The following is a 56,683-nucleotide window of genomic DNA, read 5'->3' on the forward strand; positions in this document are numbered from 1 at the left end:
ACTTTCTGTTCGACCGCTTCTCATAGATCGAAATGTATCCATCCTATCACTTCTTTTGGACTATGGGCTTACACTACAAGAACTTGTGTCGTTACAGATGCAACAGGTGCACTTTGGAAAGAATATGATTACTGTTTTACATAACAAAGGGACAGAGAGAAGGATCATGTTAAGGGAAGAGGATAAAATACGTTTATTTACGTACTATAAAGCGATACCTGAACCAGTTCGTCCTAGATATCATAGTACGGATCCTTTATTGGTCGCATTTGATTTTAAACGAGGTACATTTCGCTGGGTGTATGACAATGATGCTCCGAAAGCACTAACAGCCATTGCTGTACAAAAAATGATTCGATTAGAAGTAGCCAGAGCGCAACTGAGAAAAGGAATTTCCGCACAGCACTTACGGAATACCTTTATTCTACGTTGTCTAGAAAGAAATATGTCTACAGAGGAAATCATAAAAAGAACAGGATTCCTTTCTCATTTATCAGTAAAGCGTTATGTAGAATATGCAAATCAGCATTCACATGGAAAATAGTTTGAAAAGAATCAATTTCTATGGCATACTAAAATAGTATAAATTTATCTTTAGAAATGTAACGATGGAACCTTTTGCACTGTAGAAAGAATGGGGTATGGCAACCAAAAGCGAAATATGGGGCCATATGCAAATATATTCCAATTTATAAAGGGCATGTGAAGAAGTTTTTATTCGCCACATACCCTTTTTGTTAATTAGCTACTTGGTAAATTGGCATATCAAACTGTAAATCCGGTGGCTGTCTATTTGGATCAATTCCATATTTGCCAAACCGATTCACATGAGCTGTGATATATGGACTTAGTTCGCTTAATACTTCTTCGTCCAATTCATTTCCGTCTTGCCGATAAGCATGTAACACTTGTGTTAATGCAAATACATTGTAGAAGATTAAACAATTGGCTATTAAATGATTAAACTTAATCACTTTTCTTTGGTTTTCTCTATTATTTTCAGTAATGACTCCTTCTCCGCCAAAAAATAGCCATTTGGTAAACCCATTAAATGATTCACTCTTATTTGTAGCCGTTTGAATGGTACGTCTCAATTGTTCATCAGCTATGTACTTTAATAAAAACATGGTACGAATCACACGTCCTAATTCACGAAACGCTTGATATAATTTGTTTTTCTTACTATAGGTTCCTAACTTATTTAAGATAGTTGAAGGGGTAATTTTTCCTACTTCAATTGACATGGCTACTCGTAGCATATCTTTATAATGGATTTCAATTAAATCCCAATCAATTTCATCGGTAAAAATATCGTCAATATGCTTAAATCGACTTTCTTTATCTGGACGGAACATTTTTAAATCTTTCCAATTTCGAATTCGTGGCATTAACTCGATTCCCATTAAGGTAGATAATCCAAAAATGGTAGCACTTTGTCCTTGTGTATCAGAATGAATGACTTCTGGTTGAATCTCAGAATTGTTATTCATTAAGACATCTAGTATATAAAGTCCTTCCCATACACCACACGGTATAAAATGACTAAATAATGCAATGTAATTATCAGAAACATGATAATAGCCAATTCCCCCATATCCTCCATAACGGATATGCCTCTCAGATAACAAGTTTTGTTCATATAAGGCCCATATTGTTCCATCAGCAGATGCGCTTTTCCCGTCTCCCCAATACTTAGGTAGGCCGAATTTGTTATAGGAATTAATAATGAATTGGATTGCTTGATCTAGATTTTCTGTCGTAATGTGTCTTTGATTTACCCATGAAATTTGCCTTCGGTCCATATTTCCTAATGATCTTGCAGTTTGAACAGGCCCTAGATTACAACCATAGCAAAACACAGTAGTTAAATAGCGTTCAATCGGATCTTCTAATCGAGCCTCATGTTTTGAAATGGGTTTAAAAAATCGAGTCCAGTTTAACCAATGTTCTGTATCACCTAGCATATCTAAAACATTGATGGGAACTAGATTTTGAGCAATATATTTTTCTAAACTTTTTAATTTAGGAGAAGGTTTTCTTTTCTTTGACTTTCCAATAACAATTTCACCATTCTCAATACGCACTTGTTTATTGTATGGAAAAGAAGCATCTGTTTTCTTTGCTATTTTCATAAACCTTTTCCGTAATTGTTTTACATATTCTTTACCTGTAGAGGGGAGATTGTTTTTATGACAAAAATCCAATAATTTTTGTTCATATTCATTCCAAGTGATAAGTTGTTGTCGATAATCAGCGTATTTTTCACTTCCCTCAATGTAAATATCTCCAGATTTTAAACCCCACATAATTTGGGTAAATACACAAGCTTCAAAGTGACGGCGATTCACTTCTTCTGGATAACACCCAGATTTTCGATTTGGAGCTATCCATCTCCACCATGCATCAGGAATCCACGATAAATCGAGTAGAGGTTTTATTTCCTTTTTCCAGTATCCCTTTTTTTCAATACTTACGATAGAAAGAGACTCTTTTCGGGAATTTTGATGAGTTTTTAAAAACGCAATCGCATCTTCTAATCCTTGATCTTGGTTTGTAGAGCGTAGGGAAACCGTGTTTAAAATTTTAAACAACGTAGAACGACTACTTTTATAATAATCCCAGACAAAGACAAAGTAGTTATCACCACTATAAGCAAGATGTGATTCGCAATCATGTAATATCTCCTCATGTCGGTTTCCTACTACTTGTTCAATCGCTTCCATTTTATCTTGAGATTCATTTCCTGAACGATAAGCAAGAATGACATCATGAAGAGTTGTAATTAACAAATCGGTCCGTTTTTGGTTCTTCATTTGATAGTGTTGTAACTGATCACGACTTTTATTACGGGCGGACATCATTCTCTTAACCATCATTTCTCCAATATTATCTAAAACATGGGCGAGTTGAGATTGGATAAAAGAGAGAGCAAGTGCATATCGTTTTTTAGGTTCCATTTTTTTCATTCGTGCTGCATCGAGCGTTTTGGCTTCCGAGGCCATTTGTCGTACTTTAACAGAAGGAATACTCTTCAGTATAGTAGTATTTACTTTTTGATCCATTAACCATTCCATTTGTGCTACTAATTCCCTGAAATGCTTTATAGTAGGACTTTTGGCATCTTGCTTGAGATGATGCCAGGGAGTATACACCGTACCATCATTCGTTTGAAAGAGAGAATCAATCTTATTTTTATCGTTTTCATGTATCGATTGATATATTTGTTCATACACCACATGGTACGATTGAGATCGCAACCTCTTAGCTGTCTCATTTAAAGTAGAAAAAGTAGGTAATTCAAAACGCTGACGAATTAATTCATCTATTGCAGCATTAATGAAATCGGCTGAGTCGTCTTTTGTTGATGATACTTGATTCATTGTATCAGTCATAATTTTTCTAGCTTGGTCATTGAAGAAATGAATGTTTTTATATTCTCTAATCAAGGCATGGTGACGTTTTTGAGTACCTGAGTTATGATATTTCTGTAAATCATTTCGTGATACAAGAGTAAGATTCATTTTTTGAGCAATATGTATGACAATGTCTTCAGGTATTTCTGTTACAGGAAGAAAATATCCTAATCGTTGAAATGTTTTTAGTAAAACGAATAATCCTAATTTAGCTACATCTCCTTTTACATGTGGCTTCATCCAATGAATTTCTTCAATTGTAGGAGAATATAGCTCTTGTAATTCTTTTTGGGATGGATTACTTTTCAGTCGAGGATAAGCTGTATCTTCAATACTAGGCATAAAAAAACTCCTTATATGAATTTAACTACTAATACAATCTTTTATTAGTCCATGTTTCGATAAAGGGTCATTCTAGATACACCGGCTTTTTCGGCAGCCTCTGTGATACTTGTTCCTTGTTCTATTAAATAAAATGCATAACTTAATTTTTCTTTGTCTACAGATGGTCTACCAGGATATTTGCCTCTTTTTTTTGCTGCCAGAATCCCTTCTTTTGTTCGCTCTGAAGTTAAATCTCGTTCAAATTGAGAAATACCAGCAAAAACAGTAAACAGCATTTTTCCATGTGCAGTTGTTGTATCAAGCCAGGACTCTTTTAAGCTTTTTAAATTCGCTTCTTTTCGAGAAATGATCTCGGCAATCTCAATTAAATCCTTTGTAGAACGTGAAAGTCGAGTCAGGTCTGTTACTACTACTGTATCTCCATTACGCAGAAACTCTAACATTCTATTTAGCTCCAGACGATCTCGTTTGGTTCCTGTTACTTTTTCAAAAAACATACGCTCGCACCCAGCGTCTATTAGTTGCTGTTCCTGGCGGTCTAAATTTTGATCAATGGTAGATACCCGCATATATCCAAACTTCATATAATTCCTCCTTTTCTGTTATATTGTATCAAAAACGATATGAAATAGGTATTGTTACAAAATAATTTTGTTACATATTTTTGTGACAGCGAGATTGCTAGTTCACTTGACTTCAGTTCTTGATCCCCACCCCTGTCACAAAAATGGTCGTTTTTGTGACAACGGGAATTTTCATTATCGGGTTTTCTTTAGAAAAAATAAAAAAGAATCCACTATATTTGTAGATTCTTTTGAACTACCAATCAAGAGTTTAATTGGAATATATTTGCATATGGCCCCATATTTCGCTTTTGGTTGTCATACCCCAAGAATAGTCGTAGAACATGAAACATACGAAAAGCTCCCTAACTTGTTATACAAATCAGGGAGCAAAAGGTAGTACAGTATCGGTTGCGCTAAGTGTAGCATAAAAAAGTTCATTCGGTCTATATATTTCTGAATATTCAATTTACTTTTAAATATTAGTTCTTTAGGTTTAGAAGCTTCAGTGGAACAACTAACCTTTTGAAAAAGTGTACCGTACACTTTAATTGTCTAAAATATGGCGTATTTCTGACATATCCAGATTCGTAAACTTCGCAATATCTTCGATATCCATGCCGTTTTTATGCATGCCCTGGATCAATTGAATTTTCCCTTCTTGAATGCCTACTTCTTTTCCTTTTTCCATACCCTCTTGAAGCCCTTCTTCTCGTCCCTTTTCCATGCCTTTCTTTTCGGCATACTTATACTTAGAAGCTTCATCAATAAGAGCCTTTTGTCTCGCCTCATATGACATACGGAATGCAGGGTCTTGGCTCATCTTTTCCCACTTTTGCATCGCATCTTTTAAAATCGGATCTCGGTTCATGGCGATTTCCTCCAGTGTATGCGTTAATTGTGTATCTTCGTTTGCGGATAGTAACAGTAACCATCTCACAAAAGAGTCTTCCCACGGATTCACTTGTTCTTCTTTCCATTGTGCCATTAATTTTGGAATTTCAATTACGTGTAACTCTAAATCGTCTACGAGTAACTTTTGTAAATTGATATCCCACAGTTTTCCTGTTGTATGAAATGTTTCGTATTCTGAGAAAACAAGAAAGTTTAAAATGTTAATGGTGATGGTTTTTCTGAGTGCATCGTAAGAACCACCTTTTTGCATTTGAGAAGCATATAAGCGACTCCAATAATACAAACTACGTTTTAAAAAATCATGTTGGTCATTGAGCTGTATTTCAATAGAAATTTGAGTATTATCGTCTAAAGTTGCTAATACATCTAGAATGGACAATTTGTCCTTTTCATATTCTCGATGCAAGTGCGGGTCTTCTATTTGTAAGGTTTGAATCGGTGAAGAGAGCGAAGACGCTAAAATCACGTTCAAAAATTGCATTAAAATTTGTTCATTTCCTCTTGAGCCAAATAATTGCTTGAAAGCAAAATCAACTCGCAAATTGACTAAAGGTTGATCCATGGTTAGAGTCACCTTTCTGTTTCGTATACTATACGTTTTTTTATTCCCCTTTTTCGGGGGATGAGCAAAGAATCTATATGCCTATTGTATCGGAGAAGAGAGAGAAGAAGCAACCCTTGTGAAGATGTTTTTGGGGAATTTATTTTCAAATACATTGCGGTACGTGAAATTTTTTTTTTAGGATTAAACATGCACCTATCTTTTTATGTCTTTTTCTATCGCGGATTTTACCTGAAATCTTTTTAACCTCCTTATCAGTTCCTGTGCAGGGATTTCGTCTTTTTACATGTAAATATATTCACTTTGTCTTTTTCTTTCATTAGAAAGGCATCTGAGCGTCCGTTTTTCTCCCTTTCCGCAAAAAAATGAACGATTTTCTCGGGTTCTAAAACTAATAAAACAAAATATACGGATTAAAGATGAACCGTCAAATGAGAAGAACAATAGTACACCGCTCGGTGTTTCAACTCTTCATACGTGTATAATTTTTGTTTATCAAATAATTTGGGCTGCTTCTGTCTATAGTATCCGAACAATTCTTCTCCGTTTTCCCGTATACGATACCGACGAGTTTGTCTGATGGTACCTGGTATTTCAGAAGCAAACTGTTTGAGTATTTGTAATGCTTGTGAAGATGGGATTTCTTCCCCTGTTACATAGGCATGGATAAAGATAAGTTCTTTTATTGTTATATAATTGTAATGTGAATTCCCACTCATAGAAGAATCCCCTCCTCGGTCATTATTTTCATCCTTACATGACTAGGCATATAAATGAATTTATCTGTTTAGCCTATAAGTATCTTCAGCGTTTGTTTCACTTTTTCATCGTCCACTCGATAAAATACTTCTAATCCTTTTCGCTCGTATGCTACGACTTTATGTGATTTTAACTTGCCAAGATGTTGCGAAACAGTGGATTGTGGCATGGCAAGATACCGTTGTAATTCAGAAACATTTAATGACGTTTTCTTTATTAATTGATGTACCATTTGGAGACGGACAGGGTGTGCTAATACCCTTAATACTTCTGCAACACGTTCTAATTCATTTGGCCCCGTGTAAAAGACATTTTTCATCTTCTTTTTCCTCCTTTATGTGATTTTTTATACGTCTCCTCCATCAAATTCATTTCTTTATCTTTTCATATCTATTTTATCACATCCTATCTTATATGGGCATATAATTAGGAACAGCAAAAAAGACATCTTCCTCAGGAAGATGCCTTTTTTATGTAACTTTCTCTAGATGATAATACTATTATATGCAATTTATTCATAAATATACTAAATAATTGTATGCTAGTAAATTAGACGTGTTATTCTTCACAAACACAGCTATTCCAAATGCTACGAAAGTTGCTGGCTCTACCACCCGATCCTTCACAACAATCTTGCTTGTGCCAGCGAAGAATCACGAACACACTTTCGAATTATAAAATCTACCTCTCATTTTGTCAATAGCAGACAAATAACAAAAATATAAACAATAAAATAGTATACATATTTTAATTATTGGATTCATACCCAACTATTTTTATAAATTCGTTGCATATTTCGCAAGACGATCAGCTAAATCATTGTATTCATTACCGCTATGAGCCTTAACTTTTACAAATTGTATTTTAATATTCCGCATGTATTTTTGCATAAAATCTTGATACTCTTTTGTTTGAGGGTTTTTAGCTCTCCAAGCTTTTGTTGCGAAATTTTCAATACCTGTATAGTCATAGTACAAAATCATGTGTTTCCAGCCATTCGCTAAAGCCAATTCTACCGCACGTCTTGCACCCATAAGCTCAGCACCTACATTATGAGTAGCTGTTACATCTGAGTAGGGATAGGCACTGAAATCCTTTAAGTACACTTGGTTTTGAACAATCATCACTAAGCCATATCCTGCAATTTTTCGCTTCATGTTATAACTTCCATCAATATAAACTTCTACGATGGATTCTTGTGAAACACCTGAAGAATGTAACTTTGTTGGCTGTTCTTTTATGTTTTGAGAAGGAGGGGATACCTGGTGCTTTTTATTTTGAATGAGAGTGGATGACAAATATTGTTGTGCTTCTTTTTTAGAAGGAAAAGAGCGGTACTGAGCACCTGAATACCCTTTTACATGCGTCTCACATTCTTTCCAAGAATAAAAAATACCGGTTTCCCTTCCTTTTCGCACAGCATATACTTTCTTTTTCATTCATCTTCCCCCTCATTTCTAACCAGCCCTCTTCTTATGTATTATGTAACTACACCTTTCCTGTAAATCCGGATTCTTTGTGATATCATTCTCTTATAATAAAGGAAAGGAAGGAAAAAATATATGGAGAATCAACCAAATTGGCAACCTATCCAAAACCTGCCTATCATTGCAAACCTAATAGATGGGCAATCTTCAGATGCTAAAGAACAATATGTAAATCTTTTAGAAGCCCTTAGCAAACCTCATGTGTTGAATGATGCAATAATTCAGCGCACCATCCATGTTTACACAGAACAACTTGAATTTGTATGGATATTTGAAGAACAGCTTTCCAAATGGAAAAAAGAAGAGCGTTTAACACCTATCGAGCAAAGTGAAATTGAACGTCTTCAAGGACAAGTGCAACAGTTACACAGTATTTTAACCGATATTTTAGCTATAACAGAAAAATTAAAAGACGGAACCTATGAAAAAGTAATGGCAAAAAGTGATTTGCAACTTGGAATAGAATCTTTGCAAAAGATTAAACGATCCGATTATTGAGAAGAAATGCTTACACAAAAACGGATTCTGCAAGAAAAACGAGAATTTGTACATTTCTAGTAAAAACGTTATAATAGCAACCTAAAATGAATCATTACCTGGAGGTACACACATGAATAAAACAGAACTTATCAAACAAGTTGCCCAGGAAGCAAACTTAACACAAAAAGATGCAACTGCATCTGTGCAAGCTGTTCTAGATCAAATTACACAAGCTCTAGCAAAAGGCGACTCTGTACAATTAATTGGATTCGGTACATTTGAGGTACGTGAACGCTCTGCACGTACAGGACGTAATCCTCAAACAGGAGAAGAAATGTTCATTCCTGGAGGAAAAACCCCTGCATTTAAAGCGGGGAAAAGCCTAAAAGAGGCTGTAAAATAGAGTACCATACATAAAAAGAAGAGGGATTCTTCATCTCTCTTCTTTTTCATATGAACCATTCCTTATTTCACTAAGTGCTGTTGCAATTCTTTCATCAGATAATCTGCCCCTTCTGAGCTGACAATAATTTTACCGTTTGCTAATACAAAATTACGTTCTGAAACTTCTCCTGTCACCATGCAAATTCCATCAGGTTGATACTTCTGTAAAACAATTTTCTCTCCGTCTACAAAAATTTCAATTGGTGTTTTAGCCTCTATATCTAAGGTATTCCTTAATTCCCTAGGAAGCACAATACGCCCCAATTCATCGACTTTGCGAACTACTCCTGTTGATTTCATCAAATCTCTCCCTTTTTATCCAATCTATTTTAATAAGGTTTCTCCAAAAATCAAAAACATGAACATCCAGAAACACACACTAACAACTTGTTAGAAAGGTAAATCGTCGTCCGAAATATCAATTGGTTGACCTGAATTAGAGAATGGATCATCATTCTTTTTAAATCCAGAGTTACCAGAATTACTAGATTGATTAAATGAGTTCGAACCTTGATTACCAAAACCAGCTCCTACTGGCTGTTGATTGAATGAATTACGTTCTCCTCCACCACTATTACGTGGCTCTAAAAATTGTACGCTCTCTGCAACCACTTCCGTCACATATACACGCTTCCCGTCTTGCCCCTCATAATTACGTGTCTGAAGACGCCCATCTACACCAGCTAAACTCCCTTTTTTTAGAAAGTTTGCTACATTCTCTGCAATTCTTTTCCACACTACAATATTTATGAAGTCTGCTTCTTGCTGTCCATCCTTCTTAAATTGACGGTTAACAGCTAGCGTAAATGTTGCGACCGCAACCCCATTTGGCGTGTAACGCAAATCAGGATCCTTTGTAAGACGACCAACTAAAATTGTACGATTTAAAGACATATGTTTATTTCCTCCCTTAGTTCCCTTTATTTTTTAGGTTCACCAAACCATTCATACATGGCTTGACGGCTAATAATCCATTCCTTCCGCTTTCCTTTCGGATGTAAAAAGAATTTGATTAAGCCTTCATCTAACATCCGTTGTAACTCTACTACTTTCTTTTCAGTCATACCTGAAGGGCTGATTTTGTGTTTCAGCGTTTCACGGGGAATTCCCCAATAGAATGATGCTTCACTTGGCGTCATGTACTTTTCAATCTCTTTCATGAATATCTCCTTTATTGTGTTCCTTTTATGCTATACTAGTTCATGAAGGGAATGTGCTAGATTCCCTTCATAGTTTCACACTCATTCAAATTCCCTTCTGTTTGCTTTTTTGCAACGGAGGGGTTTTATTTTTGATACTTAAATCTTGATTCTAAAATAGCCAAACGAATGAGTTTAACCTTAATTTCCTTACTCAAAGATAACCACTCCGGCGTATTGATTTTCATCATTAATCTCCCCTTTTCTTTACATCATTTTAATTACTATCATTTTTCTATCTAATTCATTGACCTGCAAACAATACGGCGTACCAGTTGCTTCTAATGCATAGCAAAACATTTGATAATACTTAAAATTACTAAAATGGAAATCAATTTGACCTCTTATAAGGAAATGTCTTAAGTCTCGGATTACTTCAACTAACCTCTTTTCCATTGCAATCCCCCTTATCAATTTCGCTCTTATAAGGTCATCATAACTCCTTTCACATGACCTTACAAGGTGTTGATTTGAAATTTCTGAATTTTTTTAACACAACAGAATAAGTGCAAATTAATATAAATTAACAAGAAACCCTTTAAAACATCCTTTGAGGCTCATATTCCACTTTAAATAAGTTTTTAATTCACCAGATACTTTATTACATTACGGTCAATAATAAAATCCGATACAAGGTAATCTGGGAATCTGTTTTTTATATGAACCTCATTTTTTGGAATAAAATAATAGATGAACTGAATATAGTCCTCTCAGCTCATCTATTAATTGCTTCAGTATGTGTACAAGAAGGAAATTGAGAGCAACCAAAAAACTTATTATCATTTTTCTTGGAATATCGAATGACTAATTGATTTTTACAAACCGGACATTTCCGTTCTGCCGGATCTACTTGCGTATAAACAGTTTCCGCTTTTTGTTCTGGATTCACTTTGTTAATCAAATTCTGAAGCTCCAAACGATCAATGAGTTTCACCTGGCATGCTTTTGCTAGTTCTTCAGCTTGCTTTGTAAATACACTATTTGTTACAATCCATGCCTCATCAGCCTTGTAGTATGCTTTCCCTGCATACACTTCTTGTACAGCTCGAATCCCAACTCGATTCTTTATCCCATATCGTTTCGCCTGGATTACAATGCGATTTTTTCCTTTTAATATGACATCCACACCGTAGTCACAAGAGTGTTTTGTGACCTCTGGGCGGTATCCAAGCTCTCGAAAAAGGGCTTTTAGATATACCTCAAATTGAAATCCATCCATTTTGTCGATGTAACGAATCCCCGACTTCGCCATCCTCTTCAGAATTCGAATTTCACGTATTTTTCCAGCACTCCATTTGAAGATATGAAAGAACATATAAAGACCCATTCCATACAAAAAAAGCTGTAGTATACCTGGCATTGGTAATGTATTAGACACTTCGCTCCATCTCCTTTTTCAGTATTGGTTGCCTTTGTTCTAATTGCACTTGTTTATGAGGCTGTTGCTGTTTTTCTGTTGATTGTATGACTACCTTCAGTACATCATTCCAATCTTTTTCCTGTGGTGGAAGATGCATTTGGACACGTGGTGTAATCGTTAAAGCTCCCATCTTTTCCGTAAATTCTTTCCCCGCTTTATCATTATCTACTGCCAGGACAATTCGATTCACGGAAAGTCCTTCATCTTTTGCCTCTTTAAATGTACGTAGAACCGTCTTCATCTTCAGACCATTCATACTGACTAGCCTTGCATTTTGAAGACGATTTTGTTGTAACGTCCAATAGGAAAGAAGATCAATGGGACTCTCAAAATAATAAATGGATGTTGGTTTCCCAACATCCACTGTAAATCCTGTATGCGGTTTTCCATTCGGTAAGATTTGTTTGAAAGAGCCTCGCTTATTCTCCATCTTAACCGTTCCTTGTCGTTCTGCACCTACTATATCTCCTGTTCCACCTTGTTCTCGCCATTTAAACACAACATTCTTCTTTTTATCTTGTGCGATAAGATCCTGCCCAATCAACCAATTCACTAAGCGAGAATCAATTTTTCGCTCCTGGACTAAATATTTTTTAATCGCTTGTTTATCCTGGACTTCTAAATGTCCTGGATAACGGAATGGCCCGTTTTGTTTCGGCTCTTCTTCCTTAGAAGATGTAAAAGTCGGATAATCGCCAAAATTCACATCACGGACAGCTTCTTGAAAAGACATACCATAGTACATTCTCGCAAAACTAATGGCTCCATATCCTTTCTCTCCTCGGCTATTCCATGCATACATATTGTCACGAATTAACAAGCTATCGTGCTCCGTATGTCGGTAATAGTTTCCCTCTTTTTGAAATTTCTCCCCTTTGGCTTCTAAATACGACAACAAATCCACATCTTTTGCTTTCATGACTTCCTCCTCCGCCAGTCGATATGTCATGTTGGCACCTCCCTTTGTTGTGAATGGTTTCAAGAATAAAAAAAGAGAACCGTTTTTATCAGTTCTCTGCATCATTTATTTTCCAAATAGGAATTTTAATCGTTTTTCTTGTGTACTGTATGACAAACGAGCATCAAATTTCTTCCCTGTATTTTTGGACTCAAATCCTTTAATTTGATCGGTCATATTCTTCTCTAATAATTTGATCACATGATTATTACTAATTTTCTTTCCAGACACCATTCCTGGGATAATAAATTCACAAGTCTTTTTATACTGCTCACATAAGTAATTTGATTTCCCTACAATCACTCGGCTCTTACAAAGCGGGCACTTTCCTAGTGTACGATCTTCAAGTGTTGGAAAACGGAACTTTAAACCCTCCTTATCCAAATAAAGTGCTGCTGTAAATTCACCCTTTTCTCCTTTAAATCCTTGAATGAAGTCTGAACATTGCCCCTTCAGAATCTTTTTCAGTTGTGAAGGAGGAATCGCTTTTTCTTTAATTTTTGCTGGCAACATGAACTTACAACCGTTTTTATATTCTGTGCATCCGAAAAATGTCTTTCGGTGAAGGATGTCTCCTTTTTTACATTCTGGACACTTACCAAGAGACAGCTCATCTGTCGTCGGGAACTGGAATTGTACTTTCCCTTCTCTTAACACCAAATATGCTGAAAACTCTTTCTCACCCGATTTAAAGCCTTTTAACAGATCCGTTTTCTTACTTTCAAACAGCTTTTTTACTTGTGCTTCAGGAATTGCTTTCTCTTTAATTTTCTTTGGCATGCGGATCTCACACTCTGGATAATTACTGCAACCATAGAAGTTTCCTTTATGAAGAATCTTGCCCTTTTTACATGGGCAACGGCATACCTCAATTTGTTGATTCCAATTCAAAATCATTTCATCTGCCACTTTTTCTTCTGTTTCTCCAAGCTTTGCAACCGTTTCTTTTACAAATGTATTCGTATTCTCCACAAATTCACCGTATGGCATTCCTTTCTTTTCGATCATATGAATCATCCCTTCCATTTCAGCCGTATAAGCTGGATTTTTGATTTCATCTATCGGAAATTTTTCTACAAATGCACGACCAATTTTCGTAGTTCGAATTTGGCCATTGGTAACTGTGATGTAATTTCTCGTTGCAAGCTTAGGAATAAATGTCTCTTCTGTTGTGACTGTTCCAATCCGTTTTCCTTTCATTAACTCTTTTAAATGGTCATCATCTAATTTACGACCGGCGGTCTCCATAAACGTTAAAATCGAACTTTCTGTATGAAATGCTGGTTTCTTTGTTTTGGACTGAATGAGGTCATGTTTTACGATTTGGAATGAGTCTCCTTCATATAAAAAAGGGATTTGAAAGCTTTCCACAGACCCTTCTTCCATTTCCTCGTGAAATACGCTTAAAAATCCCTTCTCTTGAAGCACCTTCTCTTTTGTACTGTATATATTTTCATCTTGATCCATAAACTGTGCTTCACGCACCAAATAAACAGCCGGTGACATAAAGTTCCCAATAAATCGCTTTACAATCAAATCATATAATTGAATTTCTAATGGTTTTCGATTGGTCCCGTCATATGGTTTTGTTGTCGGGATGATGGCAAAGTGACTATCGACAAGTTCATCGTTAAAAGTGGCATGTTTTTCTGTAATGATATGCGTATCTACAAGGTGCACCAAATCGGCATAATTAGTAGACTGCAAGGCTTGGAATACTTCTTGTACCCTGCCTACCTTTTCCGTTGGCAAGTGCCTGGACGATGAACGAGGATACGAAATCCAACCTTCTTCATATAAACTCTGAATATGTTTTTTTGCGGTCTCTGCACTCACTTTCAATTTTGAATGCGCCTCTTTATACAAATCCGTCAGGTTATATAACAATTTTGGTTTCTTTTTTCTGGTACTCTCCTTAAACTCCGTTACGGTTAATGCTGTACCGACTAGTTTTGTCCCAAGCTTTTGCAAAGGAGCCGGATCTAATAACTGGTCTTCTGTCTTCATAACTGCCTCTAAGCCATTGTCTGTGATGAGTTTTAGATTATAGTAGGTTTGCTCTCTATAATTCTCTATAGCTACCTCACGTTGCCAAATCTCATGTAACAGACACATTTGCACACGCCCTGTTGCTAATAAAAATTGATTTTTAGCAAGTTTGGTTGTGCATCCCCTCGTTACATTGATTCCAAGAAGATAGTCCAGGTATTGCCTTGCTTTTGCGGAGTTTGCAAGTCCGTCATAGCGTTCCCCTGGTTCTAATCTATTCAAACCTGCCTCTAATTCGACTGGTTCATAAGAAGAAAGCCAAAGACGAGATTGCCTTTTATTTACGCCCGCATACTCATATATTTCACGATAAATCAGTTCACCTTCGCGATCCCCATCACAGGCGTTAGCCACATGATCTACGTCCTGACGATGCAACAGGTCTACTAAAATATTGATTTGTTCAACATAGTCAGGTTTCACCTTATACTCTGGTTCGACTAAAATTGGTAAATGCTCAAACTTAAATTCTTTGTATTTTTCATCTATTTCTTCTGGATGTTTTAGCTCTAATAAATGACCCGAACACCAACTAATAATATAATCCTGATTTTCAAAGTAGCCATAATACGGTTTACTACCCATATGTTTTTTTGCATTTCGAAAACGTGGTGATTTCAATAATTCGTATGCAACTTTCGGCTTTTCCGCAATAAATAATGTTTTCCCCATCGTCCATTCCTCCTCATGTATGTAAAAAGATTAGTTTTGACGCTTCATTTTTCGTAGTTTGAATCGTCTTATTGCACATTGTCCCATCCATATGCAAACATTCATTGTCACAACCACAAGCAACATACAGCCAGCAAATAACCACGGATTCATGACATCTTTCTCCACTCCCAATCCTTCTGGAGAAAGACATACATTTGTCTTTTTTCTGACAGTACCTCATGTGCAATTTGAATTTTTTCTTTCGGTAAAGAAATGAAAATCAATTCTTCTGCATCCTTCGTTTCTGCCCATACGCCCGTATAATCGATGTCTACAATCTCAACGATATTTACCATTCTTTTCTCCCCCTTCGTTGTTAAAAAGAAGAAGAGCACTGTTTTACAGTACTCTTCTTGCAATGTGTCTATTAGGAACGTTCCATTTCCGTTTCCTTTGGCTGCTCTTTCTTTTTCACACCTTTAAATTGATGAAAAAGTTGTGCGAATTTATTTTGGTTTTTCGGTTCTTTCTCCTGGCCAGATTCTTTTTTACTATTTTTATCATAATCTTGTTTTTCTTGATCTAAAGTTTTTTCCAGGTTAGTTAACTTTTCACGCTGAGAATCTGTTAGATTCAGCCCTTTTAATTCCTGAAGAGCTTCTTTTTTCAATCGATATACTTCAGGATAAGAATGTGTTTTCTCGAACTCTTTCATTTCTTTCACACGTTCTTCTCGACTCTTGGTATACGTTACTTCTTGTTGCCCTGGACGACCTTCCTTCTTCACTTCTTTTGAAACCTGTTCTTTGGAATCAGAGGACTTCTCTTTATCAATCCCCAGCATTGCCAATACTTCAGTCTTATACTGATCTTTATATTGTTCCTCCTCCCGGGAAGGAGCAATCTCTTCTAGTACTTGTTCCTTAAATGACTCTTTATAGGAATCTTTCGGATTTTCTTTTGGTGTCATTACCTTATCTTTTTTCTGTAATTGTTCTAAAGGCTCAAAAGACTGTTCTACATTATATTCCATCCTTTGAATGGATGTTTCAGCAATTACTCCTTGTTCAATTGCTGTTTTCCGTAATGTCGTATATTTGTCTTCTGTACGCATCACTCTCAGCATACTGTCTGTATTGTATTCATCTTCTTGTCTTTTAGCTTCTACAAATGATCGGTAGCGAGTTTCTAATTCTTTCGGTATATTTTTTACGATTTGATGTGTTTCTTTTTGCTTTTCTGTTTGCTCTTTTATTACATCAGAAAATGCCTTTTCCCCCTTTAATTGAAAAGAAGATTTCGACCAGTTCTCACCATCTATATCTTGTTCATATACTTTTACGATTCCACTATCATGATGAATATCAACTGTTACATCCCCTTGTCCCCAGTTCATCTCACTTGTAATAGAAGGGAAAGACAACCGCGTCATACCTGGTTCAACACCTCTTTCCACCTCATGCATATTCTCTTTTAGAAACCGCTCTTTTTCCTTTCCAGCCGTACTCATCGCATATTCATATAGTGCATGTTTTACATCTTCTTGTTTGACTTGTTCTTGTATATTCATCTTCCATTCCTCCTTAAAATAAAAAATCACTTTTCGCCCCCAACGATAAGTGATGGTATTCTTTCTTGATTCAATTGTTTAACTAAGCCATCTATCGTTCTAGTTCCACTTCTTGTTTCTTTTTCTTTGCAACATTTTGGAACTGCGTAAAATTCGCGAATGGTTCAAATTGTTTTTCTCGATCAACCACTTTAGATTCGGTTTGTTTTGTAGCCATAACTCCTTCTTTATTCAACTTTTCTTGCACTTTATGTTCTAATTGTGTGACAGACTCTTGTGTGATGAGTTCATTATCAATTGCTACATGTTTCGTCGCAAAATACCGTTCTTCCATTTGTACACGATGGATAATACTATCAATATCGTTTACTGTTTCATGAGATTGCGCTCGCTTAAACGATTCATATTTTCCACTCAATTCTTTTTCCATGGAAGCCGTAACATGTTTAGCTGTGTGCGGAAGTGGGTTTAATTTTTCTTCAAGAGAGCCAATCGGTGCATATCCTTCTTTTTTCATTTCTTTATATAATTCCACTTCTTTTTCACTAAACGCTGGATTCTTTTGCTCCTCTGCCTTATCGATTAAAACGCCATATCTTTCATCTTTTACAAGTTCATCTAAGCTCATCTGTGCATCCTTTTGATTTACAACAAATGATTGATTACCTTTACCATCAAAAATAGAATCTTGGACTTTTTCATATACATCTGGTCTTAAAATTTCATCCAAGGATACATTTTCTCGTTCACCGTACTTCTCCATTAACGAAACATATAAATCTTCACGATTCGATTTATCTGCATTCCATACTGACAAATAACTTATATCGTTTGTGACTGCATCCATCATGTGTATTCTTGCAACTTCCTCACCTTGTATATCCTTATCCAAGACTTCAATCGTTACCAAATGAGCCGGTGTTTCTTTCAAACTATCATGATCCATATCCTTTATATCCCCCATACTTTCCACCTCTTTCTCATGTATTTGTTCTTTCTCTTTTTCCAAAGTGTTTTCAATCGTTTCAATAAACTCAGTAGAAGTTTCATGTACTTCTTTTAGTAATTTGGATTTATCTTTTAACTCTTTGCCTTGCGTCCAGTTCGCTAAATAGCCTAATGAATACTCGCTTGTATCAATTCCAAAATAGGAAGAAACCGTATAAGCTGTCATCTCTGCTTGAAACTCTTTTTCAGGTGCTGAGTAATTCATGTGCGTTTCTGCTGTGTGAAGTTTGGCATGGGCTAGTTCATGAAGAAGCGTTTTTACATTTTGTAATTCACTATTCCTCGGATTCAAGGCAACCTCTTTCGTTAAGGTGTAGCTCACCCCCTTTGCGACCCCAAGTTCTTGTTTCGGCTCAATAATTTTTACACCGTTTTTTTCAGCAATAGCTTCCATCCCTTTGTATAAACTCTTGTAATCTCCTACATTTCCTTCTAGCCAACGATTCGGAAAGATACGGGGTAGATTTTCAGCTTTTGCGTTCGTCTGAGACACATCAAACACATATCCGACAGAGAAATATAAACGACCTGGTTTGACTTCTACCTTTTTAAATTCAATCTGTTTTTTCTCTTCTTTACTTGCCTTCGCAACAGGTTTCCAAGTTCCCGTTTTGTCTTTAAATTTTGCTGTTGTCCGGTTCGGAACAAGGATCTGTATCCCTTTCTCACCCTTATTAACCGAAAATCCTTTTTCTTTCCAAAAGGAAAAGGAACCCACGGCTTTGGATCCCTCAAATTGACTCTGTATTAATGCAATGTTAGATGGTGAATAGCGATAAAATTTTGCCATAAATGATAAATACTCTTTTAAATCTCCTGGCGAACGAAAGTAACCTTCTATACTTTTTTCCATCTTTTTCGTCAGTGCTTCTACCTTTTGTTTTTTCTCTTCAAATGAAACAGGGGAACGCTTTTTACTCATTGTTTTCCGCTCCCTTTGATGAAGCTTCTATTAATTCATCCATTGTTTCTTCATTCCATGTTTCTAAATCATTTGGAACACATATTTTCTTTGTTTTCATGTTGATGGGAATAAGTAAATCATTTTCTGGAAGCTCAATATAATCGAATAACTCTTGTTCTTCCTGCTCTGTTAAATGAATTGTAACTTCTTGATTGCCGACTTGAAATGTGACCTCTCTTTCGCCAATAAATTTTATAATTCCAATTTCAATGTCTTCGTGAAATAATAACATCTTCGCTTCTCCTTTTCTGATATAAGATACCTATCTTAATTCCTTGTTCTTCACTTTTGCGTTCCACTCTACCATGCTACCTATCCATACGAATGGAATTGTAATCACTGCGCAGTGTAACAAAAACAATGAATCCGTTACAACCTTTGTTACATATAAACAGAGTACCCCTACACCTACTATGCAACCTAACACCAATAAACGCACAAGTTGTTTCCATTCCTTTTCAATGACTAACATGCTGATTACTCCTACACAAATGATTAACAGAAAGACAGCAACCATACCTAACGAATTGGGCACGGTTACAATTGGTTCAATTCCTGAAGGTCCCATCTCTCATTCACTCCCTTATCAATTGATTTCATCAACAGGTACAAATATTGTTTCATTTTGTCCTCTGGACGCCTGATGATCTATCTTCTTTTGTCTTTTATGTGCAATTCTATCCTCCACTACTTTTCTTATATGCTTTGTCGCTTCTGTTTCTACGATATCAGTTGTACAAACTCCTTGATAATTTTCATGTTCATAAATCCCATTCATAAACTCAAGTAACATTTGCGTATTTTTATCTGCACTATTGGTACCAAGTCGAATTTTTGTCAGCTCTTCTTTTAATACTTCATGAAGATGTTTTGTCACAACTTCTGTAATATATCGAAGCGACCATTCTTGTTGTTTTGCTTGCTCATGATCTCTACACATTTTAGCAAGTGCTACACCGTTATATCGAATTTGATGTTCTTCCATATAAGCCCTAAAGTAATGATCTGTTTCTTCATCAATCGTAAATAACCGCTTTACCTCGTTTTCTTTCATCGTTCATATCCCCTCTCATTTTGTTGTTGAATATCTCTCTGAAGGCGCTCATAATAACGCTGGTTTTTCCAACTGTCATACTCACTTTTAAATGCGCCCTCCATCTTTTTAAGTGCATATTGCATCGAAACATTTTGCTGAAAGTTCTTTCGCTCTCTAGGCTTTCGGTCTAACATTTTATCAATGCGCTGTCGTTCCTTATCGTACGCTTTCATCTCTTGCAAAAATGCGTTTCCCATTCGTTTGTGAAGCTCTTCTATTTTATTTTCCTTATAATTCTCATATCGTTTCTTATCACCGGATCCTTCTCCATACGCTCGCTTTAACACATCCACTTCTTTGTCTAACTTTTGAAGAAACTGTTTATAATCTTCCTTATGATGCTTCTCAATATATTTTTGCGTTAACGTATCAAGATAAGGACGAAGGGGACGCAATGTATTGTAACTGTATTGCCATTGCCTTTTATCCTCTGGTAAGCGTTTATAAATGAACTGGAATAATGGTTTCAATTCTCGATTACGCCATGTGAATGTGGAATCTTCTTTCTTTTTTGCAACCATATTCTTTCGAATCAAATCGTTAATCTGTTTTTGTTCTTGCCCACGATCCATAATATTTTGAGCCACTTTCGCTTTCATCGCATCTAATGTTGTTTGTTTTCTTTTGCCACGGTCCCTCGTTGGATATGGCTCCACTGTTGCGATATGAATATGAATGTTATCTGTATTATAATGAATCGCTCCTGACCAAACCGCTGTATGTTCTAATCGTTCTCTTTTCAACATTTCTTTCATCGCTAAGCGGGTAACATCCATCAATTTTTTATCATCAACTGTTCGTGTTTTCGGGTCATATATGCCATGTTCTGCTAGCCACTGATTATCAAATGTGATCACATCTTGCCACATGATACTGTTATTCTTTTGGGCGAGCTGAAACATCGTTTTTAGGTCTTTCTTTTCCTTTTTATCCAAACTGTTACTCTGCTCTGTAAAAAGAGCTGAGGTTTTCTCAGAATTCCCCATGTAATCTTGGTACAGGGAGAACATTCTTTGATGTGCCTGCCCTTCTTTTTTTGCTTCTTCTCTGTCGATATATTCCACATAATCTTGAAAACTTTCTCCATCCGCTGTCACAAATTTAGAGACCGTTACAACCCCTGGTGTCACTGTTGCTTGTGAAGGACTTGTCGATTGACTCATGCCTCATCATCCTGTGTCATCATTTTTAAAAACGCATCCATCTCTCGTGCAACCTCAAAACATTTTTCCATCGCATAGATATTTTTTTCTATCAACTGTTGAAGATACAATTCACGATTTTGTTGTTCCTGATAAAACGCTAAGGTCTCTAGTTGACCTCTCAAGAATTTATCTCTTGAAAGCCCTTTTGCTTTTGCAATTTCATCAATTCGTTTCACCGCAACTGGATTCATATTTCGAACTCTTACCTCCATTTTCATTTCCTCCTCTAAATTCGGGATCTCCACTCAAAAAGAGAGGGAAGAGCATAAGGGGTTTTTGTTCCCACCTAGGGTGTGAAGCTAGGCAAAGCCTAGCGAAACCGTGGGAACAAGAAGAACTCCGAAAAGTCGAGTCGAGGTCGACTCAAATTCCCCTTTAGTTGAGTCACGGTCGACCCACTTTTCTGCATAGGTTGACTCGTGGTCGACTCAAAAACGACTAAAGTCGAGTCATGGTCGACCCGACTTTTTTCATAACCGCTCCGCATCTTTCGCCTTCTCATCTAATTTTTTAATCTTCTCTTTGATTTGTCCTTGCTCCCATTTATATAGTTCAACTTTCTCTTTTGACTGACTAATATTCGTTTCTTTTGAATTGATTTTCGCATCTGTTTCCATTTTTTCTGTTTCCGTTTGGTACTTAGAATCGTTCTTCCATTCCGTAATTTGCTCTTGCCACTGTGTTTGTTTGGATGCTTCTTGTTTCATCATTGCATCGTATTGTTTTACTTTTTCTTTTAACGTTTTTTGCTCAACCCCTATAAACACTTTCGCATAAGAGCCTTTATTTTTTTGTGAAATTCCTTCTTCTATATCCGTTTTGTTTTGATCGGAGAAGAGTGACTTTAAGAACGTTTGCTTGTCATCTTCTTTTGAAGATTCTTTTTCTTCTTCCGTCTTTTTCTCTATCTCTAGTGTCACATCTCGATTGTTTTTTTCAAACACATCAAGCGCAACTGCTTGCCATTTTCGGGATAACTCTTTCACTTGTACAACAATATTTTCATCATCTTGATATACAACTTTCACTGGTAATTGAAGATTTGGATTTGCTTTTTCTTGTGCTTGGAATTGATATTTTTCTCCATCTCCTCCCTCTACATGAAGAAACATTTCTATTGTACGAGAAGCCGGATCATACGCTCTTCTTTCCACTGTCATTGTTCGACTTCCAAATAACGCAACTGGCTTTTTTAGTTCTGTATGATAAACTGGTTCTTCGTAGGGAACATATAATTTCGAGGTAAAAAACAAGAAAAAACCGACCAATATAAATCCTACAATCAAACCATATATCCATGACTTTTTTCGTCTTAAATTCACACCACTATTTACAACTTCCATGTATCTAGCACCTCACTTTTTTAGGATGGAATGATTTGAACTGTTAGTTCTTCGACATTGGTTACTTGCCAATTCTCTTGATTTTTTTGTACCGTAACTTTCATCACATTTTTTGTTTTATCCGTTTTCCCTTGCGCTCCAATGGTCAATGTATTTTGAAATTCTGCAATGATTTCTACTTGAGAAGCACCAATTATATAAGACTGTAAATACAACTTCATATCAGATGGTTTGGATACATATGTTTCTTCCATTTCAAATGTATCTGTTGGATAAAAGAGCTGAAAAATTTCTTCCTTCATGAGTTTTTTTGCTTGTACTCTTCGCTCCTCATATCCTTGTTTTTCTCGATGAAACGACAACTGAATAAACTTTTCTACCGTTGAAAGATAAGCTTGTCGCTCTTGTTCCTGTTCCGAAGGAAGTGTTTCCTTCACTTTCTTTTTGAGCTCTTCATTTTCAGTTTGCAACACCTGCTTTTGAACTTTTAATCGTTTTAAATCTCCTATTTCATCGTTACGAGCGTACAGAAAGATGTTCAAAAAAGTAACGCCTGCAATCACAATCGCAAGCGTTATAAACCAAAATATTCTTTTATCCTTTTCAATCGGCTTACTCATTTTTTCCGCCTCCTTCACTTGCATTTGTTTATTTAGGATGACTATATTTTTTAATAGCGTCTCACATGCCCACTAAATACTTTACTCCAGTATGGGTTTGATAAATTTTCGATTGAAACACCCTTGTTTGTTTGACAACCAATGAAAGTATTCTGGTCAATTACAATGCCAACATGACCGTCATGTTTATACGTATCAAAGAAAATCACATCGCCAGCTTTCATTTCCATTGGTGAAATTTGTGTGCCAATTTTATTCAAGGTTTCTGTACTTACAGCCCCCATGGGACTTACATTCATCCCTACCTGTTCGAACGCCCAGCGTACAAAACTACTACAATCAAAGATGCCTCTTGCGATGTCATTTGTGTTCCGTCCGCCACCAAATACATAGGTAGAACGTCCTATCCATTGACGCCCCACATCAGCAACTTGTGAGCCGGAAGAACCGCCTCCTACGACACCTCCACCACCGTTAACAGGCACACCAGGCGTATAATATTTCAACACCGCATCAACATAGAGCGCGTCGCCATAGCACGCCCCATAGGGTATCATCTCTGGTCGTACACAACGATACATACCTGTATGTTTTACCTTTTGATATTGCTCTGCGGAGAATTGAATGGCTAATTCTTTTGTATATTTACCTCCGTGTTTTGCAATAAAGTCGAAGAATCCTGTTCCAAAGTTGTAGGCTTGTAAGGCTGTTTTAATATGATCCATATCACCTGGTCCCGTTACACCCGCTCGTTCTATCGCATGTTTAAATTCTTGTACACCAGCCCAAATAGAGTAGTCTGGATCTGTAATACAATTGGGCCCTTTACAAAACTTTGTATTGTAAGCTCCTTCGGAACTTTGCATCGGATCGAGTCCACGTCCGCCACTCTCCTGCATCATTTGACTAAGCATTAACGGGACGAACGCCTCGACACCGAATTGCTGGGCATACTTCCGAATTGTCGGTTCCCATTTCAATACTTCAGCCGAAACATTCGCCGTCCCTATACCACCTTGTGGGTATGTAATGTTTCCTTGTTTTTTATTCCCCTCCATTCCACCGATGAGTGTCATTGTAGCTCCTAATAGAATCGTTCCAAGGAGAAAAAGTAGACAAAGAGAAATGATAACGAGCCACTTTTTCGGAATGATTTTTAGTACAAGATGCATAAATTATGCCCCTCCTCCAAATAACGCTAACTCTTCTTCTGTCACATCGACTTTAAATAAAATATTCTTTACGGCACTGATACATAAGAGCACATCTCCTGTTGGTAAAAACGGTATTTCATTCAGTTCACTTGTACTGATTTGCCCCGCAAACACTCTTCGTAACATATCTAGATTGTTGCTATCTTGTTGCATAATAAATTTGTACTGCGTAAGTTCAAAGAGTGTCTTAATTTTTTCTACCGCGGCCACACTTGCATCCTCTGGTACAAAGTCTCGTATGGAATGACTCGCAAATACAATCCCTGCAAAATATTTACGTGCTTCTCGGCTAAACTTAATCGTAAAATCCACCGCATGTTGACTACGTTCACTTGTATTTATCAAATGATGTGCTTCATCCATAATAATGAGAAAACGCATTACGTCTTCAAATTTTAATTCCTTTCTGTCAAACGCTTTCCACTGCGGTTTTCCGTTTTCTAGCATCTCATCCCACATTAAGTTCATCACACTGAAAATCTGTGCTTGATAGATTTCTTCTTTTAAACTCATAAGATGGCGTAATGAAAAAAAGACGATTTGCTCTTTAGAGAAATCTTCTATCGTGGAAATACCGTTAAATAAATGTCCATAATTGTCTACTAAATTAATAAGGTTTAATTCAATCAGTTCTAACCGTTCCTTACGAGTCGGACTCACATTAGAACGGTAGATTCCTTTCTTTATATCTTCATATAATTCTGTACGAACAAAATGTAAATAATCGGAGAAAATCGGATATTCACTTGCTGGTAAGCTCGTAATACGATTGACAGCTTCCGATTCATCACTCCATAATTTCTTGGCCACATACATTTTACGCAGTAAATTCTCATACTCCTTAATCTCATCATCTTTTGCTTCTGGCGCAATAAAGCGATAAAAGATACTCATTTTAGATAAATGCTGGGTAAACGAACCTTCTTCAGTTTCAGCCGTCTTATACACTTGAAGCGGATTAATTTGTCCTTGTGACCCATCCAGTGCAAATTGTTTTCCATTATACTCTCGTACAATCTCTTCAAATTCACCTGTAATATCAAATCCTCTGATTTTATAACCCTTCATCGCATAATCACTCATGATTTTTTTCAGCAAGGTTGACTTACCAGCTCCCATTTTCCCGATTACAACCGCATTATAACTTTTTCGCTGTGCATCTTTATGAAACAAATCAAAAATGACACTCCCTTTTGTTTTGGTTGTGCCATAGTAAATACCGTATGGATCATTTAGGAATGTAAAGTGAAACGGGAATCCTCCAGCTAAAGAAAGAGCCGGCACTTCTTTTCCATTTCGTTTATTAATATATTGCTTTTGCATCTCAAAACTTGATGTGAGGGAAGCCCATTCATGTTCTTGTTCATTTAGGAATATGGCACCTCTAAAATTATAAGATTCTAGTGTTTCCATGACTTCTTTTGCTTGTTTTTCTAACTCCGCCATCGTTCTTGCCGAAATATAAATACGTAAATGAACTCGCTTCAGCACCTCTCCTTTGGATACTTGTTGATACAACTGTTCCAACTCTTTAAACTGTTGTTCCGCTTCAATTCGTTCAATATTTTCTTTTGCGTTCGCATGTCGAACGCTTTGTTCTGCCATTGATTTATTAATGGATTCAATCACTACTTTTCGGCTGTCACTTATAATATCTAACGTTGTAATTACATTCGGCATATTCATGATAGGTTCTAACCAAAAGTCATTTACTGTCGTTTGATACCCGTATACATGAATACAAGTTTGTAATCCATCTCCACCTTGCACATATAATTCTTTAAAGTGAATGCCCCCTTGCGGTTGAATCTGGGAAACTAATTCTTTATTAATTTGTTTCTTTTCTTTTTTCTCTTCTTTCTTTTTCTTTCTCTTCAAAAAATTTAGTACAGACACACCCATCACCTCTCCTTATTTTTTCGAACCAATTTTCGAGTTTTGATTATGCAATTTATATAGAATTTCTATTTTCTTTTCCTCTTCCATTTCTAATAATGGTATACATCGTTGCAAGTACCTTTTTGACGACTCGACCCGTTCTTTTACAACCAGTTCATTCTCACCATACACAAATAAAAAGTACTCCCGGTTTGTGCGCCCCCATTCTAAATATTGAAGTTCTTTCAATTTTTGTACGAGGAAACGTTCATATAATGGATTCTGACACGCTTCAATCTTCTTGAGTAGAAAACGTTGTTGCGGTTCTGTAGAAACAGGAAAATTCATAGATACAACTTTGATGGACTCTTGATATGATTGGTAATAGTGTGCGAGGTGGTAAATCGCAAATTCAGCTTCTTCCTCGTTCATGGAGTAAATATCAGTTCCCTGGATCTGCAAGATATCTACAAAACCTTGTTCTTCCCGGAATTCAAAAACGCCATTTTCAGTGATATCAATAATTGGAATAATCTCTGCAATACTCTTTTTTATATGAGGTGGTTTTTCTTGCTTTTTAGCTTTTTTTACTTTTTTCTCTTTTTCCTTTTTCCCTACTCTTCCCGAATCCTCGTCAATCTTCGCTGTTTTTTGTACAACCTCTTGCTTCTTATTTCCTAAATGTTGCATCATATTTTTCTTTGTTTTCTTCACCGGCACGACTTCTTCTCTCAAAGGAGAAACGAAAGGTTGCGTTTCTTTCTTTTCTTGAAATCCTTTTATTTTCACTACCTCGCCTGGTTTCTTTTCTTGTTTTAGTGGTTGGGGAGAAGGTTTGGTTTCGCTCTTCTTTTCTACCTGTCTATTCATTTCTTTTTCATTGAATAATGCCATCCCATTTCCTCCTTCAGTCTTGTTCCTGGTCAATTGCACAATACGTAGAACGCTTTCTGGCTAACGCAATAAACAATGCCTCAAACATCCGTTTTTGTGGATTTGTATTTGGACGAACAATCAAAATCACTCCTACTATCAACATAAAAATATAATATGGAATTTGAAACATGGGATGAATCAAAGGCTTCGTTGTCATGGTGAAAACCACAAGCCCAATAATAAACAGTAGATCAAATAAAAATAACGCTTTGTTAATCTTTAATTCCGTTCGTATTTCTTTCGGAATATTATAACTTGCCATTTACATTTCCTCCTTTTCAAACCGAAAAAAAGTAAGCATTCCTTGTATGCTTACTGTGCTCCACCCTATGCATCTTTTCTAGGATCTCTTTTTGGATTCTGATTTACATTTGGCTTCTGACTCTCGCCCTTATTTTGACCTTTGTTTCGTAAACTCTCCCCTGTATTTTGTCCAAGTTGATAAGAACGTTTTGTCTGTTGTACCGTTGGAGAATTATGAAAAGCATTGGAAAGGCGATCCTTTGCATATTGTCCAATTGTACGATTTTCTCTTTGCGGTGCTGGGATATCATTTGTAGAAGATGGCGCTGTATCTACTGGACGAGATGAACTTGAAGAGCTCTCACCACTTGATGGTGCTCCGCTATGACTTGGTTGAGATGATTCTGGTGCACTTGTTGGTATTCCGCTACTACCTGGTTGAGATGTTGCTGGTGTACTTGATGGCGCTCCGCTACCCCCAGGTTTACTTCCGCCTGGTGCACTTGTTGGCGCTCCACTACCTCCAGATTGCATTCCGCCGGATACATTCGCTGAAGAACCCTGCCCTTCATTTTTAACCTCTTTATCAAAACCAGACGATTTCATTTCATCTTGCAAGGACATTGCGCCACCGCCTGCCTCGCCTTGGGACGCTTGACTTTTTTCTGTTCCAGAACCTGATTGACCGGTTCCATTTGCCCCGCCATCGGCATTGCCTTGCTTTTCTTTCCCTTCTTTTCCATTCTCTTTACCTTGTTGTTCTTTGGCTTGCTTCTGCTCCTTTTGTTCACCACCATTTGTTTTCCCTGCATTTTTATATCCGTTTGCGATGCCGGCGGCACCCGCACCTGCTTGTAATGCACCATTACCTGTACTTTTTAACATGTTGCCAGCCTTCGACGCTATACCGCCGGTCGCTTTACTAAGTCCTTTTCCAAGTGCGTATCCACCTGCAACGATTCCCCAGCCATTTTTAAGTCCTGCATCAATACCAAAGATGCGTTCACAAATAACCGGACCATCTACGACCGCAAGACTTAAACAAACTAAAGCCAAGACGTAAGCAATCCCATTCATATTTTCATGAATATAATTCATACCGATGAGGTAAAGTTTTAATGAAATAAAGATCATAATCATAATTAAAAAAGAATTTAAGATATTAAGAAGAATATGCTTTGTCTTCTGTCCGTTTGCCACATCTGCCGGTGCAACTAAGTTTGCTAGAATGTAGCTGAAGGCTAGTTCAAAACACAATTTCCCAAGTTTGATCGCTGTAAATAACAGGGTCATACCAATGACAAATAGAGACGGAGCAATTTTCCAGAACTCCCAGTCCCATCGATAATATTTATCTGGCCAAAAATCAAACCAACCATTCTTCAAATCGATGAGCACTTCTTTTCCATCTGGTGCAATACTCATTTTCTTTTCTAAGATTCTTTTTCCATCACCTGATAAATCTGTATCTTTATCTATCTTAAAACCCTTATCTATTTTCTCTAAAATATCAATTCTTCTAATGTTCTCTTGTGGAATTTTATTAGGTTCTTTCAATTTTGTCGTTTTCCACTTTTCTATATCGAACTGTGCTACATCCGTGAGACCATCTTTTATAATTTTTTCACTTGTTGTTCCACTTCCTTTGAGATCCACCGCCTTAATCGCTTTATCTGTAAACTTATCTGCTTGCATCATAGCTGTACTCAGTAACACAATTACACCCATACTAATAAAAATGTTGACTGCAATTTGTTCTCGATTCGTTTTTCTATTAAATATCAATGTGTATCCAATATAAATCAGTGAAAAAGCAAATAGTACATACAAAATTGGTTGAAAATCTCGTACAAAAGACTGTACCTCTTCTGAAGCAAACAACGTTTTAACTAAAAGAATTTTATCTGTGATTCCTTCTAATGCATCTACCAGATATGACAATCCAATAATAATCATCCAACCAATCGAACGGAGTATATAATTGATAAAGCCACCAATTTCTAAATAATCATTAAACATCTTCAATATTTCTAAGACTTTTTCATCATTCATGATTTCACCTTCCTCTCTTACGCTCCGAATACTTCTTGTATGGTCATATCAAGATGCTCATCTACTTCATCTACCCGAATGACAATCGGTGCTTCACCGACTCCTCCTGGCTGTAAAAACACAACACCATTTGTAAGCCCAATCATCACTTCTTTTCCCGCTTTTACTTGTTTCCCGTAAACTTGCAAAATATGTTGTAAGGGATTGGTTACTTGCATCATACTTCCTCCTTCACGCCTTCTTTTTCTAGTAAACTATCCATAACTTCACCGTATTTCCCGTTAATCAGACGATAAATATTCTTATCAATTTCTCCTGTTGTCACTAATATCTTCAGCTCATCAATAAAGTTTTCCATTGTACTTGCTTGAATATCCGCTAATGATTTGTTCCATTGCCTCATACATTGTTTTTCAATGATGTTCCAAATGGAACGATGTGTTTCAAAGAATTCTTCTGCTGTTTTATGCTTCCAATTTTCTAAGGTAAGTGGCTCAAATGGACTAGACGGTTCTGATTCGTACACTGAACTCGGCTCAGATGCATACGCCTCTTCAGGAATCTCAATATCTTCATCAATATCCGCAAATTGTGGCTCCTCCGGATCCTCTTCTGAAGGAAGCGGAACTGGTTTTGGTTCAGATACTGCTACATTTAATTTTTGTTCCTCTGTTTGTTCAGGTGGTTCCTCTTCTTGTTTTGGGAAGAAGTCAATAATGAGGTCCCTTGGATTCACATATTCATGTAAAGAACGAATATCGATATCTAAAATCGATTGGTCTGTATCAAAATCATCCCATAAATATTCCCAGCGATATTTCATGACTGTTTTCCCACGATTTAGAATCGGAAACGGCTCTATCTTTTCAAAATTATTATCCCGACGCTTCATAAAGCGTATAATGGCGCTTTCTCCTTCTTGGAATCTCATTAACTCAGTTGGTGTTAATAATGGTTTTGTATCGATTCCTTCCGTTTTACTCTTATCAATAGACAATCCTTTTCCACTTCGAGACAACGAATTGATTGTTTGATTTCCTAACTTTTCGGATATTTCTTTAGCGGTTTCCTTATTCCCGGATTGAATATAGATTTGATTCCCGCAATTGTCTTGAATCGTTGTACTTGCGTCTCCGTATTTCATTTTTAATTGGGGAAGGGCTTGCACAATTAGGTTAAAGCGAATATTTCGACCTAAACAAACCGTAACGATATTCCCCATATCATCAATCGGTGGCATGTTACCAAATTCATCCAAAAGGAAAACTACTTCTCTATGACACTTCCCACCACGAGCTAAACCAGCATACTTAGATAGCACAAAATATAGCTGTCTAATAAAGATAGAAGCAATCACATGATTACTAGAATCGTAATCTGGAACGATCATAAAGACCGCAATTGGTTTTTCGAAAATAACAATGTTTTCAATTTGTAATCCATCTTGCTTCTCGGCAACTTTATATGTTGTTTCACCTGTATCCTTGTTAATCGTTTGAACTTCTACAATCATTTTCTTCTTTGTTTCGCTTTCCATTACATGGATACGTTGTCCCTTCTTTACTTTTTGCTTAAAGTTCAGTTCAAAACGTCCTTCTGTATCTGTTTTGATACTCTCTTTCGAACCATCCGGGAATATAATTTGTACCCGCACCCTTGGTGTTCCTTTTCCTTGTATGCTTTTCCCAAAGCCAATTCGCTTCAAATCGATATTATTACGGGATGTCATTTTTGCAATCCCTTCGAATGTAAAGATGGATAGTTTACTCATTGTTGTACTAAAAATACCACCTCGTGTTGTGCCACCTTTCGCAAAATTCGAAGTCGCATATTGCATTTTGGCTACACTATCAGCCGGAAGCATTTCAAAATATATATCTAATACATTTTTCGTATTTCCTTGTTTATCAATCACAATCTCTTTCGAACCAAGCTCTGATAACATATTAGCAACCGTGTACATACAAATTTTATCTTCTGTTTTTTCCTCTATACATTTATCTATAATCGCTAAAATTAATGCATTACATAAACTCATCGAACTATTATTCCAAAATGGATCTTTTACATTTGGATTGTAGTAAAGAGAGTAGGATAATGTATTACAAAGTGTTTGTGCTGTCGCTGTATCTCCTTGTTTGTAGGCATCTTTAATGAGTTGAAGCAAGTTATAACTCATGGACTCTAAAGGATTAATTAAATTTAAAACTTCAATATGGAAACCTCGTTGTTCCAACGTTTTTTTAGATGCTGCCAGCAATTCACCCTTCGGGTCATTCGCGATTATAGAGGGTTGTATTTCTGCACGAGAATACGCATCAATCGTTGGAAATACAAAGGTTTCCCCTTTACCAGACCTTGTTGTACCGATGATTAGGTTACTAACTGCACCATCATCAATTAATAATCGTCCTGCCTTTGCACTATCTTTTAATTTCTTAATTTCTCCCCATTTTTCCATCCCTTTTGCATCTATAACCCTTTTTGCTTGTTTTAAAATGGATTTGCATGAAACCACATCATAACGAGAAATGACAACGCCACCCTTTCCTTCATATCGTTCTGTTTTATCTGGAATGGCACGATATTGCTGTTTGACTTCATCTAAAGTCGCAAAACGGGAGGAGTCTTTTTGATTCTGATTCAAGTCTTTAAAGCTTGAGCGAATTTTATAAGTGAATTGCAATGTACATAAGCTCGCAATTAAGAATAAAATCAGATATAGGAAAAAAGGATGTTCAAAGGTATATAGATCCTCTATTCCAATATGAAAAGGTTTTGGATGTAATAAATCCGAAAAAGTTGTTTTCACTACTTCTACGATGATGTTTCCTAAAAAATTTGCGATAAGAAAGATTCCACTAAACAAAAAAGTACTCATCGGGATGAGTACTTTCCATTCAGCTAATTTATACTTGAGTGGCGCTTTTTGTTGCACATGCACGTTATCCCCTCCTGTTATGAAGTGACCTTTGTCAATAGTTTTTCAACCATAATATTTTTTCTTGATGGCATACAAAAGCTTCAGAAATAAGATCTATCGACAGTTAACCACTCTGTTATTCGTGGATTGGTTACCTCAGGTTAATGGTCCGTCGTTAGGCTCTTATAATCTTATTGCGTGGATCACATCTTTTCACATTCTAATAAATAGCTTGTTTATCAGAATTTCAGCTGCGCCAGAAAAGGAGGGACATAGATAGCCAGACCTGTAATTCACTATCTCTGAAGCTCACCTATGCCATCAATTGATACCTTTGGTCTCTAACAATGAATGAATCAACTTCATATCCCTTTTTGATTTTTTAAATTTTTCCTGTTTCTAACCCCCAGATAAAACACCCAAGTTCTCTTGCAACCGCTGTAATAGCAACATTTCTGGGTTTCCCTTGATACATCATTCGATGATATTTTCTTTGTAACCTTTCTACTGCCCGATCTGCATAGGAAATTACTTCGCTTCGTTGCCCTTTTTGTCTCGCTTTCACTCGTTTCGATTTTAATCCGATTGCTCCTTTTACCAATGCATTTGCACATTCTACAAGAGTAGACCTAACGGTCGAATTGCCTTGTTTTGTAATCGAACGTCGACTGATTTTTTCTCCACTAGAACTTTCGCTTGGCGTCAATCCTACATAAGTCATAAATGCTTTAGCCGTGGGAAAACGAGTGAAGTCTGCAATTTCCACATGAACAGTCATTGCCGATGTTGTATCTATACCTTTTAGGCATCTTAACTTTGCGATGGGTTCTTCGTATCTTTCACTATGAGATAATTCTTCTAGTCTCAGACTGAATCGCTCAATTTTATCAACTAGAACATCATACTGTAATAGATATTCATCTAACGTTTCTTTGAATAATCCTTGTAAATCAAGATTCTTTAACCATTTCATGTAAGCGATTGTCCAGCTTGATTTTCCTTCATACACATAGCCATGTCTTAAAAGGAATGCTTTTATCTGTTGTTTCATCTTCTTCAATGACGTTTTAAAATCACCTAGCATGCGGATATACTCTTTTACGGCAACATCCTCTTCTTCTGGAACATATACTTCTTTATAGGTGCCATTAGCTAAGTTAAGAGCAATCATTTTAGCATCAAATTTGTCATTCTTCACCATTTTATTTTTAGATGAACTGTACATGGTTGTTGGAGCTAAAATATCACAATCAATCCCATTTTGTTCAAGAAGATTATGAAGTGAATACCCTAAACAACCCGCCTCATATCCAGCTTTAATTTTTATATCTTCACCATATTTTGTTTTTAGTTTCTCAACGAATTTTTGTAACTACTCAGCTTCCTCACGGAGGCTTTTTTCATTTACTAGTCTGATATGTACTTTTTGTGTGAATACTAGATATATCATACAAGGAGGTGGTATTTATGTTGAAAAAACAAGAAATTCTAGCTGTCTATCAAAAGGGACCTCAAGCTATTTGCGATTTTGTTCATCAATTAGAAAGTCAAATACAGAATTTAAAAGAGCGTATAGAAGAATTAGAAAATCGTTCAAAAAAAAACTCTACAAATAGTCATAAACCACCCTCTACAGATGGTTTTCGTAAGCCTATTACAAAAAGTTTGCGAAAATCATCCCAGCGTCAAACCGGTGGCCAGTTGGGCCACAAAGGACATACTCTTGGTTTGACAGCGACTCCAGACCATACAATTACATATTCTCCTACCTATTGTACTTGTTGCTATACTTCTTTAGACCATGAGCCTGTAAAAGGATACCGCATTCGCCAAGTGTATGATTTACCACCTATCCAGATAGAAGTGACGGAACATAAAGTGGAACAAAAAGAATGCCCACATTGCCATTCTATTCAAGAATCCCAGTTTCCTTCTACTGTCTCTCGTCCTGTTCAATATGGTCCAAATATAAAAAGACTAATCCCCTATTTAACGCATTATCAGTGTCTTTCTTTAAAAAGAACAAAAGAATTCTTTCAAGATTGTTTTGGACATTCTATCAGTGAAGGAACGTTAGTCAATCATACAAACAGTTTTTCGGCTCAATTGCAGCCTTTTCTCCAAGAAGTAAAAGACCAGATCCTTCAGTCTTCTGTTGTCCATTTTGATGAAACCGGTATGCGTGTAGAAAATAAAACACAATGGTTACATACTGCCAGTACACCGGAGGTGACATTGCAACATATTCATCAAAAACGCGGAAAAGAAGCAATGGATGCTGGAGAAATCTTGCCGTCTTTTTCTGGAATCGCGATGCATGATGGTTGGAAATCATATGATGCGTATACAGATTGTCGTCACGTATTATGTAATGCCCACCTCTTACGAGATTTACAAGGAATTATAGATAGTACCGGAGAAAAATGGGCACAACAGATGCAGGAGTTTTTAACGCAAGCCTTAACGCTAAAAAAACAATACAAAGGACTCCTGCCAAAAGCAGAGCAAGAGAATCTGTCGACTGCCTATCAAGCTATATTAAAAGAAAAACAAGTATTTTCTTCAGAACCAAAAAAGAAAGGAAAACAGACGCCTGCTCAAAATTTATGGAATCGCTTCGTCAAATATGCTGACAGAATTCTAGCATTTTTAGAACATCCAGACATTCCATTTGATAACAATCAAGCAGAACGGGATATTCGAATGACGAAAGTCAAACAGAAAGTGTCTGGAACGTTTCGAAGTAAGAAAGGCGCAGAATCTTTTTGTCAGATACGAAGCTTTATAAGCACCATGAAAAAACAAAAACAATCTGTCTTACAAGCGATAGGTCAGGTTATAGAAACCGGAACGGTTCCTTGGAATTGCACGATTTCATAAGAGAAATTCTCGATTCGATCTAGATTCTTTCTCTTATGGGCATATTTTTTTTCATGTTTTCGAATTGGAAACATGTATTTAGCATGCTTTTTTGTCTGAGGAAGCTGAGTAGTTACGAATTTTTTTACGAGAGATACATTTGAAGCACATCGTGCTTCTCTTACAATTTCCCCAGTTGTTCCGTGCAATGCACATAAGCTAAAGCTTTCTTTGTGGACATCCATCCCAATATAGATTATATTTTCCATAGTGGCCTCCTATTATCATAGGGTATAACCCCATTCATGGTGTTTGTTTTCATTCATTATTATGGGTTAAAATCCCTGACTTGATAATTTAGGAGGTCACTTCATATTATCTTATCATCTTTTGTTTGTCTTTTTCCCAAATTTTATATATAGTGTCTTGGATCATTTTTTGAACCTCTACCGTGTAGAAAATAAACATCAGCACAATAAATCCCAACAAAAACATTACATACGTTACTATCATATCTGACCTCTTTTCTTCAAGTTACATTCCATTTCTTTGTAAAATTTCCATTGTGAGTACCCAATTCGCAGTAAACTTAATATAACAGGTACTACTAATAAAACAGCCATAAAAAGAGATAGAGAATGTATTTTCTGTTCTGCTACAAATGCAATACTAGCAATCAAACCAACTGCTATTACAATTGCTAATGGAATTTCTAATAACAATATTTTTTTCGTCAACTTTCTATCCATAATGAAACGTATTAACAGAACCATTAAGACATAAAACATACCAAAGAGAGTAATTCCATTGATTGTATGACCTTTTGTCCATTCATATCCAGAATCATTTACGCCCCACATGATATAAGTAATTCCTAATACGCCTAAAATAGTGTAAATTCCTAAACTTAACTTTCTCCCGTACGCTATCCATTTTTCCTCCTTTTTAGAAAATAAAAGAGCCAGTTGAAGGTTTAACCAGCTTGTGATCCGTTTTATTTATCATTCGTGTGCCAAAGTATTCTTTTCAGGTTGTGACGTCTGTTTTAAGGCTATTCTTGTTATTTGCAAACCAACTACAATACCTGTTACAAGGAAAAATAACGGATAAAAAGCTCCATCTTTGTATCCGAGAAAGAAACCGAAAGCAAGAAAACCGCCACAAACACCACTTAACATCAATGTCGATAATCCAAACAAATAGCTTACCTTAAGGATAGTCAATTTTTTATAGTCCTGACCCATTACTAGTACCCCTGTCATGAAACTAGCTCCAATCAAAAGAACTGTCATCAAAAGATACATATCTGCTCTCTCAAAAGCAATACTTGACTCTTGATACCAGGGCATCCAACTTCCTATCCCTTGATACCATGTAATTCCATGCCACCAACCAAACATCCCGACTATTAACAAATAAAGTAATCCTAAAAAATGAACATGATTACTACGAGCCAATTTCTTTATATGATCCATTCCAAATCCCCCTTTTCTATTCAAAATTCAAATTGCATGAAACATATATGACAAAATTTATTTTTTATTTTTGTTTAATGAATACTCTTTATATATTCCCAAGATACCAACTATTGTTAAAATAAGAATAGGGAATACAAACACAACTTCTATTGGCAACCAATCTATTTTGGGAATTGTTACAATTGGTTGTAATTCCATAACCTCTCCTCCATCTCTCATATTTCTATTTCTCCTATAAATTTCTATATAAAAAGAGCTGGTTGAATATCCAACCAGCTTGCTATCTTTTCTAAACGAAATCCTAATTTGTACTTAAAAAGTATTCATCGATTAAGCATAATGAATTGAGGAAATTTAATATCAATTTCTATTGGAGGTAATGTTTGAAAACTGGCTATGATTTTTGTGTTTGCCTCTTTCATTTGTTGTAAAAATGATAAAAAACCATTTACTTCTTCAGCAAATAAATAAAATGTGTCATCAATTATTACAAAGTCATGCTGTTTAGCTAAATCAATTATTTCTTTGCTCAATTCCACTTTCGGACAGGCCCGATCGCACAGGTTTATAACATTTAACTTATCTCCTTTAAACAATTCTTTAAGATCTTCATACTCACCAATAAAATCTAAAACCAGTACGTTATCCAACTTGATAGCAAGTTCTTTTAAAATTGTTGTTTTACCTGTAGCAATATCGCCAACAATCTTTAAATTTTCCTTTATGTTCAATATCTCATTTGTTTGAAACATGTTATATCCCCCTTATATCATTCTTTATACACAAGTTGGTTGAATTTTGTCTCCTTTTGTTTTCACTATATTTTCTTGATTCAATAGCTCCTGTACAATATCTTATTATTCTTCAAACGATATAGGGGTTAGTAATGTTTTTGCGACATCTAACATATCTGGAAACATTATGGTTAGAGAAATGAACGTCATCAGTAATATGCACGTACATACTTTCCGACTTCTTTTACGTACCCCATGAATAAAGAACAGCGATAACAAAACAAGCCATATAACTCCCAATATGTTCACCCTACTCTTTCCCTTCTATCATTAAACTAAAACGGATGATTTCGGTTTGTCTCCCCCATCTGTCGGCGGATCTACCGGAGGTTTTGGCTTATCTCCTCCATCTGTTGGCGGATCTACCGGAGGCTTCGGTTTGTCTCCTCCGTCCGTTGGCGGATCTACCGGAGGCTTCGGTTTGTCTCCTCCGTCCGTTGGCGGATCTACCGGAGGCTTCGGTTTGTCTCCCCCATCTGTTGGCGGATCTACCGGAGGCTTCGGTTTGTCTCCTCCGTCCGTTGGCGGATCTACCGGAGGCTTCGGTTTGTCTCCTCCGTCCGTTGGCGGATCTACCGGAGGCTTCGGTTTGTCTTCCCCATCTGTTGGCGGATCTACCGGAGGCTTCGGTTTGTCTCCTCCATCTGTCGGCGGATCTACTGGAGGCTTCGGTTTGTCTTCCCCATCTGTTGGCGGATCTACCGGAGGTTTTGGCTTATCTCCTCCATCTGTTGGCGGATCTACCGGAGGCTTCGGTTTGTCTCCTCCGTCTGTCGGCGGATCTACCGGAGGCTTCGGTTTGTCTCCCCCATCTGTTGGCGGGTCTACCGGAGGTTTTGGCTTATCTCCTCCATCTGTTGGCGGGTCTGGTAATGGAATAGAAGGTTTTTCTTCAATAACAGGCGGTTTTACATTTTCTTGTGGGATTACATCTCCGATGCTAGCTACTGTTGTATCTTTTATATTTCCAAATACAAGTTGATTACCTTTCGTTTCTGTTGGAATACTATTCGATGCAACAATCGCAACATCATCTGTATTCAAATGACTCGATTTTGACAACTCCTGGTCTAACATAGCCACGACACGAGATGTCGCTTCATCTGAATTTTTGATATGACTTGCAATCTGTTTATCTTTTTTGTTTAATTGTTGCTTTTCCATATGATCTAATACAAATGCTACATTTTTGTTAGACTCCTGACTCTTCACAGCATTTTCTGTCAAAGAAGCAAAATCCTTTTCTTCTAACTTTTCCGGCTCTTTCTTTTCTTCTTGTTTCTTTTTCTCATTTTCCACTTTTTTAGAAACAGATGCTTTTTTATCCGTCTTCTTACTTTGCTCTGAACCAAACAAGCTACATCCGGATAAAATCCCTACAGACAAAGAAGTCGCTGTAACCGTAAGTCCCATCTTTTTTAAAACATTTTTATAATCGATTGGCATTTCATTTCCTCCCTTAAATTTCCTTCAATACTTTATCGATGTTTTCAATCTTTTTCTTTTTCTCTTCATCTGGTACTGTTGATTGCTCCACTTCTTTCTTTTCTACTTCCTTCACTTGTTTCATCACATTCTTATTGCCCTGTGCTTTTGCAAAGATAAAGCAATCCTCATATTTTTTCAGTCTCAAATATGCATCTACAATGGATTGTTCCCGGCGACCATCTATACTCACCTTATCTTTTAGACGAACAACCTCTCCATCTTTTTTTGCCAACACTGCTTTTTCAAAGTCAATCACATCATTTTTGACTTGAATCTCATTTACTTTTTTCAAATTATCAATCGCTACATAATAGCTCACAACACTCTCAGCAAATTTCGGTTCATACTGTAAGGCCTTATTTGCTTTTCCGCTTAATAAGTAAGAGAATAAAACTGCTTTTTGACTCTCCTTATCTAGTTCTTTATAATCCAACTGCTCAAATTCTTGAATTGCCTTTGGATATTGCTGAATCGAAGCTTGTTGAAGTCCTTTAACTAAATGCGTATTGGGTTGAGTTGTTGCTTCAACTGGCTTAGATGGTACAGCATACAAGGAAAACACACTCACAGCTCCTACTACGATTCCTCCAATTGCTCCTCCGATTATTTGAAACAGATGTTTTTTGTTCCCTTTTCCCTCTTCTAAAGGAATATCTCCTTTGTCTTGTTGTTCCCCTTTCACTTTGGTTTTCTCTTCTGGTTCTTCTATTTCTTCTGGTGGAGCAATCTCTTGTAAAAATTCTTCGATATCTTGTTTCATGAGTTGTAAAAGTGCCTCTTTTTGCTTCTCTTGATCTTCACCCATTTCCATAGAAGAAAGTTTATTTTCTACATGTTCATACAAATGAGAAGCATAACCAGAACCCAGGGACAATGTCCCTGCATACATCTCTTCACTGTTTTGATCTAAAATGTGAAAATCTACATGGATAATATTTTGTTGTTCCTGTAACTCTTGTTCCAGTCGATAGGTAATCTTACAAGCATCCTGTAAGGACATCTTTTGAAAACTTTTAATCTCTGGTGTTGCGCTTTTGGTAAACATGACCTCTAACATAAGTAATTTCCCCCTCTCCTTTCTAACGCTTTATGGCATATAAAAAGAAGCTATACAAGTGCATAGCTTCTTTACCAAAACATATGTTGTTGTATCTTCACATCCAAAAGAACAGGATAGATCCAAACTTGATATTACTATTAATTCCTTCTGCCAATCCTTTTGCACCCATTACAATAATTAACCCTACAGCTGAACCAATAAACCAGCCTTTACTCTGGTGTCTTCCACGCTCACCACCCCAGATAAGGTAGTAACCACCGATACAAAATGCGATAGCTGCACTAATAATTCCTAAGCGTTGTGCCCAGGTTAAAACTGCTTCACCTGTACTAACTAAACTAGACATTCCATCTCCAGCACCTAAAATCAAGTTGTTTAATTTAAACATCTCTTACACTCTCCTTATATTTGTGTTATACAACTTCATTTGACTGAGAAAGTGTACCCGTACCTTCAGGTACCCTACTAGGTCCTTTCTCTTCTTCTACAAATAGAGTGAGCGCTTCTAAGATTAAGTCTTGATTTCCTTCAACGAACTGTTGATGTTGTGCGTGTAACCAATTTTGATAGCTTTCTCCTTTGACCTTCAGTAACTTTTCTACCAAATCTCTTGATTTTTTTAAATCTCTTTGTGTAACAGTTGGAATAGGCAATTTATCACACCGCCCTTCTATCCTCTTATTTGTCGATATACATTTCCTTCATATTTCGGACAAACACATCTAATTCTTTTTCTAAATCAGATGATTTGTATTTTTCAAAGGGAATTTCCTTTTTTAGTTCTCCTTTTTGATAATACGCTAATGTATCTGGTCTTTGTTTTACCCCATAATAAGATTGTCCTTTAGTTCCGTCATATCCAGGATGATAACTATTTAACTCCTTGCCACTTACAGTGTTCTTTTCAAAAACTGTTTTTACTTGATTTGTAAAGAAATCTCTTTGTTCTTTATCAAAAGAGTAAACTACAAATCCCGTTCCATCCTGTGACATGAATTTTTTAATTTCTTGAGGGCTTAATTCTTCAAGCTCTCCTTTCTTGCTATTAGAAAATACCAGTGTGGAACCAATCCCTAGAACGGCAACCAATGCAACGATAACGGCAATGATTTTTGATTTTTGAGTCATACTTTTGACCTCCCTATGTTATTAAACAAGCGATTTTGGAGTCTACTGAGAGTTCAGATTATTTCTCCACATCTGGTTATCATTATAGCAAGAATATTAGGAAAAAAATGAAAAATTACCATTTATGGCGGATATGGTAAACCCTATATTGGCATGCATATCAGAATCAATCCCGACTTAATCCTAATAAGCCCAATATTGCACAACGTTTTGGCATGTACGTAGAACCTTATATATCTACTGTTTTTGATGTTCACCGCTTCTTCAGAATGTCATTAAGGGATATTCCTCACGGCTAATACTCCGCACAGATCATTGATATATCGTATCTTGGTCACAAGTATGAGTTCTGATTTTTTACAACAGAACCCATAGACGAGTTTTACGTACCCACTCCTCGAACGATAATCGTATACCCAACTTTTTAAGTGACCATTTTAAAAAGGGGCACGCATGTGAATTTTTCAAAGGGCAATTGTGCTTTGATAAGGAAAAACTTTCGTTTTGAACGTCTATAAAAATAGTTGCGAAATTGTTGGTTTTTCCATTATCATCGGATAAAGCTATCTATCTCAGCACACTCCAAAACCGCTTGTTTGTTCTCAAAAATCGTTTTATTTCCGCCGTTGGCGCACGGTTGTCAATTCATCGCTTTGGTTTCTTCTTTTGGCAATTATTTTTTGCTTTTCATCCATGACTGAACGGACACGGTAATAGATCTCTGCGACCCTCTCAATGTTTCCTGTTGTATCTTCTACCGCTACCGCTCCTTTTAGCTGATACACTTTGCCATCGAATGTTTTGACACTTTGTGCACATGACGACGATATATCATAGAATGCAAGTCTTTGCTCTTTTCCCATGTCTATCGCCTCCTTCAAAGGGAAGGACTTGAAATCCCCCCTTTCACCTTGTATAGTTTTCTAGCCATCTATATATCATGAATGACTGTGAAATCCCGAAAATCTTATACGATTCTGTTTAATTCCCTAATACCCTGCCAATAAGACTGTACGGCTAATACTGCCTGTGCTTCAGATGAACACTTCGTAATTTCTGGTAAAAAACTTTTCCCTTTGTATTCAAATAGAGTTGCTTCTCGAAATGCATCTCTTTCATATTCTGCTATTTCTCGATGTATGAGATGTTGACCTTCGGTAATTTTTTCAATCAGATAATTGGATGGTTTTACTTTCATGTTTTGAAATTCTTCCGCATTTGCTTCCATCAATTTCATAAATTTTCTCCTTTCTGAAGTAAAAAGAGTATTTTTGAAAGGTAAGACTATACTAGAACTGTTGTCTGACACGATGTAACGATTCGTTTTGCCCCATGTTTTCCGTATATACGCTGTAAAACGGAATGAGATTCTACTACGATGGAAGTTCGAATATTATAGGTAGCACTTTCTTTTAAAAACTGCTCTATATGAGGGATAGGATAAAGATCAAATTGATAAAAAACGAGATGAATCGGTCGAATTTTCTTCTTTTCAGTTAGAAAGTGGAGAAAATGAGATAACGCCTCACCTCTATCTTCATACGTACTAGTAACCGTATCTATACTGACATACATGATCACTTTTTGATTATTTTCATAATCTAAGAACACTGTATCACTTAACAAATTGTGCTTTACAATGTGATATCCTTGCGCTAGCTTCTGTCGATGTGTATCTTCATACACTTGATTCGTTGGATCGAAAATAAAGATAAACTTTTGTTTAGCTTTCCTGACACCCTCAATCACTGTCCTATAAACTTCTTGAGAAGCTTTTGTCACATCCACACCCTTTTCTCCTCGATCAAAAATTCCAACCGCCTGTAGAAGCTCTGAGCACCTTCGAATCACTCCTAGCATGTCTATGTCTCCTTTCTTATTTCATTCTTTGAAACTTCTTACTCAATATTGAAACCAAAAATATTCCCGTTTCTTTTCCAGATTTCCATTCCTCATTACATGTTCATCTAATACCTCTAGCAATTTTGTAATGGTTCCTTCTCTTGTCTCATTCGCTGATAAAACCAAAACCTTAAAAATTTGATAGGCTGGATGACGTTGATCGAGCGAATCTGTTATTTCCGACAAGTACGTCTTCTGATTGTTGACCTTTTGTATGAACGCTCTGACCTGTTCTAAATCTAAGTAATACAAGTCCTTATGCCGTTGATCCAAATACAAAATACTACCTGCCAACAACTTTGTAGCGGATTCAATCCAAAAATCATATCGTTCTTTTGGTTTGACCACCGTTTGTGCGATTGAAATTGCTTGCATGAGATCTTCGGAAAGCCAATCACCCTTACGATGCATCTTTCCGTTTCCCAGTTTCCCTTCAATCCATGTATTTGAACGACTCCTAACCATTGGCTCCTTCAAAATAAATGGCTGTTTGGTTGTACCGATGTAGACTCCTGACATCTCATTTCATCCCCCTTCGGTTTCTTACACCTTGTTCCCTATCCAAAACACAATTGCCCAAATGGGAAGTGCAAGTATACATGCATTCCGACAGCCAACAAAAAAACCAAGCGGATTTTCATCTATTTCACTGAAATGAGCTTGGGTTTTCGTCATATTTTCTTGTCTCATCTTGCAATTCTCCCTTTCTTATTTGGAGTTATTGTGCTTTCTTACGATTTCTTACTGCGAATACAGCTCCCATTGCACCAAATGCGATACATGCAAGCCCGATCCATTTTATATATGGATTTTCCGCTTTACCGCCTGTTGTTGGAAGATGAGCTTCTACTTTCTTTGGTGCTTGTTCTGGTTGCACCTTCGTCACAATCGCTTGTGGCTGTTCCACCTGTGGAACGACCGGTTTTTCTGTTACTTTTGGTTGTTCCGGTGCCTGAGGTTGTGGTGTTTCTGGCTGTTCTGGTTTTTGTGGTTGCTCCGGTTGATGTGGTGTCTCTGGTGTTGGTGGCGTTGGTTTCTTCTCATCCTTCACCGTATGTTTAATAATCTGGCCATTTTCTTTAATCTCGAATGAGAAGGTTTCCTCATTGATTAAATACCCTTCTGGCGCGAGCGTTTCACGGTATGTGTACTTGCCATAAGGTAATATTGCAAATTTCGCAATGCCTTGTTCATTCGTTTTACCTTTGACTACTTCTTTTCCAGCCACATCATAGATAGTAAACTCAGCACCTGGCAATTTGTTATTACCATTCGCTACATCTACCTTTGTTATTTCTAAAGAGCCTATAATACCTTTATTTTTTGCGGTTAATTCTATTGTCTTCCCATTCTCAGAAATGTTAAAAGGAATTGGTTCTTTTGTAAGTACATAACCGGTTGGTGCTTGTTTTTCCACAAACACATATGATCCGAACGATAAATCATTTACTTGAATCAAACCATTTTTGTCAGTCTTGTGTTCACTGATTTTCTTTCCTTTACTGTCCTGAAGAATGAATGTTGCACCTTCTAGTTTTTTATCAGGATTTTCTCCGTCTACTTTGAGAAGTTGCACATTCCCTTTCACTTCTTTATTTTCAACAGTAAATGAAAGTGTTTTTCCTTGCTCTTTAATCTGGAATGGGTACTTCGTTTTATTAATAAGGTATCCTTCTACACCTTTCGTCTCCACAAAATAGTACTGCCCATATGGAAGATCCTTTACTTGAGCAATTCCTTGCTCATTTGTATTGGTTTTCGTAACTTCTTTTCCATCCGCTGTATATACCGTGAACTCTACCTTCGGAAGCACTTTTCCACTGTCACTTAGCTTTTTAATCTCGATGTTTCCTTTTACTTTCGTGTTCGCTACAGTGATTGTTGCCACCTCATCCGTTTTCACTTCAATCTTTTGCGGTTCGTTATTCAGTACATAACCAGTCGGTGCTTTTACTTCTTTCAGAGTATAATTTCCAATTTCTAAACCTGAAAGGCTTGCTGTACCTTGCTCATTTGTAGTCATTGTGCCAACTTTTTCGCTTGCACTATTCAAGACTTCAAATACAGCACCTTGTAGCAATTCTTTCTGCTCCCCTACTTTTACAACTTTTAATCCACCAAGGGATTTCCAATTTACGTGTAGATCAGCACTTACCTTTTCCTCATTTCTTTCTAATAAAACCGTTGCATCTTGTACTGTGTCAGTACCTTTATAAGCTACTGCATGCAACTTAGAAAGAGTTGAAGTTACTTTCAAGGAAAAGTCACCGCTCTGAGAGGATTTTGGTACAAGGATACGGAATTGTTCCCCTAGGTTAAATTGTTGTTTCTCTTCACCGTTTGCGGAAACAATTTTCGTTCCAGTTGGTGCACTTGTTAGTTGTACTGTAAATACACCGCTTTTCGCATTACTTTCTACTTGGTACAAGGTCGTTTCAAAGTACTCACCGTTTAACTTTGCTTCTTGATTATCTGTGGGTGTTACATTCATGAACATTTCTTGTGTTTCCTGGCTTGCATTTGCCCCATCAATAATTGATTTTACGGCTTTTGCAACATTCGCATTCTTATGCTGAACTTCACTAATGTCAATTTGACCTAATGATGCCCAAACACTGAGCTGGGTCGCGTAATGCGCCTCTTTCCAATCGGAAACACCTAATTCTTCAGGACTCTTTTGCGGATATCCATTTAGAAGAACTTTATATACAACATTGTCTGTACGTCCCATCTCTGGAAGATCTTCACCCCCAGGTGAACGAAGTCCATATGTAAGGCAATACGCAATTTGACCACTCTTATTCTTTAATAGTTCGGTCCGAAGGTCTTTGCCATACATGGGGCTATAACTCCAATTCATTTCGTATTTCTCATGATTGATGACTTCAGCACTTGCTTTCGTCAGTGGAAATACTAAATTCAAGACAACAAGAAGCGTACTCATGACAATGAGCAACACTTGATACGATCGTTTCAACATGCCTTAACAGCTCCCTCATATTATGCAGTTTTCAAAGGTCAATAATTCTGAACCATTAATTCTATTTGAATTAATGATTTTTTTTACTATAATAAATCTTATATGGTTACTTTGTATCTTTATCAAAATAAAAGTAACTATTTTTAGGTTATTCCCGAACTCGATAATACGTTGGTACAAAAAAGTACTCTACAGGCTTGTTGAAAAAAACGGAAATTTTTTCCGCTCGTTCAGCATTAACTCCGGACCTGCCCTTCTCTATAGAATGTAGCACTTGGGGACTAATGTTTAATATCTGAGAAATAAACTCTAATGAACAATTTTGGGCCTTTCTCTCGTATTTTAAAGACATTTCATAACCTCCTTTCGGTTATCCTTACGTGTATCATATATCACTTTTAAAGTTAAAACAACTACTTTTTTGTTTTTTATTGGGAGCTTTTTATTTTCTTATCACTTTTTAAGTTACAAGCCCTCTTCGGAGTTATAACAAATGTATATCCTACAAAAAAACGCACAACATATCATAAAATTAAGAGGGAGGAAAAATAAAAATGAGTATTTTTGGTGCACGTGTAAAAACATTAAGACTAGAAGCTGGATGGAGTATGAAACAGCTAGGTGAAAAAATAGGAGAAGTTAGTGGAACAAGTTTCGCTCAAACAACTGTTTCAAATTGGGAAAATAAAGGGGCTGAACCTCCATATAACGTTTTAATAGTTATAGCGAATCTTTTCCAGGTCAGTACAGATTATTTAGTTGGCAATACTCAAACCATTCAAGACAAGGGATTGTTTTTAGAAGAAAATCAAATAAACAAGGATATTAATATAAAGGAACAAGAAGTTGAACAAAGTCACGAGCCACCTTTTATGACAACAGATCTTTATGAAGATCTACTTGCATTGCCAATAAGCAAAAAAGAGCAATTAGAGAAGCAACTTCATGAATATACAGAATTTATTAACTATAAGTATGACAAATTACAAGAAGAATATATGAATTTTAGAAAATACATTCAATACGAAATTAAAGCCTCCAGTTCAAATTAACCGGAGGCTTTTCATAGGTTACATTCTTCTATTCTTACATTAACGATTGATATCTCATAATAATAGTTATACAATAGGACATATAAAGAAATATAACCTTATTAAAGTTACTAAAAATAAAAAATAAAAAACAAAAAAATAAACCCTACCACAACCTATTTTTAATTGGCAAATCACTTTGGCCGGTGAACCAATTAAAAACTCAATCAGAGTAGGGGGCTTATTTATAATTATGTTTTCTACATATTTATTATAGCATGTAAAAAATATAATGTGAATAAAAACCTCTACTTTTCCAGCATTTTTCTGTTTCTTTGTGGTGGAAAAAATAGGAGGTTTTTTCTGTGTTATTAAACAACTTTTTGCTTAGTCGCGCAAAAGCTGAATTAAGTCCTCGAATTAAACATTTACCCAAAACACCGGGAACTATTAATCAATCAATCAAGAAAGTTACTACTTATATTGATAATATTGTCCATGATGAATATGAAGGTGTTACCACAAAAGATTACCTTACCAAAAGACAATTTGAAGCCTTTGAGACTATCTTATCTTATTTGGTACAAGAAGGTTATGCCCAAGTAAGGCAAGAACACATTTGTAAAAAATCGGGGATTTCTAAACCCATTATTAATTACGTGTTGAATTGGCTGCAAGATTTAGGAGTATGCCAACAAATAAAGGTAAGACGGCACGGAAAGATTGCTCCTTCCGTTTACATCTTGACTATACATAACAATTATTTAAAAATTATTGAATACTTCAAGGTAAAATGGGCTTTAGCTATTGATATATGCTCTACTTTTACAGAGTTTTTAAAGAAGAAAATTTCTCAAGAAAAAAGTAAACCTGAAAAGGAAAACCAAATATCTGTTTCCTCTAATGGATTAGATATTTTTGATATTAAAACAGAGCGAGAAGAAGATTTAAACACTTACTTAAGTGAAGATCAGAAAAGAGCTTACCACCATATAATGAGTCAACGTGTAACAAATTTAACTGAAAAAGATGCTTATGTTATTGCTTTAAGATTGCCACCAGATTTAAATAACTTAGAAACGTCTGGTGCGTGGGCTTTTGAAGAATCTGTTAAATGGTTCAGAGATAACAAAGCTGATTATAGCGCTCCTGCTCATTTTATGACAATGTTTAGTGAGAAATTAAAGTTTTATCAAAAACAAAGAATAATTGAATCTCAAAAACGTCTTGCGAAAACGGGGATAGAAAAAAAGAATAATAGTACAATCCCATTCGATTTATTCAAAAAAATGCTTATTCCGAACCTGTAAACCTTATTTTCAAAAAAATAATTATCATTTAGCCTTGCTTGAAAAAATCACACATAGCAAGGCTATTTGTCATGTCTTTATTAATCCTCCACTTTCTTTAAGTTTCTTCAAGCACTTAAAGAAAAAAACAACCACATTTTTTACTAGAATTTTCATATTCCGCTTAAAATTCTAGTAAAAAAAGCCTTCCCTTTTAAAAATGAATACCCCCTAATTTACCCACATTTTAACCTAGAAATTTACTAAGCTATATTTCTAAATCGCTTGTGAGAGTAAGCATCAAAGGCTGTATTTTATTTCTAATGTTTTTATTGGTTTTACTTTTTTAAAACAAGATTTAATAAATAAAGTAATTTCATATTTAATTTGTATTTTAAAAAGTGAATTTTGTCACTCCTTAGGGAGGAAATACTTTTTACTGATAATAATTAAAGCAAGCTAAAATAAGCTAAAGAGATTCCCTATAAATTTACAATTTAAAACATATTACAAACTCATTTATTGAGATTTTGTGAAAAGGCTTACGTTTTAATTTTAAATAGCAATTTTTAACGAAGTTTAGGGATTCGCTTTATATAGAAAAAAATAAAATTATAGGATTTTTAACAATTAATGTGGAAGCGTTCTATATAAAAAATAAAGGAGGGCGAACAGTTGCAAGAACGCTCATTTTGGACAAAAGATGTTGCCGAACGCTTAGAAATAGGTACAAGTACGCTTAGGAAATGGTGTATAGCTTTAGAACAGGAACAATATTCTTTTGTAAAAGGTGCAAAAAATAGTCGTGCTTTTGTTCAAAAGGATATTAAAGTACTAGAACAGATGAAAAAGCTGATCCAAGAGGCTGGAATGAGTATTGAAGGAGCCGTGAAGGTTGTTTTATCTGTTCCTTTTGCTGAAGTTGAAACAGATAATGATTTAGAGGATGGTAATAGAACGCCTAGCGTTCTTTCAGAGAACGTAATGAATTTACCTAAAGAATTTATAGAACAATTACTTCAAGAACAGATATTACTAAAAGAGAAAATTCAACAGCTCGAACGTATTGAAATCATGAATGCCGAACGGTTAGAACGCATGGAGAACAGATACAATGAACGGGATAATTTGCTATTAACACATGTTAGAGAGATACAAGAAACTAAACAACTTTTAGTAGCATCTCAAAACAAACAAAAAGAAAAAAAGTGGTGGGAATTTTGGAAATAACACATTTAAAATAAATTATTTTAAATTAGAATAAATTAGGGTGGATATATTAGATAATCTTTTTTGAAGTTACACCCGAATTATAAATTGTTTTAAATGAAAATAAATCACCTTAAATTAAAATGATTTATTTTCATTTATTTATGTTGATTTTTCTGGTTAATTATAGTAAAATGTAATTAAGGTAAATTGAAATGATTTAAAATAAATTTTTTTCAATAAGAAAGGGGTAATATAAATGAAATTCAATTATTTTGTAGAAGATGACAATGGGAATTCCGAGAAGAAGATTACAATTAATGGAGAAATGATAAAATTTCCAAACACATATAGTTATGTGTATAAAGAGCCTGTTCCGCAAGATAAAAAAATTGAAGAATTAGTGCATGGATTAATTCATAATATGGATGTTACTGTTAATTCATCAGCTTTGAAAGGTCAAGTAGCTCAAAGGGTGTTTGTAGGAGAACGTGCCATTCGTTCTGGTGAAGATCTTCAGAATCTTAACATTAAATCAAACCGTGGTAAGCATAGACAAGATACTACAATTATGACAACAGTTAGTGCAATTGCTTGTCGTTCGGTTCAAGATATGTTTAAAAATCAAAACTCAATAGAAGAAGGCACAAATATAGAAGCAATTGTTTCTATGGTTACAGCTTTACCAGCTAGTGAATGGACAAAAGAAAAAGCAAAACAACTCTCTGAAAGGTTTACAAATAGTAGTCACCATGTAACGGTAACTGTAGGTGATTTGAGAGTTTATGCAACTTTGAAATTTGAAAAAGTAATTGTTGTACAAGAAGGGACTATTGCCCTATTTGCTTTAATCGAGGATGGTAATGGGAAATATAGAAATGATGACATATTTAATGAGTTTAAAGAAACTTATGATATGAAAGATATAACGGGTGAATACTTCCAAGAAAAACGTCTTCTACACATAGACATTGGTGACGGAACAACAGAATATGTTGTTACAAAAGGCTATGATTATGATAATGATCACAGTTCGGGAGAAAGACATGGTATAGGTCATGCGATTGAACGTGCTAAAAAAGATTTCGAAGATGAATGGGGTTTTGCTATACAAAGACAAGAGTTTGCCGGATATCTAAAAGAAGAGCATCCTAAATATTATGAAGATGCTAAAAAGTTCTTAGCAAGAGCTAAATTTAATTTAGCTGATGAAGTATTAGATACTGCGGAAACTAAATTACAAGATTTAAAATATGACGTAGAAGTCGTGGTTGTCTATGGCGGTGGAAGTATCCAATTAAAAGAAAATCTTTTCGAAGATCTAAAAGAAATTTGTGATTCTAAAAAAATTAAAATATTATGGATTAATGCTAAGAACGCAACGGAAATGAATGTTAAAGGCATGACAGTATTTAGTTCAATTGCATTTCAAAAAGAACAAGTAAAATAGGTGATTATGATGGCTAAACCAAAAGCGATTCAAATTCCATTATCGGAGAAAATGCGTCAAAGATGTCCAGAACTATTTGTTTGGATAGAATCACAGGAAAACCCTAATGAAGCTACAAGAAAGGTGTTAGAACATTTTATAGCGTTATACGGGACACAAAGTGTCGATAACGAAGAGATTAAGCTTGGAATGGCTAAAGACTTGTTAAGTGCAAAAGGCATGCTACAAGGAGATATCCCAAGAGGTTTACCTTCCAAATCACCTTTAACGTACAAACAGCCAGAAGAGGGTAATGTAATTGAAGAAGTTAAAAGCCCAATAGTAACTGCAAATGAAGATAATCAGCCAAAAAATATTCATATTGAAAAATCGAAAGAAAAAACTCAAGAAGATCCAGTAAATAAGCCTATAGAAAGAAATATAGATATGAACAAGTGGACGAATTAATAATTTTCTAAAATGAATTTTAAAAGTTACATTTTTATGAGAAGAAGCAAAAAACAACAAGATGCATAATGACATGAGGGAGTGCTTACTTATTAGAGAAGGCACTCCATTTTTGTATTTTTGATAAGGAAGGATGAACATATATGGGAGTTCCAATAGTTAAGCAAAAACAATTTTTAAGGGTTTTAAAGTCTTCAGGGTATTATATAGCGATTATTGGAGTTGTATTCAGTGCATTATATTTGTTGAAATTTGTTATTTTACAGATATTAGGATCTTTACTAATTATAGCTTTTTTAGCACTTGGTTTCTATTTTTTGGGGTATGTGTTAATCGGTGTTTTTAGTTTGCTAATTATTGTAGGAAGTGTTATATGTACATTGAGTCTTTTGGTTTATTTTCTTGCGTAGTATCAGAATCCGAAGAAGGAGAAAGGGGAAGTAGCATCATTGAATTTGTAATGATACTACTTCCCTTCTCATCAATAATATTCTTAGCCAGTGTTGCCATCTGCATAACTTACGGTTGTATATTTTGCCTGCTGTGAGTTTTCTGTCATAGGAGAATGCAAACCTAGAGCCATAATTCCCATTGTCATAATCCCCATTAAAATGATCTTCATTTTTTTCATGTTATTTTAGAATCTCCTTTCCGAAATTTTTTTCTTTTGCTTCATAACTTAAAAAGAAATATGTACTAGCTTTTTCAAAGTTTGCTTCAGCATGAAATTTTACAGCTAATAGTTCACTGTATTCTTGTACATACGTCCATAAGTTTTCTCTTTTAAAGTAGTCCATTCCTGCTAATATTTCTTTTTCTAAATATTCTGTTGAATCATTTTTGCATATTCTCTTCATAATCTTAAAACGATATTGATATTCATTGAATCCTAATGATTCAGAAATTTGTAAACCTTCTTGAATAAGTTCAAGTGCAATTTCTGTTTCTTTTAAATTAATTCTTTGTTTAGCCTCAACAAAGAGGGCTTTATAATTTCCCGGCATTTTTTGATTTACTTCTGATAAATATCTTATAGCTAAACTGGATTGTTTTTGTTCTGCATACATTAATCCTATATTCTGACGACTAATTAAAATATCACGCTCACTACCAAAATTGCGGAATAAATCTATGGCTGAAATAAAATATTCCTCTGCTAATTTATATTCTTTCAAGTGAGTACAAGCTAATCCTAAAAGGTTGTCACAATAGGCTATTTTTAGTTCGCAATCGTTATTTTTTAAGAAAATCTCCTTTGCAATTGTAACATATTTTGTAGCCAAAAGCGCCTGGTAAATGTGGTAATGGAATATAGCTAAATTATAGTAAAACTCGGCTTTTTCAAGCTCATCAGGAATATGTATAAGTAAAGATTCTGCTTTGGTATAGTGTTCTTCAGCCAAAGTATAACTACCAATCGCTTTCGAGTGAATAGCTTTGAAAAAGTGATAATAGTATGCTAAGAAGTCTTCTTTTGGGGTTTCAAAAGTTTCAATCATATCAAAACTTTTTTTAGAAATATTTAAATTATTAATCAGATAATCGCATCGAAAATCTAAAAGTGAATAATAAAAAAGTAAACTTTGGTTGTTTTTTAAGTTATCAAGCTGTTTTTCAATTTCTTTTTTTGAATGTATAGATTTTTCTCTGTCCCGTGCACGAATCTGTAAATACCATTGATTTAGTAATTCCGTAAGTTGTTCATTACCTTTTAATTGAACGTTCATATAATCCTCCCCATCATCCCGCAATAAAGGGAATATTCTTATAATATATAATAGCAGATAACAAAATCGTCCATCTTGTTAAGATGTATTTTTCAATATTATTTTGAATATTTAGAATTATATATTAATTATAGTGGAGTGTTTAGTGAATGTGAACAAAATAATATGAATATATATTTTTCTCCTTTATAGTATAACATTTACAATCTTTCAATCATTCATGCAATTTTGCATTTCGTTGTCCTGGAATATAATGAAATACAAAAAGTTATATGAAGAATATCTTATTTTTAGGATGTTCATTGTTTTAAGAGGATTCTTTTGTTATGAAAGTACCTTTTTTGTTTGTCCTTTTTCGGGTACAAATTCAAAAATGTTTATTGTAAACATATGTATTTAGTGTAGTTGGAATTTAATAAGGAAGGTGACATGGATGAGTCAATATCAGATGTTGTATAATACCCCTTATTTGTATTCTTCACAGACTTTGAAGGGAATGTACAAAAACACCAAAAAGGGAGAAGACATATGTGCAATACAAGAGCATATGCTACGCCATGAAGTATACCTGGACCGACAGTACCGAGGATATTATTATTTAAGTCAAAAAATAGAAGAAGAGCTATATGGTGATGAACACGCATTGTCTTGGAATGAACTATTAGAAGATTATCAACTATATAGAAATCGCCAAGGGAATTTGTCTATTAAACCGAAAGGATGGGGCTAACATGACAATCATTGGAGAATTAGGGGTTGTTTATGGTGTGACCGGAGCTTCAGTTTTGGGGATTAAATTACTGAAAAAGAAAGGTCTTTACCTTCCAGGGTGGTTGCTACGTGCGGGTCTTAAATGTTTGTTAATAGGGAGTGTTTGGTACGTTCTAATGGATATACTAGATGTATTTCTACGTTAGTATTACATCTGGTAGTTGAAAATGATTATAATAGCGCATCTTAAACGTTTTTTCTAAGCTTCCATACAGGCTCAACTACCTTAAGGAGGTATGGAGGGAATGCTGTCACTTTTATTAATTCCAGCATCCTTTATAACAGTAGCTTACTTTTACAAAAGTAAAGGAATGAGTGATAAGAAAAAAATTGCAACGTTTTTTGAAATTGCAAAGATATGTGTTCAGCATAAAGGTGAATTACAATACCCTATTTTTATAAAAGAAATAGAAGATGACATAAGTATGAATTATGTTTACAAGTTACCACTCGGCGTGCCAAGTCAACTTATCAAAAAATTAGCTGAAGTATTAGAAGAAGGACTATATAAACCTGTTAAAATATCGTTTCATCAAAGAGAGCTTCATATTCGTGTATTTAAGCAACAAATACCTGAAATGTGGAATTGGTCTAAGGATCTGTTAAAAGAGCACACATGGAGAGTTATGATGGGGAAATCATTAGATAAACACATATATCATGATTTCGAGAAAACACCGCATATGTGCGTGGCGGGTATGACTCGGTTTGGAAAGACAGTATTCCTGAAAAATGTGATGACGAGTTTAATTTTACAACAACCTCAACACGTGAATTTTTTTATTATAGATCTGAAGGAAGGTCTAGAATTTAGTCCTTACAAAGAACTGTCTCAAGTAGTAGAAGTAGCTGAAAATCCGGAACAGGCGTTAGAGATGTTGGTGAAAGTACGTGAAAAGATGGTAAAACAGATTGAAATGATGAAGAAGTCCTATTTTACCAATATCATAGATACGGCCATAAAAAAACGTTGCTTCATCATAGTAGATGAAGGAGCAAATCTTTGTCCTACACAAGGATTACCTAAAAAACAACGGGATGTATTATTTATGTGCCAGGAGATGTTATCTGAAATCGCAAGAATCGGAGGTGGTTTGGGATTCCGGCTCATATTTTGTACGCAATATCCTACTTCGGATACTTTGCCAAGACAGATCAAACAAAATGCTGATGCAAAGCTTGGTTTTCGATTACCAACAGCGGTTGCTTCACAAGTCGCTTTGGATGAACCAGGTCTTGAGGATCTGCCTTCCCTTCCAGGAAGAGCATTGTTTAAAACAGATCGTACAGAAGAAATTCAAGTACCTTATTTGAAGGATAAAGACATGTGGAATTTACTGAAGCAATACAAGGTGGTGAAACGTAATGAGACATCAAACACTCAAACAGAAAGCGAGACAAATCGAGATTTTATCCACTTTGAGTAAGTTGGATTTTGCAACTAGGAGGCAATTGCAAGCCATCCACTGTCTAGGGAGTATTCGAAATGCAAATCGTGTATTAAAGGATCTACATTCATATTGTCACATTACAAAAATGGCTCGGGAACACGTATATTATTTAAACAAAAAGGGACGGGATTTATTAGGTATTACAAAGGAAGTAAAGAAAAGTAGTCAATTACAGCATATATTAATGCGAAACGAAAGCTGGATGTGGCTTGGGTTTCCAGAATGGAAAACAGAAAGGCCTATCGAGTTTTCAATCAATGGTCAACGGCATCAAATCATTCCTGACGCAATGTATTTTGAGGGGAATGTTCCCCATTTCGTTGAAATAGATCGTATGCAACATATGAAGGCAAACGAGCATAAAATACAGTTATATGGCCATATAACGGATATCTATAAAAGACAGAATGCTATTGTTCCAGTAATTATCTTTTTTACATTATCAAACTATCGGCAATCTAAATTAGAGCAATACGCTATAAAGCAAAATGTATTTATGAGAACATTTGTGATGGAAGATGTTTTTAGTTAATTCATGTCCAAAAATCAGTAGAATCTACACTTTTTCCAGTTAAGTTCCTTAAAGCTTTTATAATGCGATTTGAATTCTTAGTTGTCGGTGATACGCTGTCCAAACTACACAATCGACTGACAGTAGAACGAGTTACACCACTTTTTGAAGAGAGTTCTTCTTGTGTAATTTTATGTCTATCTAAAAAGCGCCCTAAAGCTGATCTAGGTTTAGAATACCAATTCATCAAATTCACTTCCTTATGTGTTTTACTTATAGTTTGTCCAATAATCCCATTTTTTAAAAGTCACTGAAAATAGGAATTTTATTAATAGTTGAGCATAATATTGAATAAGAAATAAAAATAAAAAAATATGTAATAATTTTGTGGAATCTAGCATTCATATAAGTAGCTACAAGTTGCTGATACACTATTCTAATGGCAACTTGTTGCAAAGGGTATGCTAACAAAATAAAAAGCTTAAACCCGTTGATATATAAGGGTTTAAGCTTTTCTATGTTTTGAATGTTAAACATTATATGATTTTTAGAATGAAAGTTTAAAAGTAATTTGAGTCGAAAGACAAAGAATAGTATGTTTTGATTTTTTACTAAACAAATATAAAATTTCACGTACCATATTAGGAGTAAAAATGAAATTTTGACATCAGAAGAAGCAAGGAAAGTATTAATTATTTCGAAGCAACGTATGTCTCAATTGTTAGCGGAAAGTCGGATTATTCCTATTTCTAAAGTTGGACAGGTGAATTTGTACTGGCGTAAAGATGTTGATCTCTTAAAACAAGAA

At 35.7% G+C, this 56,683-nt stretch carries 65 protein-coding genes and 2 pseudogenes (1 of these 67 cut by a window edge); 15 read left to right on the plus strand and 52 right to left on the minus strand.

The window, feature by feature from the left end; translation table 11 throughout:
• Positions 1 to 544: tyrosine-type recombinase/integrase (locus tag QCI41_RS30005; RefSeq protein ID WP_353839258.1), on the plus strand; the 544-nt coding region annotated here is incomplete at its 5' end.
• 193 nt (positions 545 to 737) lie between these two features.
• On the opposite strand, the gene QCI41_RS30010 is transcribed toward QCI41_RS30005, so the two are convergent.
• From QCI41_RS30010 to QCI41_RS30035, 6 genes are all read right to left on the minus strand, one after another.
• Positions 738 to 3,755, minus strand: a complete 3,018-nt coding sequence (locus QCI41_RS30010) for a Tn3 family transposase (RefSeq protein WP_353838033.1) — start codon at positions 3,753 to 3,755, stop codon at positions 738 to 740.
• Between the two features lie 44 nt (positions 3,756 to 3,799).
• Entirely contained in the window at positions 3,800 to 4,342 is a 543-nt protein-coding gene (locus QCI41_RS30015) for a recombinase family protein (protein ID WP_353838034.1), read from the minus strand.
• A gap of 526 nt (positions 4,343 to 4,868) precedes the next feature.
• The gene (locus QCI41_RS30020) at positions 4,869 to 5,798 is read right to left on the minus strand and encodes an Rpn family recombination-promoting nuclease/putative transposase (protein ID WP_078187860.1); all 930 of its coding nucleotides are present in this window, start codon (positions 5,796 to 5,798) and stop codon (positions 4,869 to 4,871) included.
• Positions 5,799 to 6,211: 413 nt separating this feature from the next.
• Entirely contained in the window at positions 6,212 to 6,517 is a 306-nt protein-coding gene (locus QCI41_RS30025) for a hypothetical protein (RefSeq protein ID WP_078187858.1), read from the minus strand.
• Positions 6,518 to 6,585: 68 nt separating this feature from the next.
• Entirely contained in the window at positions 6,586 to 6,876 is a 291-nt protein-coding gene (locus QCI41_RS30030; RefSeq protein ID WP_078187856.1) for an ArsR/SmtB family transcription factor, read from the minus strand.
• Between the two features lie 457 nt (positions 6,877 to 7,333).
• Positions 7,334 to 7,996 (minus strand): ribonuclease H1 domain-containing protein, encoded by a 663-nt coding sequence (locus tag QCI41_RS30035; protein WP_098652013.1) that lies wholly within the window; start codon positions 7,994 to 7,996, stop codon positions 7,334 to 7,336.
• A 123-nt stretch (positions 7,997 to 8,119) separates the two neighbouring features.
• Here QCI41_RS30035 and QCI41_RS30040 point away from each other — a divergent pair, with 123 nt between their 5' ends.
• Both QCI41_RS30040 and QCI41_RS30045 read left to right on the plus strand, forming a co-directional pair.
• The gene (locus tag QCI41_RS30040) at positions 8,120 to 8,542 is read left to right on the plus strand and encodes a hypothetical protein (RefSeq protein WP_098679255.1); all 423 of its coding nucleotides are present in this window, start codon (positions 8,120 to 8,122) and stop codon (positions 8,540 to 8,542) included.
• Between the two features lie 112 nt (positions 8,543 to 8,654).
• Positions 8,655 to 8,927, plus strand: coding sequence for an HU family DNA-binding protein (locus QCI41_RS30045; RefSeq protein ID WP_086402079.1), 273 nt, complete (start codon positions 8,655 to 8,657; stop codon positions 8,925 to 8,927).
• Positions 8,928 to 8,989: 62 nt separating this feature from the next.
• Here QCI41_RS30045 and QCI41_RS30050 read toward each other — a convergent pair whose 3' ends face one another.
• The 26 genes and pseudogenes from QCI41_RS30050 to QCI41_RS30175 all read right to left on the minus strand — a co-directional run.
• The gene (locus QCI41_RS30050) at positions 8,990 to 9,268 is read right to left on the minus strand and encodes an AbrB/MazE/SpoVT family DNA-binding domain-containing protein (protein WP_078187848.1); all 279 of its coding nucleotides are present in this window, start codon (positions 9,266 to 9,268) and stop codon (positions 8,990 to 8,992) included.
• Between the two features lie 90 nt (positions 9,269 to 9,358).
• Positions 9,359 to 9,862, minus strand: a complete 504-nt coding sequence (ssb, locus tag QCI41_RS30055) for a single-stranded DNA-binding protein (RefSeq protein WP_061685761.1) — start codon at positions 9,860 to 9,862, stop codon at positions 9,359 to 9,361.
• A 26-nt stretch (positions 9,863 to 9,888) separates the two neighbouring features.
• Positions 9,889 to 10,128, minus strand: coding sequence for a hypothetical protein (locus tag QCI41_RS30060; RefSeq protein ID WP_002205092.1), 240 nt, complete (start codon positions 10,126 to 10,128; stop codon positions 9,889 to 9,891).
• A 246-nt stretch (positions 10,129 to 10,374) separates the two neighbouring features.
• Positions 10,375 to 10,563: a hypothetical protein gene (locus QCI41_RS30065; RefSeq protein ID WP_353839094.1), complete on the minus strand. Its 189-nt coding sequence runs from the start codon at positions 10,561 to 10,563 to the stop codon at positions 10,375 to 10,377.
• 319 nt (positions 10,564 to 10,882) lie between these two features.
• Complete coding sequence (locus QCI41_RS30070) at positions 10,883 to 11,545, minus strand: restriction endonuclease (protein ID WP_353839093.1); 663 nt, start codon at positions 11,543 to 11,545, stop codon at positions 10,883 to 10,885.
• Positions 11,538 to 12,536 (minus strand): DUF3991 and toprim domain-containing protein, encoded by a 999-nt coding sequence (locus QCI41_RS30075; RefSeq protein ID WP_353839092.1) that lies wholly within the window; start codon positions 12,534 to 12,536, stop codon positions 11,538 to 11,540. Before QCI41_RS30075 ends, QCI41_RS30070 begins: the two co-directional genes overlap by 8 nt.
• 75 nt (positions 12,537 to 12,611) lie before the next feature.
• Positions 12,612 to 15,266 carry a type IA DNA topoisomerase gene (locus QCI41_RS30080; RefSeq protein ID WP_353839091.1) on the minus strand — a complete coding sequence of 885 codons (2,655 nt, stop codon included), beginning with the start codon at positions 15,264 to 15,266 and terminating at the stop codon, positions 12,612 to 12,614.
• A 30-nt stretch (positions 15,267 to 15,296) separates the two neighbouring features.
• Positions 15,297 to 15,434: a hypothetical protein gene (locus QCI41_RS30085; RefSeq protein WP_353839089.1), complete on the minus strand. Its 138-nt coding sequence runs from the start codon at positions 15,432 to 15,434 to the stop codon at positions 15,297 to 15,299.
• Positions 15,416 to 15,604, minus strand: coding sequence for a hypothetical protein (locus tag QCI41_RS30090; RefSeq protein ID WP_353839088.1), 189 nt, complete (start codon positions 15,602 to 15,604; stop codon positions 15,416 to 15,418). The genes QCI41_RS30085 and QCI41_RS30090 overlap by 19 nt, the downstream gene beginning before the upstream one ends.
• A 71-nt stretch (positions 15,605 to 15,675) precedes the next feature.
• Positions 15,676 to 16,818, minus strand: a complete 1,143-nt coding sequence (locus QCI41_RS30095; RefSeq protein WP_353839087.1) for a hypothetical protein — start codon at positions 16,816 to 16,818, stop codon at positions 15,676 to 15,678.
• Between the two features lie 91 nt (positions 16,819 to 16,909).
• On the minus strand, positions 16,910 to 18,748 hold the full coding sequence (locus QCI41_RS30100; protein WP_353839086.1) for an ImmA/IrrE family metallo-endopeptidase: 1,839 nt from the start codon (positions 18,746 to 18,748) through the stop codon (positions 16,910 to 16,912).
• Positions 18,741 to 19,022: a hypothetical protein gene (locus tag QCI41_RS30105; RefSeq protein ID WP_353839085.1), complete on the minus strand. Its 282-nt coding sequence runs from the start codon at positions 19,020 to 19,022 to the stop codon at positions 18,741 to 18,743. The genes QCI41_RS30100 and QCI41_RS30105 overlap by 8 nt, the downstream gene beginning before the upstream one ends.
• Before the next feature lie 30 nt (positions 19,023 to 19,052).
• Positions 19,053 to 19,358, minus strand: coding sequence for a hypothetical protein (locus tag QCI41_RS30110; protein ID WP_353839084.1), 306 nt, complete (start codon positions 19,356 to 19,358; stop codon positions 19,053 to 19,055).
• Positions 19,359 to 19,376: 18 nt separating this feature from the next.
• Complete coding sequence (locus tag QCI41_RS30115) at positions 19,377 to 19,844, minus strand: hypothetical protein (RefSeq protein ID WP_353839083.1); 468 nt, start codon at positions 19,842 to 19,844, stop codon at positions 19,377 to 19,379.
• The gene (mobP2, locus tag QCI41_RS30120; protein ID WP_353839081.1) at positions 19,841 to 21,049 is read right to left on the minus strand and encodes a MobP2 family relaxase; all 1,209 of its coding nucleotides are present in this window, start codon (positions 21,047 to 21,049) and stop codon (positions 19,841 to 19,843) included. Before mobP2 ends, QCI41_RS30115 begins: the two co-directional genes overlap by 4 nt.
• Positions 21,046 to 21,303: a hypothetical protein gene (locus QCI41_RS30125; protein WP_086401515.1), complete on the minus strand. Its 258-nt coding sequence runs from the start codon at positions 21,301 to 21,303 to the stop codon at positions 21,046 to 21,048. Before QCI41_RS30125 ends, mobP2 begins: the two co-directional genes overlap by 4 nt.
• Positions 21,304 to 21,561: 258 nt before the next feature.
• The gene (locus QCI41_RS30130; RefSeq protein ID WP_353839079.1) at positions 21,562 to 22,434 is read right to left on the minus strand and encodes a hypothetical protein; all 873 of its coding nucleotides are present in this window, start codon (positions 22,432 to 22,434) and stop codon (positions 21,562 to 21,564) included.
• Positions 22,435 to 22,454: 20 nt separating this feature from the next.
• A complete protein-coding gene (locus QCI41_RS30135) occupies positions 22,455 to 23,054 on the minus strand; it encodes a MerR family transcriptional regulator (protein ID WP_353839078.1) in 600 nt (199 codons plus the stop codon).
• 50 nt (positions 23,055 to 23,104) lie between these two features.
• The gene (locus QCI41_RS30140; RefSeq protein WP_353839077.1) at positions 23,105 to 24,226 is read right to left on the minus strand and encodes a bifunctional lytic transglycosylase/C40 family peptidase; all 1,122 of its coding nucleotides are present in this window, start codon (positions 24,224 to 24,226) and stop codon (positions 23,105 to 23,107) included.
• 3 nt (positions 24,227 to 24,229) lie between these two features.
• Positions 24,230 to 26,170 carry a VirB4 family type IV secretion system protein gene (locus QCI41_RS30145; protein WP_098679180.1) on the minus strand — a complete coding sequence of 647 codons (1,941 nt, stop codon included), beginning with the start codon at positions 26,168 to 26,170 and terminating at the stop codon, positions 24,230 to 24,232.
• Between the two features lie 9 nt (positions 26,171 to 26,179).
• On the minus strand, positions 26,180 to 27,040 hold the full coding sequence (locus QCI41_RS30150) for a hypothetical protein (RefSeq protein ID WP_353839075.1): 861 nt from the start codon (positions 27,038 to 27,040) through the stop codon (positions 26,180 to 26,182).
• A 13-nt stretch (positions 27,041 to 27,053) separates the two neighbouring features.
• Positions 27,054 to 27,344 carry a DUF5592 family protein gene (locus QCI41_RS30155; protein WP_016121225.1) on the minus strand — a complete coding sequence of 97 codons (291 nt, stop codon included), beginning with the start codon at positions 27,342 to 27,344 and terminating at the stop codon, positions 27,054 to 27,056.
• A gap of 65 nt (positions 27,345 to 27,409) precedes the next feature.
• Positions 27,410 to 29,377, minus strand: coding sequence for a pLS20_p028 family conjugation system transmembrane protein (locus tag QCI41_RS30160; RefSeq protein ID WP_353839074.1), 1,968 nt, complete (start codon positions 29,375 to 29,377; stop codon positions 27,410 to 27,412).
• A 17-nt stretch (positions 29,378 to 29,394) separates the two neighbouring features.
• Positions 29,395 to 29,598, minus strand: a complete 204-nt coding sequence (locus QCI41_RS30165) for a hypothetical protein (RefSeq protein ID WP_353839073.1) — start codon at positions 29,596 to 29,598, stop codon at positions 29,395 to 29,397.
• Entirely contained in the window at positions 29,595 to 32,321 is a 2,727-nt protein-coding gene (locus tag QCI41_RS30170) for a VirD4-like conjugal transfer protein, CD1115 family (protein WP_353839072.1), read from the minus strand. The genes QCI41_RS30165 and QCI41_RS30170 overlap by 4 nt, the downstream gene beginning before the upstream one ends.
• Positions 32,322 to 32,682: 361 nt before the next feature.
• A pseudogene (locus QCI41_RS30175) lies at positions 32,683 to 33,672 on the minus strand (IS110 family RNA-guided transposase); the annotation flags it as partial.
• Positions 33,673 to 33,767: 95 nt separating this feature from the next.
• Between QCI41_RS30175 and tnpC the strand changes: the two are divergent.
• Positions 33,768 to 35,180 carry an IS66 family transposase gene (gene tnpC / locus QCI41_RS30180; RefSeq protein ID WP_353836078.1) on the plus strand — a complete coding sequence of 471 codons (1,413 nt, stop codon included), beginning with the start codon at positions 33,768 to 33,770 and terminating at the stop codon, positions 35,178 to 35,180.
• A 113-nt stretch (positions 35,181 to 35,293) separates the two neighbouring features.
• On the opposite strand, the pseudogene QCI41_RS30805 reads toward tnpC, so the two are convergent.
• From QCI41_RS30805 to QCI41_RS30265, 17 genes and pseudogenes are all read right to left on the minus strand, one after another.
• Positions 35,294 to 35,428 (minus strand): annotated as a pseudogene (locus tag QCI41_RS30805) (IS110 family RNA-guided transposase); the annotation flags it as partial.
• A gap of 240 nt (positions 35,429 to 35,668) precedes the next feature.
• Positions 35,669 to 36,019: a hypothetical protein gene (locus QCI41_RS30190; RefSeq protein ID WP_353839069.1), complete on the minus strand. Its 351-nt coding sequence runs from the start codon at positions 36,017 to 36,019 to the stop codon at positions 35,669 to 35,671.
• A 141-nt stretch (positions 36,020 to 36,160) separates the two neighbouring features.
• Positions 36,161 to 36,634: a hypothetical protein gene (locus tag QCI41_RS30195; protein ID WP_353839068.1), complete on the minus strand. Its 474-nt coding sequence runs from the start codon at positions 36,632 to 36,634 to the stop codon at positions 36,161 to 36,163.
• 57 nt (positions 36,635 to 36,691) lie between these two features.
• Positions 36,692 to 36,856 (minus strand): hypothetical protein, encoded by a 165-nt coding sequence (locus QCI41_RS30200; protein WP_176545726.1) that lies wholly within the window; start codon positions 36,854 to 36,856, stop codon positions 36,692 to 36,694.
• 104 nt (positions 36,857 to 36,960) lie between these two features.
• Entirely contained in the window at positions 36,961 to 37,389 is a 429-nt protein-coding gene (locus tag QCI41_RS30205) for a hypothetical protein (protein ID WP_255288245.1), read from the minus strand.
• A gap of 312 nt (positions 37,390 to 37,701) precedes the next feature.
• On the minus strand, positions 37,702 to 38,877 hold the full coding sequence (locus QCI41_RS30210) for a hypothetical protein (protein WP_353839067.1): 1,176 nt from the start codon (positions 38,875 to 38,877) through the stop codon (positions 37,702 to 37,704).
• A gap of 13 nt (positions 38,878 to 38,890) precedes the next feature.
• A complete protein-coding gene (locus QCI41_RS30215) occupies positions 38,891 to 39,976 on the minus strand; it encodes an LPD25 domain-containing protein (protein ID WP_098679850.1) in 1,086 nt (361 codons plus the stop codon).
• A 97-nt stretch (positions 39,977 to 40,073) separates the two neighbouring features.
• Positions 40,074 to 40,367, minus strand: coding sequence for a hypothetical protein (locus tag QCI41_RS30220; RefSeq protein WP_002187987.1), 294 nt, complete (start codon positions 40,365 to 40,367; stop codon positions 40,074 to 40,076).
• Positions 40,368 to 40,392: 25 nt separating this feature from the next.
• Positions 40,393 to 40,632, minus strand: coding sequence for a hypothetical protein (locus QCI41_RS30225; RefSeq protein ID WP_097984844.1), 240 nt, complete (start codon positions 40,630 to 40,632; stop codon positions 40,393 to 40,395).
• 25 nt (positions 40,633 to 40,657) lie between these two features.
• On the minus strand, positions 40,658 to 41,107 hold the full coding sequence (locus QCI41_RS30230) for a hypothetical protein (protein WP_353839066.1): 450 nt from the start codon (positions 41,105 to 41,107) through the stop codon (positions 40,658 to 40,660).
• 614 nt (positions 41,108 to 41,721) lie between these two features.
• Complete coding sequence (locus QCI41_RS30235; protein ID WP_098679852.1) at positions 41,722 to 41,970, minus strand: hypothetical protein; 249 nt, start codon at positions 41,968 to 41,970, stop codon at positions 41,722 to 41,724.
• A 104-nt stretch (positions 41,971 to 42,074) separates the two neighbouring features.
• Positions 42,075 to 42,344, minus strand: coding sequence for a hypothetical protein (locus tag QCI41_RS30240; RefSeq protein WP_098679853.1), 270 nt, complete (start codon positions 42,342 to 42,344; stop codon positions 42,075 to 42,077).
• A gap of 47 nt (positions 42,345 to 42,391) precedes the next feature.
• Positions 42,392 to 42,967 (minus strand): TraM recognition domain-containing protein, encoded by a 576-nt coding sequence (locus QCI41_RS30245; RefSeq protein WP_353839259.1) that lies wholly within the window; start codon positions 42,965 to 42,967, stop codon positions 42,392 to 42,394.
• A 42-nt stretch (positions 42,968 to 43,009) separates the two neighbouring features.
• The gene (locus tag QCI41_RS30250; protein WP_423748855.1) at positions 43,010 to 43,474 is read right to left on the minus strand and encodes a type IV secretory system conjugative DNA transfer family protein; all 465 of its coding nucleotides are present in this window, start codon (positions 43,472 to 43,474) and stop codon (positions 43,010 to 43,012) included.
• A 78-nt stretch (positions 43,475 to 43,552) separates the two neighbouring features.
• Positions 43,553 to 43,699 carry a hypothetical protein gene (locus tag QCI41_RS30255; RefSeq protein ID WP_176545703.1) on the minus strand — a complete coding sequence of 49 codons (147 nt, stop codon included), beginning with the start codon at positions 43,697 to 43,699 and terminating at the stop codon, positions 43,553 to 43,555.
• A 28-nt stretch (positions 43,700 to 43,727) separates the two neighbouring features.
• Complete coding sequence (locus QCI41_RS30260) at positions 43,728 to 45,989, minus strand: SpaA isopeptide-forming pilin-related protein (RefSeq protein ID WP_353839110.1); 2,262 nt, start codon at positions 45,987 to 45,989, stop codon at positions 43,728 to 43,730.
• A 148-nt stretch (positions 45,990 to 46,137) separates the two neighbouring features.
• Positions 46,138 to 46,341, minus strand: a complete 204-nt coding sequence (locus QCI41_RS30265; RefSeq protein ID WP_097984832.1) for a helix-turn-helix domain-containing protein — start codon at positions 46,339 to 46,341, stop codon at positions 46,138 to 46,140.
• Between the two features lie 202 nt (positions 46,342 to 46,543).
• On the opposite strand from QCI41_RS30265, the gene QCI41_RS30270 reads away from it, so the two are divergent.
• The 6 genes from QCI41_RS30270 to QCI41_RS30295 all read left to right on the plus strand — a co-directional run bounded on the left by QCI41_RS30270 (position 46,544) and on the right by QCI41_RS30295 (position 51,825).
• Positions 46,544 to 47,041, plus strand: coding sequence for a helix-turn-helix domain-containing protein (locus tag QCI41_RS30270; RefSeq protein WP_029437153.1), 498 nt, complete (start codon positions 46,544 to 46,546; stop codon positions 47,039 to 47,041).
• A 344-nt stretch (positions 47,042 to 47,385) separates the two neighbouring features.
• Entirely contained in the window at positions 47,386 to 48,330 is a 945-nt protein-coding gene (locus tag QCI41_RS30275) for a Replicase RepFR55 (protein WP_098679032.1), read from the plus strand.
• Positions 48,331 to 48,984: 654 nt separating this feature from the next.
• Entirely contained in the window at positions 48,985 to 49,539 is a 555-nt protein-coding gene (locus QCI41_RS30280) for a DUF3967 domain-containing protein (RefSeq protein WP_098679031.1), read from the plus strand.
• A gap of 238 nt (positions 49,540 to 49,777) precedes the next feature.
• Positions 49,778 to 50,968, plus strand: coding sequence for a ParM/StbA family protein (locus QCI41_RS30285; protein WP_353839109.1), 1,191 nt, complete (start codon positions 49,778 to 49,780; stop codon positions 50,966 to 50,968).
• A gap of 9 nt (positions 50,969 to 50,977) precedes the next feature.
• On the plus strand, positions 50,978 to 51,415 hold the full coding sequence (locus QCI41_RS30290) for a hypothetical protein (RefSeq protein ID WP_353839108.1): 438 nt from the start codon (positions 50,978 to 50,980) through the stop codon (positions 51,413 to 51,415).
• 143 nt (positions 51,416 to 51,558) lie between these two features.
• Positions 51,559 to 51,825 (plus strand): hypothetical protein, encoded by a 267-nt coding sequence (locus QCI41_RS30295; protein WP_097984528.1) that lies wholly within the window; start codon positions 51,559 to 51,561, stop codon positions 51,823 to 51,825.
• Positions 51,826 to 51,908: 83 nt separating this feature from the next.
• Here QCI41_RS30295 and QCI41_RS30300 read toward each other — a convergent pair whose 3' ends face one another.
• Entirely contained in the window at positions 51,909 to 52,046 is a 138-nt protein-coding gene (locus tag QCI41_RS30300) for a Phr family secreted Rap phosphatase inhibitor (protein ID WP_086413261.1), read from the minus strand.
• A gap of 1 nt (position 52,047) precedes the next feature.
• Positions 52,048 to 53,142: a Rap family tetratricopeptide repeat protein gene (locus QCI41_RS30305; RefSeq protein WP_127064297.1), complete on the minus strand. Its 1,095-nt coding sequence runs from the start codon at positions 53,140 to 53,142 to the stop codon at positions 52,048 to 52,050.
• 433 nt (positions 53,143 to 53,575) lie between these two features.
• On the opposite strand from QCI41_RS30305, the gene QCI41_RS30310 reads away from it, so the two are divergent.
• The 4 genes from QCI41_RS30310 to QCI41_RS30325 all read left to right on the plus strand — a co-directional run bounded on the left by QCI41_RS30310 (position 53,576) and on the right by QCI41_RS30325 (position 55,896).
• Complete coding sequence (locus tag QCI41_RS30310) at positions 53,576 to 53,872, plus strand: hypothetical protein (protein ID WP_098679028.1); 297 nt, start codon at positions 53,576 to 53,578, stop codon at positions 53,870 to 53,872.
• A 1-nt stretch (position 53,873) separates the two neighbouring features.
• A complete protein-coding gene (locus QCI41_RS30315) occupies positions 53,874 to 54,059 on the plus strand; it encodes a hypothetical protein (protein ID WP_042891009.1) in 186 nt (61 codons plus the stop codon).
• Positions 54,060 to 54,158: 99 nt separating this feature from the next.
• On the plus strand, positions 54,159 to 55,340 hold the full coding sequence (locus QCI41_RS30320; RefSeq protein ID WP_098679027.1) for an FtsK/SpoIIIE domain-containing protein: 1,182 nt from the start codon (positions 54,159 to 54,161) through the stop codon (positions 55,338 to 55,340).
• Complete coding sequence (locus QCI41_RS30325) at positions 55,279 to 55,896, plus strand: replication-relaxation family protein (protein ID WP_098679026.1); 618 nt, start codon at positions 55,279 to 55,281, stop codon at positions 55,894 to 55,896. The genes QCI41_RS30320 and QCI41_RS30325 overlap by 62 nt, the downstream gene beginning before the upstream one ends.
• A 1-nt stretch (position 55,897) precedes the next feature.
• Here the strand turns inward: QCI41_RS30325 and QCI41_RS30330 are convergent, their stop codons facing one another.
• Positions 55,898 to 56,122, minus strand: a complete 225-nt coding sequence (locus tag QCI41_RS30330; RefSeq protein WP_270786994.1) for a helix-turn-helix domain-containing protein — start codon at positions 56,120 to 56,122, stop codon at positions 55,898 to 55,900.
• 414 nt (positions 56,123 to 56,536) lie between these two features.
• On the opposite strand from QCI41_RS30330, the gene QCI41_RS30335 reads away from it, so the two are divergent.
• Positions 56,537 to 56,683, plus strand: partial view of a DNA-binding protein gene (locus QCI41_RS30335; RefSeq protein ID WP_353839107.1) — the 5' portion only. 48 nt of this gene lie beyond the right edge of the window; the window shows 147 of its 195 coding nt (coding positions 1–147); its start codon is at positions 56,537 to 56,539; the stop codon falls past the right edge of the window.

The organism is Bacillus cereus group sp. MG4, from assembly GCF_040460055.1.
Classification (GTDB): domain Bacteria; phylum Bacillota; class Bacilli; order Bacillales; family Bacillaceae_G; genus Bacillus_A; species Bacillus_A wiedmannii.

What these genes read in the sequence shown, in the direction of transcription:
- QCI41_RS30010 (WP_353838033.1), bottom strand. Translation starts at nt 3,755, where the DNA reads ATGCCTAGTATTGAAGATACAGCTTATCCTCGACTGAAAAGTAATCCA.
- QCI41_RS30015 (WP_353838034.1), bottom strand. Translation starts at nt 4,342, where the DNA reads ATGAAGTTTGGATATATGCGGGTATCTACCATTGATCAAAATTTAGAC.
- QCI41_RS30020 (WP_078187860.1), bottom strand. Translation starts at nt 5,798, where the DNA reads ATGGATCAACCTTTAGTCAATTTGCGAGTTGATTTTGCTTTCAAGCAA.
- QCI41_RS30025 (WP_078187858.1), bottom strand. Translation starts at nt 6,517, where the DNA reads ATGAGTGGGAATTCACATTACAATTATATAACAATAAAAGAACTTATC.
- QCI41_RS30030 (WP_078187856.1), bottom strand. Translation starts at nt 6,876, where the DNA reads ATGAAAAATGTCTTTTACACGGGGCCAAATGAATTAGAACGTGTTGCA.
- QCI41_RS30035 (WP_098652013.1), bottom strand. Translation starts at nt 7,996, where the DNA reads ATGAAAAAGAAAGTATATGCTGTGCGAAAAGGAAGGGAAACCGGTATT.
- QCI41_RS30040 (WP_098679255.1), top strand. Translation starts at nt 8,120, where the DNA reads ATGGAGAATCAACCAAATTGGCAACCTATCCAAAACCTGCCTATCATT.
- QCI41_RS30045 (WP_086402079.1), top strand. Translation starts at nt 8,655, where the DNA reads ATGAATAAAACAGAACTTATCAAACAAGTTGCCCAGGAAGCAAACTTA.
- QCI41_RS30050 (WP_078187848.1), bottom strand. Translation starts at nt 9,268, where the DNA reads ATGAAATCAACAGGAGTAGTTCGCAAAGTCGATGAATTGGGGCGTATT.
- ssb (WP_061685761.1), bottom strand. Translation starts at nt 9,862, where the DNA reads ATGTCTTTAAATCGTACAATTTTAGTTGGTCGTCTTACAAAGGATCCT.
- QCI41_RS30060 (WP_002205092.1), bottom strand. Translation starts at nt 10,128, where the DNA reads ATGAAAGAGATTGAAAAGTACATGACGCCAAGTGAAGCATCATTCTAT.
- QCI41_RS30065 (WP_353839094.1), bottom strand. Translation starts at nt 10,563, where the DNA reads ATGGAAAAGAGGTTAGTTGAAGTAATCCGAGACTTAAGACATTTCCTT.
- QCI41_RS30075 (WP_353839092.1), bottom strand. Translation starts at nt 12,536, where the DNA reads ATGACATATCGACTGGCGGAGGAGGAAGTCATGAAAGCAAAAGATGTG.
- QCI41_RS30080 (WP_353839091.1), bottom strand. Translation starts at nt 15,266, where the DNA reads ATGGGGAAAACATTATTTATTGCGGAAAAGCCGAAAGTTGCATACGAA.
- QCI41_RS30090 (WP_353839088.1), bottom strand. Translation starts at nt 15,604, where the DNA reads ATGGTAAATATCGTTGAGATTGTAGACATCGATTATACGGGCGTATGG.
- QCI41_RS30095 (WP_353839087.1), bottom strand. Translation starts at nt 16,818, where the DNA reads ATGAATATACAAGAACAAGTCAAACAAGAAGATGTAAAACATGCACTA.
- QCI41_RS30100 (WP_353839086.1), bottom strand. Translation starts at nt 18,748, where the DNA reads ATGAGTAAAAAGCGTTCCCCTGTTTCATTTGAAGAGAAAAAACAAAAG.
- QCI41_RS30105 (WP_353839085.1), bottom strand. Translation starts at nt 19,022, where the DNA reads ATGTTATTATTTCACGAAGACATTGAAATTGGAATTATAAAATTTATT.
- QCI41_RS30110 (WP_353839084.1), bottom strand. Translation starts at nt 19,358, where the DNA reads ATGGGACCTTCAGGAATTGAACCAATTGTAACCGTGCCCAATTCGTTA.
- QCI41_RS30115 (WP_353839083.1), bottom strand. Translation starts at nt 19,844, where the DNA reads ATGAAAGAAAACGAGGTAAAGCGGTTATTTACGATTGATGAAGAAACA.
- mobP2 (WP_353839081.1), bottom strand. Translation starts at nt 21,049, where the DNA reads ATGAGTCAATCGACAAGTCCTTCACAAGCAACAGTGACACCAGGGGTT.
- QCI41_RS30125 (WP_086401515.1), bottom strand. Translation starts at nt 21,303, where the DNA reads ATGGAGGTAAGAGTTCGAAATATGAATCCAGTTGCGGTGAAACGAATT.
- QCI41_RS30130 (WP_353839079.1), bottom strand. Translation starts at nt 22,434, where the DNA reads ATGGAAGTTGTAAATAGTGGTGTGAATTTAAGACGAAAAAAGTCATGG.
- QCI41_RS30135 (WP_353839078.1), bottom strand. Translation starts at nt 23,054, where the DNA reads ATGAGTAAGCCGATTGAAAAGGATAAAAGAATATTTTGGTTTATAACG.
- QCI41_RS30140 (WP_353839077.1), bottom strand. Translation starts at nt 24,226, where the DNA reads ATGCATCTTGTACTAAAAATCATTCCGAAAAAGTGGCTCGTTATCATT.
- QCI41_RS30145 (WP_098679180.1), bottom strand. Translation starts at nt 26,170, where the DNA reads ATGGGTGTGTCTGTACTAAATTTTTTGAAGAGAAAGAAAAAGAAAGAA.
- QCI41_RS30150 (WP_353839075.1), bottom strand. Translation starts at nt 27,040, where the DNA reads ATGGCATTATTCAATGAAAAAGAAATGAATAGACAGGTAGAAAAGAAG.
- QCI41_RS30155 (WP_016121225.1), bottom strand. Translation starts at nt 27,344, where the DNA reads ATGGCAAGTTATAATATTCCGAAAGAAATACGAACGGAATTAAAGATT.
- QCI41_RS30160 (WP_353839074.1), bottom strand. Translation starts at nt 29,377, where the DNA reads ATGAATGATGAAAAAGTCTTAGAAATATTGAAGATGTTTAATGATTAT.
- QCI41_RS30165 (WP_353839073.1), bottom strand. Translation starts at nt 29,598, where the DNA reads ATGATGCAAGTAACCAATCCCTTACAACATATTTTGCAAGTTTACGGG.
- tnpC (WP_353836078.1), top strand. Translation starts at nt 33,768, where the DNA reads ATGTTGAAAAAACAAGAAATTCTAGCTGTCTATCAAAAGGGACCTCAA.
- QCI41_RS30190 (WP_353839069.1), bottom strand. Translation starts at nt 36,019, where the DNA reads ATGTGGGGCGTAAATGATTCTGGATATGAATGGACAAAAGGTCATACA.
- QCI41_RS30195 (WP_353839068.1), bottom strand. Translation starts at nt 36,634, where the DNA reads ATGGATCATATAAAGAAATTGGCTCGTAGTAATCATGTTCATTTTTTA.
- QCI41_RS30200 (WP_176545726.1), bottom strand. Translation starts at nt 36,856, where the DNA reads ATGAGAGATGGAGGAGAGGTTATGGAATTACAACCAATTGTAACAATT.
- QCI41_RS30205 (WP_255288245.1), bottom strand. Translation starts at nt 37,389, where the DNA reads ATGTTTCAAACAAATGAGATATTGAACATAAAGGAAAATTTAAAGATT.
- QCI41_RS30210 (WP_353839067.1), bottom strand. Translation starts at nt 38,877, where the DNA reads ATGCCAATCGATTATAAAAATGTTTTAAAAAAGATGGGACTTACGGTT.
- QCI41_RS30215 (WP_098679850.1), bottom strand. Translation starts at nt 39,976, where the DNA reads ATGTTAGAGGTCATGTTTACCAAAAGCGCAACACCAGAGATTAAAAGT.
- QCI41_RS30220 (WP_002187987.1), bottom strand. Translation starts at nt 40,367, where the DNA reads ATGTTTAAATTAAACAACTTGATTTTAGGTGCTGGAGATGGAATGTCT.
- QCI41_RS30230 (WP_353839066.1), bottom strand. Translation starts at nt 41,107, where the DNA reads ATGACTCAAAAATCAAAAATCATTGCCGTTATCGTTGCATTGGTTGCC.
- QCI41_RS30235 (WP_098679852.1), bottom strand. Translation starts at nt 41,970, where the DNA reads ATGGGAAAAGAGCAAAGACTTGCATTCTATGATATATCGTCGTCATGT.
- QCI41_RS30240 (WP_098679853.1), bottom strand. Translation starts at nt 42,344, where the DNA reads ATGAAATTGATGGAAGCAAATGCGGAAGAATTTCAAAACATGAAAGTA.
- QCI41_RS30245 (WP_353839259.1), bottom strand. Translation starts at nt 42,967, where the DNA reads ATGCTAGGAGTGATTCGAAGGTGCTCAGAGCTTCTACAGGCGGTTGGA.
- QCI41_RS30250 (WP_423748855.1), bottom strand. Translation starts at nt 43,474, where the DNA reads ATGGTTAGGAGTCGTTCAAATACATGGATTGAAGGGAAACTGGGAAAC.
- QCI41_RS30255 (WP_176545703.1), bottom strand. Translation starts at nt 43,699, where the DNA reads ATGAGACAAGAAAATATGACGAAAACCCAAGCTCATTTCAGTGAAATA.
- QCI41_RS30260 (WP_353839110.1), bottom strand. Translation starts at nt 45,989, where the DNA reads ATGTTGAAACGATCGTATCAAGTGTTGCTCATTGTCATGAGTACGCTT.
- QCI41_RS30265 (WP_097984832.1), bottom strand. Translation starts at nt 46,341, where the DNA reads ATGTCTTTAAAATACGAGAGAAAGGCCCAAAATTGTTCATTAGAGTTT.
- QCI41_RS30270 (WP_029437153.1), top strand. Translation starts at nt 46,544, where the DNA reads ATGAGTATTTTTGGTGCACGTGTAAAAACATTAAGACTAGAAGCTGGA.
- QCI41_RS30285 (WP_353839109.1), top strand. Translation starts at nt 49,778, where the DNA reads ATGAAATTCAATTATTTTGTAGAAGATGACAATGGGAATTCCGAGAAG.
- QCI41_RS30290 (WP_353839108.1), top strand. Translation starts at nt 50,978, where the DNA reads ATGGCTAAACCAAAAGCGATTCAAATTCCATTATCGGAGAAAATGCGT.
- QCI41_RS30295 (WP_097984528.1), top strand. Translation starts at nt 51,559, where the DNA reads ATGGGAGTTCCAATAGTTAAGCAAAAACAATTTTTAAGGGTTTTAAAG.
- QCI41_RS30300 (WP_086413261.1), bottom strand. Translation starts at nt 52,046, where the DNA reads ATGAAAAAAATGAAGATCATTTTAATGGGGATTATGACAATGGGAATT.
- QCI41_RS30305 (WP_127064297.1), bottom strand. Translation starts at nt 53,142, where the DNA reads ATGAACGTTCAATTAAAAGGTAATGAACAACTTACGGAATTACTAAAT.
- QCI41_RS30310 (WP_098679028.1), top strand. Translation starts at nt 53,576, where the DNA reads ATGAGTCAATATCAGATGTTGTATAATACCCCTTATTTGTATTCTTCA.
- QCI41_RS30315 (WP_042891009.1), top strand. Translation starts at nt 53,874, where the DNA reads ATGACAATCATTGGAGAATTAGGGGTTGTTTATGGTGTGACCGGAGCT.
- QCI41_RS30320 (WP_098679027.1), top strand. Translation starts at nt 54,159, where the DNA reads ATGCTGTCACTTTTATTAATTCCAGCATCCTTTATAACAGTAGCTTAC.
- QCI41_RS30325 (WP_098679026.1), top strand. Translation starts at nt 55,279, where the DNA reads ATGAGACATCAAACACTCAAACAGAAAGCGAGACAAATCGAGATTTTA.
- QCI41_RS30330 (WP_270786994.1), bottom strand. Translation starts at nt 56,122, where the DNA reads ATGAATTGGTATTCTAAACCTAGATCAGCTTTAGGGCGCTTTTTAGAT.